The organism is Deltaproteobacteria bacterium, assembly GCA_029860075.1.
In the GTDB taxonomy this organism is placed as follows: Bacteria; Desulfobacterota; JADFVX01; order JADFVX01; family JADFVX01; genus JAOUBX01.
The window spans coordinates 1-54390 of the sequence record JAOUBX010000025.1 but is presented as its reverse complement, the minus strand read 5'-3'; the positions used below and the strand labels follow the sequence as shown (position 1 = coordinate 54390).

The following is a 54390-nucleotide window of genomic DNA, read 5'->3' as shown; positions in this document are numbered from 1 at the left end:
TATCCCTCATGCAGCGAAAGTGTTCTTTCGGGCAGACCATAGGGCCATGGTGATGGCAGGGACGGCAGGAAAGCGCTTTTTCCACGATCTGTACATTCTTTCCATAAGGCGCATATCCAAATGAGGGTGACGTGGGTCCGAATATAGTCACCACAGGCACACCTGTGGCCGCAGCCACATGGCCGGGCGCACTGTCATTTCCCACAAGGAGCGAAGAGCGGCTCATAAGGGCTCCCAGTTGAGAAAGCGTTGTCTTTCCAATCATATCGACAGGTTTTGTTTTCGTAATGGCCATTATTTCATTACCGCTCTCACGTTCAGCAGGAGAACCGATAAGCATAACTTTAACACCATATTTCTCAACAATAGAGTCAACCAGCTTCCCGTACCCCCCGGGAGTCCACCTTTTTGTTCCCCAGACAGAACCGGGCGCAATGCCGACAAGGGCATCTCCTTCAGACAGATTTTCCTCTTTCAGAAGTTCATCCACCTTTTTACGGGCCTCTTCCGAAACAGGCAGATAGGGAAATTTCTCCAGCTTATCGACATCGGCTTGAAGCGGACCAAGAAGAGACAAAATTCTATCCACTTCATGCTTCGACATATCCCTTTCTGCCGTCATTGAATAAAGAAAAGAACAGGCTGCCTCACGATAGCCTATCCGGACAGGACTGGCCGTTAAATACAGGAGCAGGGAGGTTCTTAAGGAAAGATGGGGCGAAAGACAAAGATCAAACTTTTCTCCTCTTAACTTTTTAATAAGCTTTATAAAATTATAAAAACCTTTATCGCTGCCTCTTTTATCATAAGACAGGAGGGAATCGGCCTCTTTTATCCCCTGAAGAAGTTCCCGGCCCTGAGGTGTTGTAATGACGGTGAGAAGGCTGTCAGGAAAAAGCGTCTTTATACTCCTGAAAAATGGGGTGGTAAGTACAATATCGCCGGGAAAGGCCGTTTGAAGAATAAGTATTCTTTTGAATCTTGTCATTTACCGGTTTCTTTTACGCGCTCTATGTTTTTGAGTTCCCAGAGTTTGACATATTTCAAAAAAACGTAATAGGCGGAAGAAAAGGCAATAACAAAGCCGGGCAATCCATCACGAAAACCCTGTTTAAGAATATATTTTTTAAAAAAGGTGAAAGGCGGCCTCAATACAAGATTGAAAAAACCGGCCCTTTTTCCTTTCTTTTCATATTCACCGGCTGCAACAGCAGTAAACCTGTTCATGGTGTTAATATGATCAGTCACATTCTTATAGGTAAAGTGATGGATATCTTCCTTTAACCTGGACGTTGTGCCCTCGACAACAACCTTGTCATGAGGATCGGTTCCTGCCCAGCGCCCCCTATCCCTTTTAAATAACCTCAACGTATAGTCGGGATACCAGCCGCTATGATCTATCCAGCTCCCGAGATACCAGACCCTGCGGGGAATGAAATAGCCGTCATATTCCGGGCCTTTTTCCAGCATGGTTTTAATCTTTACCTCAAGTTCAGGCGAAACCCTTTCGTCGGCATCGATATTCAGAAGCCAGCCGCAACTTGCCTGCTCTTTGGCAAAAGCCTTTTGACCGTTCATTCCCGGCCAGGGATTGTATATGACCTTGTCCGTATACTCCCTGCATATGTCAACGGTGCTGTCCGTACTACCCGAATCGACAACAATAATTTCATGAGCCCACTTGACGCTCTCAAGGGCGTCGCGGATATTGTCCTCTTCATTGAGCGTTATGATGGTGACAGAGAGTTTTTCCATCTTGTAAACAGCTTTAATCGTTTAATCGTTTTACGGTGTTTATATCTTCTCCGCCTCGTCAACAAGCATTACCGGAATGTCATCCTTGATGGGGTATTTCAGTTTGCAGGCATGACAAACGAGTCCATCCTTTTCATTTGTCAGCTTAACTTCACCTTTGCACTTCGGACAGGCGAGGATATCCAGAAGGTTCTGATCTATAGCCATTATTATCTCCTTTTCTCAGATTAATTAATTCAGCGGTAAAATACCCGATAGCTATCTCGCTCCGTATCATGACAGGTATTTTATATTCATCATCGGTAAGCCATATAAAGATGTCGCCTTTATTTTTAAAGACGTCATTTTGCTTGATAAGGGGCTGTATCTTGATCGTTTTATAGTTTTTCCCCTTAACTTGCCTCTCTTCCCGCTTTAAAACCTTAACGATGAGCTTGTATAATCTTCCGTTGGAAAAGGTATCCATAACGACATCCTTCCCAACCTCAAGTTCCTTCGTCCTCAAATAGTAGAAACTCGAAAGAGAATCACGGATGAAGGGCGGCACATCATGAACGCTCTTTTTTTTATTCTTCCTGAAGTAGACCTTATTGTTTTCTCTATCGAAACTTATCTCCTTGTCCACCTTATGTCTTCCTTCCCTCTGTCTCACCTTGAGACTGATACCGGTAAGATCCCCGGCATTCATATAACCTTCGATACGGTCATCGACGAGGTAAAAAGTAGAAATAAATCTGTTTGACCAGGTTCTCGACTCTACATGGTAGGCATCCGAGCCTCCCATTTCCTTCAGGCCCTTTACCTCCAGCATTGAATTACCTCCCGGTATACCGAGCCAGGAAATTTCGTATTCCAGCCTTTCACCCACTTCAAAAGGCATGGAAGCAAGTGGATCCGCAGAGAGAGAAAGGGGGGGAAATAATTGCAAAAACAAAAGGACTTTGAGAAATTTCATTTGCTATCCCTTGCTTCTTACTTTTTCAATCATCTCTGTGGAAGAATGATCCTTCGCATCACCGACGATAGCCACCTTTCCACCATAAGATGCGACAATATCCTTTTCGGGAACCGTTTCTTCCGTGTAATCGGTCCCCTTGGCCTGGACATGAGGCTTGAGTTCCAGCAGCAGGTTTGCCACGTCGGGCTCCGAAAAAAGAACGATATAGTCAACCATATGCAGAGAGGAAAGAATTTCCAGCCTTTCCTGCTCAGGCGTATGCGGTCTGTCATCACCCTTATAACTTTTTACCGATGAGTCGCTGTTGACGGCAACGACGAGAATATCACCCAGTTCCCTGGCGCCCTTCAGATAACGAATATGCCCTACATGAAGTATATCAAAAACACCGTTGGCAAAAATAACCCGATTGCCTTCGCCCTTTTTGGCCTCCACTATTTTTTTTAACTCACCCAGTTCAAATACTTTATCCATTTTGCTCTTTCTCTGAAGCAATGGCATTTTCAAGTTCACTATCGGTAACCGTTGCCGTTCCACTCTTCATAACAACTATGCCGCCGGCATAGTTGGATATTCGCGCCGCATCATAAAAACCTGCGCCCGCAGCCAGGGCCATGGTCAAGGCGCTGATGACGGTGTCTCCGGCGCCTGTCACATCAGCCACCTCATCGCTGCCGAATACAGGAATAAAGCGGGCATCAGGATCACCCTCAAAGAGAACCATCCCCTTCTTCCCCCGCGTAATAAGAAGATTCTCCGAACAACCGAGATCAAGCAGTTTCTGCCCCGCACAGGTAACATCTTCATCACTGTCTATCTCAAAACCGACAGCCTCTTCAGCTTCGGGCTCATTAGGGGTAACGATGGTGACGGAGCTGAATTTTTTAATATTACTTCTCGTATCAACGTTAATAATTTTTTCGCTCTCTCTGCCCAGTTCATTGATCTTTTCAATAATACCCTCTGTAATAGCTCCGCAGCCATAATCGGATACGATGAGGGCATCGAGATGAGAGAGCCCTTTCACAAGATTATCCAAAAGACCTTTTTCCGTCTTTTCTGAAACAGGGCATCCGTCTTCCTTATCTATTCGAATCATCTGCTGCTTGACCGTATGGAGGCCGCCGGCCATGATTCTTGTTTTCGTATTGGTATGCCTTGTTTCATCGATAATCAGTCCAGACGTATCGATTCCCTTCTCCTTTAAGATACTCAGAATCTGATTGCCCGTATCATCATTGCCAAGAACTCCCATAGGGACGACATCACCGCCCATGGTATGAATATTATTTACCGTGTTGGCAGCGCCGCCAAGAACAACTTTGCTGGAATCATGTTTAAGAATAAGAACAGGCGCTTCTCTGCTTACGCGGGAAGTCATACCGAAGATATATTCATCAGCGACAAAATCACCGATGACACCGATCTTTTTCCCCTTAAAGTTTTTTATGATATCAATAAGATCCATTTTTTTACTGTCTTTCCCGGCAGCGTTTACCTGGTGGCTGCATTGATTTTTTCCTCTTCATTCCTGATCCAGATTACTGCGTCGAGAAGATCTTCGGCTATAAAATCGGGAGTCGTCGTCCATGTATCACCATAAAGTTCCAGTTCCCCTCTGCCATAGCCGGTTTTAACAAAGATGCCTTTGGCGCCGACCCTATGGGCAAATTCGACATCGGTAATTTTATCGCCGATCATATAAGACTTTTTAACGTCAATATGAAGATCTTCCGCCGCCGAATCGATCATACCCGTCCTTGGCTTGCGGCACTCGCAATCAGCCCTGTAGGGCGGTTCGCCTGCCTTGGGGTGATGGGGACAGTAATAAATGGCATCAAGCTTTGCGCCCTCTTTTTCAAGCAGCTCCTCCATTTTGTCATGGACCTTCTCTATCATCCATTCGGGAAAATAGCCCCTGGCAACACCGGCCTGGTTGGTAACGACAACGGCCTTTAATCCCAGGGCATTAATCATTTTGATGGCCTCACCACTTTTTGGCAGCAGTCTGAATCGTTCGGGATGGTTGACATAACCTATCTCTTCAGAGATGGTTCCATCCCTGTCAATAAAAACAGCAATTTCTTTATCCATTATCTATCCTTTGCTCCGGCCTTCGCTTTGGCCTTTTCTTTTGTTTGTACTTTTTAACCCTGAAACGGTTATGAACCCAGAACCACTGGTCAGGATAATTCCTGATCCATTTCTCCATGATACTGTTAAAAGTCGTCGTAGCACCAAGGATGTCTTCCTGCATGTCATCCCCCTTTTCAAGAAAGAGGGGCTCCTCATAGGCGCAAAGGTATTTCCCTTTTTCATCTTTTACAAGAAATGCAGGAACAACAGGCGTTCCCGTCTTGATGGCAATGAGAGCCAGCCCGTAATTAGTAGCAACAGGCATACCGAAAAAATCAGCGCTAACGGCATCCTTGTTGGTCGCATGCTGGTCGAGAAGAATACCGACAGCCTCCCCTTTTTTGAGAATGCCCATAATCTTTCTTGCCGAATTCCTGTGAGGAATGGTTTCAATGCCCCGTTTTTTTCTAGTTTTCCTTATAAATTCAGTAACATAAGGGTTCCTGGCCTTCTTATAGACGACGGTAACAGGTCCCACATGTTCCAGCAGCGCAGAACCGAGAAGCTCCCAGTTTCCAAGATGAGCCGCCAAAATCAGCACGCCCTTTCCCTTCTCTTTCGCCTTTTCCAGATTTTCAAGCCCCCTCGTTTCAACCATGGCCTGCACATAATCTTTTCCAAAGCATGCCGGTTTAAGAAACTCAATAAACATCCGGCCCAAATGTTCAAAGACTTTCAATGACAGCTGCCGTGCCTCATTCTGAGGAATGCCAAGGGCCAGGGAAATATTATCCATGGCTATACGGCGGTGCTTTCCACCTATTTTAAAGAGCAGTCTCCCCATAAATCTGCCAATAGCTATTGCAGTTGAAGCAGGCAGAAGAGAAATAAGCATGGCAAAAAGAAAAAGGGGAATGTATTGAATAAAAAAAAACCTGTTCACGTCCCTCTGATCCCGCACTTCGATAATATATTGCCTGCAAACCTTTCATCGTCTCCAAAGAGTTCAAGTCCTATTTGAAGATAATAAAAAGGCACTTTTATCCTTTCATCAATGTCTTCTATTTTTACGGCATCCTTTTCTGTCGTCACTATCATATCGGCGCCCAGGCTTTCAGCCTTTTTCATAACCCTGTCTATATCATTTATGCTATAGGCATGGTGATCAGCAAAAACCGCTTCATGCAGCAATTCCCCTCCGAGAGCACTTAAAAGTGCTGAAAAGGAGGCGGGGTTGGCAATACCCGACAGGGCAACAATCTTTTTCCCCGTCAATATAGCGGCAGCCTCTTCCCTCCCTGTCCGGAAAGATCTCATTTTTGTTGGTTCATAGCCGCTCTTAAAGGTAGGAGGAAGGGCATTTAATTTCAGAGAATCCAGTATCAAAGCAGATCCGGTCTCAGCCTTTGACCGGCACCTGGTCAGCAGAATAATATCCGCACGATCTGCATTTGACAAAGGCTCTCTTAGCGGTCCGCGCGGAAAAAGATGGCCATTTCCAAAACCTCTTTCACTATCAATGAGAAGAATATTAATATCTCTTTTAAGCCTTATATGCTGATAAGCATCATCCAGGATAAGGGCGTCTATTTTGAAATTGTTCAACGCGTATGTTCCTGTTTCATAACGGTCGGGCCCGACAATGACGGGAATTTTTTTCAAGCGCCTGGCCAACATGTAAGGTTCATCTCCAGCCTGGCCGGGCTCCATTAGAACACTTTTCCCGTCGGATACGACATTTACAGGACCATCACTATTTCCTTTATACCCCCTGCTTAGGATTGCAACCTTAAGGCCTTTTTCCGTGAGCTGCCTTGCAATATATTCAACAACAGGCGTCTTCCCTGTACCGCCGACGGTAATATTACCGACTGAAATTACCTTGCATGGAAGGCTTTTCATCTCTTTCAGCCCCCATTTATAAAGAGATATCCTGGCCCTGACCACCAGTCCATAAATAAGGGAGAGCAGGTAAAAAGGGAACAGAAGCGCATTTAAGAAAAAAGCTTTGCCCCTTTCCGGCTCACCATAGGCGATATATTGAAAAAAACGTTCCAAACGCATTTTTATACCACAAATCCCCATTTTAGTCAAAAGCTATCGGTATTTACGGGATTTTGACAGGACCTTCCCATGGAATAAATCAACAAGCAAAAAAGAGCGGACTCACTCAAGAAAGGTGGCCAGGGCATTTATCGTTTTTTCCGCAGCTCCGCTGTGTGCTATAATAGAGGCTTTTGCCCTATATCCCATGGACGTTCTCAGCGGAGGATCATTAAGAAGTTTTATGACAGTCTGGCCCAGTTCATCGCTATTTTTCACTATCAAAGCGCCTCCCCCTTCTGTCAATATGCGCGCCGCTTCTCTGAAGTTTTCAACATGGGGACCAAAAAGAAGGGGCTTCCCACAAAGCGCCGGCTCAAGCATATTCTGCCCTCCCATGGGAACAAGACTCCCCCCTACAAAAACAACATCTCCGTAAGGATAAAGAGAAGAAAGTTCTCCCAGGGTATCGACAAGTAACACTTCCCTGCTAATTGATTCATCAAGTTGAGAAAACTTCTCATAAGGCAGATTCTTTCCCGTTAATATTTTTTCCACGGCCTCAGTTCTGTGCAAATGCCTTGGCGCCAGAACAAGCTTGAGGTCAGGATGTTTTCTCCTGGCATGAAGATAGGCGGAAAGAACTTTTTCCTCCTCTTCGTCTCTTGTGCTGCCGGCAATAAATAGTGGGCCTCCCCACTTTTCCATGGCCCTGAGAGGCTTGTTTTTAACATGCATATCGAATTTAAGGTTACCTGTCGTCATTACCTTGCCGGCACCGGCGCCAAGCAAAAGAAAACGTTCCGTGCTTTCTTCAGATTGAGTAAGCACAAGGCTTACATATTTAAAGAGTTCCTTTAACAGTAATTTTAGCCGACGATACTTTCCAAAGCTTTTGTCGGAAATCCTCCCATTTACGATGACAACAGGAATATCCTTGCGCCCGCATTCCCTAATGAGGTTGGGCCATATTTCCGTCTCCATGAGAATCAGCATTTGAGGATTGATCTTCCTCATCGTTCTTTTAACGATAAAAGAGAGATCAAGAGGAAGAAAAAAAACAGCATCGGCGCCCAGCTTTTCCTTTGCCGCTTTCAATCCCGTCGGTGTAAAGGTTGAAACAACAAGTTTTCGGTGAGGCCACCTTTCCCTCATTTCTGAAAGGAGTTTGGCTGAGGCATTGACTTCTCCCACCGACGCAGCATGGAACCAGAGAGGAGGCTCACCGGCAAGTCCCTTTAGAATTGAGCTATCAATGAAAAATCGTTGCCGAAAACCTTCCCTCCAGCTTTTATCACCAAGGAGTTTAATGAATACAAGGGGCGATAATACAGCAAGCAGCAGAGGCAGTAAAAGATTATAGAGAAAATACAATGAATTCTCCCTTTCATAAGGCTGGCTCAACATCCCCCTCCCCTCTCTTTGGCAAAGAGGGGAATTCATTACTCCTCCCCTTTGGCAAAGGGGAGGTTTGGAGAGGTTGCAGTCAGTAAAAGCATTATTATTTACTCACATAGCGGTCAATATAGTCAGTCAGTTCAAGAAGACTCTTTTCCACTTCCTTTTTCTTCGCTTCAAGATCGTCACTTTTCGATACGAAAACAGGCTCACCCCAGATAAAAGCCCCTTTGCTAAAAGGCATGGGCATAAGAAAAGAATCCCAGCTTGAAAAGTGCTTCTTTCTGGAAGCGCCGAAGGTTACAGGAAGAATAGGCGCGCCGGACATCCTCGCCAGCGCTACAATCCCATCCTGAACGACATGCTTCGGACCCCGGGGGCCGTCAGGGGTAATAGCAACATCACACTTCCTGATTGTGCGAAGCATCTCTCTCATGGCCATTGAACCGCCACGGGTAGATGAGCCCCGCACAGCGCCATGACCGAACCTCCCCATAAATCCGGCAAGCGCCTCGCCATCTTTATGGTGGCTGATAAGGCATCTGATGAACCTGCCTTTATAACAAAGCGGTATCATGAGGAGCCGTCCATGCCAGCAGGCCAGTATCATCCTTTCATCATTATCCCAGTATTTCCTTGCTCTCTCTTCATGAAGAAATTCAATCTTCATGGTAAGGTAGAGAAAGCGGACAATAATTTCAGCCACATAGGGAGCAATAAATAAAAGCGCCCTGTCTTTAAAGGTTAGTTTTCGCGCCATGAAAATAAATTTTGATTTTTCAGGATATGATAGTTATATAGAATAAATCAGATATCCGCAAACTGGCGGTCCCAGAGTTTTGCATAGAGACCGCCCGATTTAAGGAGTTCTTCATGCTTGCCTTCTTCGGCCAGCCTGCCCTTATGGAGAACAACAATCCTGTCAGCCTTAACAACTGTTGAGAGGCGGTGAGCAATAACAAAGCTCGTTCTGTCTTTCATGAGGTTGTCCAGCGCCTGCTGAACCAGCTGTTCAGATTCCGTATCAAGGGCCGATGTCGCTTCATCGAGGATCAGCATGGGCGCATTTTTAAGCAGCGCTCTTGCAATGGAGAGACGCTGTCTCTGCCCGCCGGAAAGCCTGACACCCTGTTCCCCGACCTCCGTATTATATCCCTCGGGAAGTTCCATAATAAAATCATGGGCGAAGGCTGCCCTGGCAGCACGAATAACCGCTTCATGGGAAGTCTCTTTTTTTCCGTAAGCTATATTATTTCTTACCGTATCATTAAAAAGTATCGTTTCCTGCGAAACGATTGCAATGAGGTCACGAAGCGAAGGGAGTGTTACGTTTCGAATATCCTCTCCATCAATAAAAATTCCGCCGCCCGTAACATCATAAAACCTGGGTATCAGGTTAACAAGTGTCGTTTTCCCGGCGCCGCTGCTTCCAACAAAAGCAATTCTTTCTCCTTTTTTTACTTCAAGATCAAAGCCATCGATAACGTTTTCATCATCATAGCAAAAATGAACGCCCGAAAAAGACACCCTTTCCTTGAGGCCTGTAATTTCCCTGGCATGCGAACTGTCCTGAATGTCCGGTTCTTTATCAAGAAGCGCAAATATCCTTTCCGCTGCGGCAAGCGCCTCCTGGATAACATTATTAACGGAACTGAGCTTCTTGACCGGTTGGTACAAAAACATGAGGGCTGTCAGAAAGGAGAAAAACTCTCCTGTCGTCATCTTTCCTTCCATGACTTTAAAGCCGCCATACCATATAACAGCCGAAGCGGCGACAGCCCCGAGAATTTCCATAACAGGCATGGTAAGGGCCCTTACTTTCCTTGACTTCATGGTCAGCTTTAAAAAGTGCTCATTCGCCCGGGCAAAACGCTCCGACTCGTATTGCTCCATACCAAATGCTTTTACTATTCTGGCCCCTGCAATCGTTTCATGCAGAAAACTGGTTATATATCCCATAGCCAGTTGGCTTTTCGTTCCCACTTTTCTCATTTTTCTGCCAAATTTTGTAATAGGATAAAGCGCAAAGGGATAAACAACGAGGGCAATCAGGGCAAGTTCCCAATCCCTGAAGATAACAACGCCGAGCAAAATAACAACAGTAAAGGAATCACGCAGCAGACTGCTGAAGGCATCGGAAACGGCGCTGCTGATCATGTTAACATCATAGGTAATTCTCGACATAAGTGTGCCTGTCGGATTTTTTGCAAAAAAGGACATGGGTTGCCTTTGAATATGACTGTACAACTCATCCCTGATATCCTTAACAACGCTTTGTCCCACATAAAACATGAGATATGACTGGAAAAAGTAAAAAATACCCTTAAAAATATATATGATAATAATGGCAACAGGTATGAGTTTTAACATGTTTTCATCTTTATTGATGAAAACATCATCGAGAACATTCTTTACCAGCATGGCTGATGCGCCTGTCATGCCCCCCACGCCCCACATACATATCATGGCAAGGACAAGCCGCTTCCAGTAGAACTTCAGATATTTTAACAGTCTTTTATATATTTCCATAAATTAACTTCACAATTTTTGTAATTGGCAAGTATATGTTTTAGCTCCGCCGCATGTCAAGGAAGATAGAGCCATCCATTAGTTTCAATAAAAGGCTCAATCCTTGACTTGAAGAAAAAAAACCCCTAACATCACCTAATGGTAATCAAGGAAATCCACAGCCATAGTTTAAAGCAAAGCAACCGGGAAAAGACACTTGCTGAAACCCTTTTTTTGTCCCTGTCATCGCTAGAGGCCCCTTTCCTCCTGGAAAGCGGCCATGGCAAGGTTTCAGATAGCAACAGGTATTCCTTTGCAGGCGCAGCCCCCTTTCTCACCATGGAATCAGAAGGGGATAAAATTAACATTTACCGCGAGGGAAAGAGGTCAACCTCTTACGGTAATCCTTTCACTGCGCTGCATTCCCTGCTTAAGGAATTCCCGGCAGAACCCCGTGAAGACTTTCCTTTTACAGGCGGCGCCGTCGGTTACATAGGTTACGAGGCGGGAGAACATATTGAATCAATGCCTGAAAGAAAGGCGGATAACTTTTCAGCGCCTGACATTCATTTAGGTTTCTACGACACCATTTTCATATACGATCATCTTCAGTCAACACTTTTTCTTTCTTCCACAGGATATCCGGAAAAGGGAGCAAAAAGAAGAGAAAGGGCAAAGGAAAGGGTAAAGCAATTTTCCGACCTTATTTACAACCGGAAAGAGAGCGGGCCTGATGAAAGCCGGATGGGAAAGGTTTCTTCCAATTTCGACAGGAAAGCCTATCTTAATGAAGTCGAAAAGATAAAAAAATACATTGAAAGTGGTGATATTTACCAGGCAAATCTCTCTCATCGGTTCAGCGCCTCTTTCGAAGGCACCCCCTTCTCCCTGTACAGGAGATTTACCTCAGCAAACCCTGTCCCTTTCAGCGCCTGCCTGGAACTGCCGGGCCTCTCCATCATATCAAACTCGCCGGAGCGATTTCTGGCATTAAGAGGGAACAGGATCGAGTCAAGGCCTATAAAGGGAACCATAAGCCGGAGCGCAGATAAGAGTGAAGACATTTTGAGAAAAAAAGCGCTCAGGGAAAGCGAAAAAGACAGGGCGGAACATATCATGATCGTTGATCTCGTAAGAAATGATCTGGGCAGGGTCTGCAAGTACGGAACGATCAAGGCAGACAGCTTAATGGATATTGAAAGTTACGCCAACCTTCACCATATGGTCTCTACTGTATCCGGTGAAATAAATGAAGGCATCGGCCCTGTAGACTGTATAAAAGCAGCCTTTCCCGGTGGCTCGATTACGGGTGCGCCCAAGGTAAGGGCCATGGAAATTATCCATGAAATTGAGCAGTGTCCCCGATGGATCTATACGGGATCCATCGGCTATATAGGCTTTGATGGATCGATGGATTTAAACATTGCCATCAGGACGGCCTTCATTAAAGAGGGAAAGGTCTACTTTTCCACGGGAGGAGGCATTGTGGCTGATTCCATCCCCGAGTCAGAATATGAAGAAACGCTCCTTAAGGGAGAAATTTTTAAAAACATTGCATCAGGATTTAAAGAAAAATGAGTGATAGCATTATTTATCTTAGTGGAAATTTTATTGAAGAAAGCAAAGCTGCCATCTCCCCGATAAACAGGGGCCTCATGTATGGTGACGGCCTTTTCGAAACCTTCAGGGGCTATAAAGGAGAGATATTTGCCCTCAAAAATCATTACAAACGCCTTACCGAGTCGGCCCGTTTTCTTAAAATGGAGATTCCCTTTACCGAGCGGGAACTGTCCGTCATATTATTTACACTTTTAGAAAAGAATGATCTCCTCCACGCCGACAGCCGAATCAGGCTCACCGTCATTCGTGGCGGCAGCCCTTCATGGCTTCTCCCTTCAGGAAAGGAAGGAAGCACGGTTATTATCAGCTCCGAAAGTGTTCCGGCAAGTATTGAAGCCATTCAGCAAAAGGGCATAAAACTGTCCCTCCTGAAAAGCTTCAAAATTGACCATTTATCTCCGCTGGCCTCCCGTAAAACGATCAATTACATTCCAGGCATCCTCGGCATGATGGAAATAAAGGAGAGAGGGGGCGATGAAGGGATTTATCTGAACTATGAAGGCCATGCAGTCGAAGGAATTACAAGTAATATATTTATTGTGAAAGACAATAAACTCTACACCCCTCCCCTCTCATCAGGTCTCCTGCCCGGCATTACGAGAGATATCGTATTGGAGGTTGCGCCATTGTCCGGCATTGATGGTGAAGAAAAAGACCTCTCCTGTGATGAAATTTTCCAGGCAGAGGAAATATTTATTACAAGCTCCGTCAGGGAGGTGGTGCCGGCCATAGGTGTGGACGAAAAGAAATTTGCCATCGGCCCCCTTACCAGAAAAATCCAGAAAGGCTACAAGAAATTTGTGGCCGCCTATCTCTCTGACATTGACAAAATGAGCGCCAGCGAATAAAGTTAGCGCTACAAAAAAACAACCCTAAGGCAATTTACAAACATGCTTCCGGAAAACCTTATTTTTTTTTCAACGCTTTTCATATTTAACCTCTCTTTATTGACCATCCTGAGGATTGCCTTCTTCATCACTTTCAGGCCGTCCGACGTAAAGGTATTTTCATCACCCACATTTAAGGCACTCTATATTGGCATAAAATTCGATGCCAGGCTTATTTCACTTATTACCATTCCGGCCATCATTTTTTCCTGGATCCCGGGCATCAACCTTTATCATGAGTCGTGGGGTCTCTTTATTACCGAGTGGTACTACATCATTATTTTATCGGTGGCCATCCTTTTTTACATTGTAGATTTCGGCAATTTCAGCTATCTCCAGTCAAGAATTAATGCCAGCCTGCTGGCCCTTAAGGATACAGGCGGCATCTGGTGGCAAATGGTCCGGGAGAGCTACCCTGTTGTCAAGCTGACAATAACTCTTTTTCTTTTTATTCTCTTTTATAAAAGCGGACTTTTAAAAGCAATAGAGGGCAACCTCCTTTCAGCGGGGGAATCTTCATCCGGACTGTGGCTTGGCATCACTTTAAACGGGCTTTTCTTCCTCCTTATGGCAGCCCTGTGCTACGGCAAGTTATCGAGATATCCTCTGCGCTGGAGTGATGCTTTTTTTCATAAAGACAGCTTTATCTGTAACGTGGCCCTCAATCCGGTCCTCTTTTTCATTGAAAGCCTGGGAGAAAAACCCTTTGAGTACGACAGGGAAAAGCTGAAAGAACTTTATCCCCTCATGGTGGATTTTTTCAGTGTTGACAAAGCTTCGGCGGAAACGCTCTCCCTCAAACGGGAGGGCCGGCCGAGACCGCTTGTTTCAGGCAATCCCAACGTGGTTATTATCTTCATGGAGACCTTTGCAGCTTATAAAACAGGCGTACTTGGCGCCCCCATACTTCATTCATCACCCCGATTTGACGCACTGTCCAAAGAGGGCCTTCTTTTCAGCCGTTTCTATGTTCCCATGGAAAATACATCGAGATCACTCTTTGCGGCCCTCTTCGGCATACCCGATGTAAGCACAAGCCGGTCATCATCAAGGAACCCCCTCGTCGTCAACCAGCACACCATTGTTAATGCTTTTAAGGACTACGGCAAACATTACTTCCTCGGCGGCAGCGCCAACTGGGGCAATATCCGGGGCATGCTCTCCCACAATATCGATGATCTTAATATTATTGATGAAGGGGCTTACCGTTCCCCCGTTCATGACGTATGGGGCATTTCCGATGCGGACCTTTTCATGGAGGCCAATGAAATGCTTGCACAAAAGACGGAAGAACCTTTCTTTGCTATTATCCAGACGGCAGGCAATCACCGCCCCTTTAAAATTCCCCATGACTCAAAAGGCTTTGAGCCCGAACAGGCAGATAAAGATGTGCTTACGGAAAACGGCTTCTACTCGCTTGAAGAGTACAACGGCTTCAGGTTTCTCGACCATTCACTGGGCTATTACTTTGACCTGGCACGGAAAGAGCAATACTTTGACAATACGGTTTTTCTCATCTTCGGAGACCACGGCACCGGCAACGGGTCCCATGACAGGCGCTTTGGCGGACTTTCTCCGGGCCCTTTCCATGTTCCTTTTCTCATTTACGCCCCTCAACTGATAAAAGAGAGAAAAAGGATCGATTGCGTTATGAGCGAACTTGATGTTATGCCCACACTGGCTGCGCTCATGGGTAAGCCTTACGTAAACACAACACTTGGCCGTAATGTGCTTGATCCTGCGCTGGAAAGCAAAAGAGGTGCCTTTACCTTTACGCCTTTCGAATTTCCGCCAAGGTTCGGATTTATGGATAACGATCACTACGTTAACGTAGAGCCTGATGAATCCTTTGCGCTTTATGACTTCCATTCTTCAGAAGCGGCAGACCTTAAAGATAAAGAACCGGAAAAAGCCGATTACATGTCAAAAATGGCTATCGGCTTTCATGAGTTTGCCAAGTATCTGCTTTATCATAATAAGCGGGAAGAAAAGTGATTTTCAGCCGAAATAGTGATGCTTTATCTTTACCACCCCCAACCCCTCCTAAAATAGGAGGGGAGTTATTTGTCCCCCTCCTTGATAAGGAGGGGCTAGGGGTGGTAAAAGTCTTTCCTCCGTGCCCTCTGTTGCTGACATCATAAATCCTTGCAAAAATAGCCATTTTCCTTTATATTTCCCTATTTACATTTTCCCCTGAATTACCCGTACAGGATAACCTCTTGATTCTTAATATTTCCTATAAATTTTTAGTGTTTTCAATAGCCACTGCAATCGTGTTTATTCTCTTTCCACAATTGGATCTGATGACAAGCGCCCTCTTTTTTTCGGATGGCAGGTTTTACGCAAAAAGCTACCCTCTTTTTAAATTGATCTATAAATATGCGCCATCCATGACTGGTATTATTGTTCTTGCTATCATAGGCATCTATGCCTATATGCAATTTAAAAAAAGAGATGAAATACTTGGTTTAAAAAAGAAAGCCTACCTCTATCTAATCATGGCAATGCTGCTGGGACCGCTTCTTGTGGTCAACGGCATTATGAAGGAATTTTCAGGCAGGGCAAGACCGAGGCATATAGTTGAATTTTCAGGAAGTAAAACATTCACCCCCGCTTTTGTCATTTCCGATCAGTGCAAAAAAAATTGTTCCTTCGTCAGCGGCCATGCATCGGCCGGTTTTTACTTCGTGGCACTGGCTCTGCTCTACAGAGGCAAGAGAAGACGAGTTATCTTCTGGAGTGCAGTTGCTGCCGGAGGAATAATCGGGATGGTAAGAATCATCCAGGGAGGCCACTTCCTGAGTGACGTTATTTTCTCCTTTGCCTTTGTTTACCTGACAAGCCTTTTACTCCATTACGGGATGTTTAGAAATGATAAAGCAGCTTGATACTTCAAAGTTAAGGGAGAGCCATGCGCTGGGCCTTCTTCTCATTGTCGCCCTCTTTCACGCCATTTACAATGTTACCCTCCAACTTCACCCTGATGAAGCCTATTACTGGTACTGGAGCAAGAAGCTGCAACTGAGCTACTACGACCATCCTCCTATGGTGGCTTACCTGATCAAAATTTTTACCCTTTTCAGTGATCATGAATTCTTCACGAGACTAACTGCCGTCTTCTGCATGACCCTTACAGGGTGGTATATTTTCAAGCTGGCCAATGAGGTCTACGACAAGGACGTTGCCTGGCTCTCTCTTGTAAGCTATACCATCATCCCCACAATCAGCATGGGGTACACCATCATCACGCCTGATGCGCCGCTGCTTATGTTCTGGGCCTTGTCTGCCTGGTTTTCATACAAGGCTCTCTTCGGCGGAAAATGGAAGGACTACCTATTGGCCGGTGTTTTCATTGGCGCCATGATGCTCAGTAAATATACGTCTGTCCTCTTTCTCACAGCGCTGCTTTTATTTATCATAATAAAAATACCCCGACACCTGCTGCAAATAAAACCATGGACATCCATTATTCTGGCCTTCATAATTTTCCTTCCCGCCGTCTACTGGAACTACCAGCACGACTGGATAAGCTTTTCATTTCAGTACAAACACGGCACATCGGAAGTAGCTAAAATAAAATGGAACAAGTTCTTTGAATTTGCAGGCGGTCTTTTCGCCATCTTTACACCCATTTTTTTCGGTATTCTCCTTTACGGAAGTTTCAAAGTTAAAAACTACTGGAATGATAAGAAGCGTTTCTTCGTTGCCATTACCTATCTCTTTCCACTCCTCTTTTTTCTTTACAAGGGACTTTTTAAAAAGATGGAACTCAACTGGGTAGCAGTAGCCTTCATTTCAGGCCTTATTATTTTTTCATATACAGTCAAAGAGTATAAGCTTAAAAAGACCTTCATTGCAGGTGCTACCCTTGCCGTGCTCCTTAATCTCATCCTTCATTTTCCGGCCCTCTTTTTCCTGCCGCCAAAAATGAATATTCATAACCGCATTTACGGTGTAAAAGAAGCCGCCATAAAAGCAGCTTCCTACCTTGAGCCCGGTGACCTTCTTCTGGCTGACCACTTGAGACGCGCCGCCATGTTCAGTTTTTATGCAGGTGGAGGAAGGCAGGCCCATATCCCGTCAACGACCCGCTTCAGCCAGTACACCATGTGGGATAAAGGGATTGATTTTGGAAAAGTAAAGGGGGTATTTCTTTCCAAAAGACCGGAAGAGAAAGAGCTTTCGACAATATTTAAAAAGGTGGAACTCCTTGAAGAGGTGAAGTTGAAAAAAGAAGGCCTTAAGGAGAAGACTTTCTACATTTACAGGTGCAGTAATTAGAAGTTAGTCACTTTTTCAAGTTGCAGATTAAGCTGTCATTGCGAGGAGTGTAAACGACGAAGCAATCCAAAGGTCTTGGATCTTATCTCAATGTTGGTGGAATGTACTAAATTTAGTACAAGATCAGAACTCATTATTTGTCATTTCGAAGGCATGTGAAAAATCTTTTTCTTGAGTGAAAAAAGGTTAGTAAGATTTCTCCTGACCGTCGAAATGACATCACAGATGGATATAGTACAAAATATGAAATAATAATTGCTTCGGTCTAATTGACCTCGCAAAGACGAAAAATAATTTTTTACCGGAATTTTCAAAAAGTTAATTAAAAAGTAAGCATGAACATAAAAACCCTAATCAAAACAGCCATCACTATCATCCTCCTTACGGTCATCTTCCGCTTTGTCGACTTTCCCTCTCTCTTGAAGATACTAAAAGAGATCAATCCACTCTACCTGATCCCTGCCGTAGCATTCCAGTTTCTAAGCACCTTCGTCTCTTCACTGCGATGGAACATCATCATGAAGACCCTCGACTTCAAGGAAAGCACATGGTTCTACATTAAGAGCTATTTCAAGGGGACTTTTTTCAACCAGGCACTGCCGGGAAGCATCGGCGGTGATGCCGTGAGGGTTCTCGAACTGGGGGGACTGGGCTATAGGAAGCGAGAGGCCTTTTACGGTATTTTTATCGACCGTATTGTAGGTCTGCTTGGCCTGCTTCTATTAAACCTTGCTGCCAATTTTACTTATAGTGATCTTCTCCCAACCTGGCTTTACCGTTTAATCAATCTCACCTGCACAGGAAGCATTACAGGCTTTATCGTCCTTGTTATGCTGAGAAAAGCCAAGTTCATGTCGAAGATCAGGTTTTTAGACCTTTTTTATGATCTTTCAAAACGCTTCAGGAAGGTCTATAGCAATATCCCCAACATCAGTGGACAGTTGATTTTATCAGTAATTATCCACCTCTGCTCCATACTCTGCATCTATGCCATAGCACTGGCTATCGGGCTGGAATATGGGCTGGGCGCCTATCTTGTTATCATGCCCCCTGTCTTTCTCTTTACCTTAATTCCTATATCGCTGGCGGGTTGGGGAGTACGTGAAGGGGCTATGGTGGGAATCTTTCTTCTTATAGGCGCACCAAAAGAGGCCGTGCTTTCAATCTCCATCCTCTACGGGCTTATTGTTATCTTTCACAGTCTACCCGGTATGATATTCTGGGTACAGTCGAAAAGCAGGATATAGAAAAGAATTTTCTGAGTTATTCTGGCTTCGTCTGAAGCTCATTATTAGGGGTTAAGTCGTGCAGTCGACTCTACGATGTTCCATTGTTCCGAAACAACCAGATGATCTGAGGGATTTAGCTGAATTCTGACATGGTGGCTGATAGTTAAACATATTTCACCTATATCTGTAGGCTTGAGTGAAGTGAGCCACCTGTTTACCTGCTCTTGTGTCAGGTTTTTGACTTTATAGTCAGCTACGACAATCTCCATCGCCGGTGGGTTGTATTCGAGAGAGTAGCAGGAGTTTTGTACTGTGTCAGCTTCGTAGCGATTCTTACCTTTTGATGTGAGCTTGATAAGTTTAGTATCCTTCAAGTCGCTGAAATAATATGAGTAGTACTCGCTTTCCAAATTCTCTCTGTCCACCCACTGCGTCAAATCCTTGAGTAATTTTCCACGATAAATCGTCCCATAATAAGCCTTCAATTCAGACTTGAAGCGTTTCTCGTTTGAAAAATCCATAGACCAGAAGAACTTGGAGATGTCTTTCCATCTTTCCAAACTGTCAGGCAAGGATTCTGCCAACGCAACTGTCGGTAAAAGTAAACAAAAAGTAGCAACTAGAATCTTCATTTGTTTGGTGAGGCCCAACAAGTTTTTATTAAAAACTTCGGTCTCAAAGCATGGGTTTTGTCCACGAAGACAGGCAGGCTGTAGCCTGGAGTCGGACCGTACGTCGTTACGGGCAACATTACGGGCACTCATCACCGCTCCCATTGAAACTTTTAATTATGTTTTTTAAGGTAAATATCTATAATGTCCGGTAATTGGGAATGAAAAAAGCATATCCTCAAGCTTTGGCCCTCTACCAATATTATGAACAATCATAGGGTTACCTGTTTCTACATTGTATTTGTCTGTTACAATTCCAATATGAGGTAAATTACCTGGAATCATCCAAGTTACAAGGTCTCCCGGTGAATAGTCTTCGGCTTTCTTTGAAATAGAAAGTACCTGGCCAAAACGAGAGAAGAAAGCTTGCAAATTGGGCACACGCCTATGGTCAATGTTTGTATCAGGCCGACTCAATCCCCAGATCTTTTTTGATGGGTATTTTGAAAAGTTAGCTTTCATATCCTGATGAACTAATTTCTGGAGGTCGATGCCGATTTTTCGGTAAGACCTGATTACAACATCCGTACAAACACCGATATTTTCTGGCACATCACCACCAGGATATTTTATCGAGTAATAACTGCCATCATAAACTACTCGAAAATTTGCCCTCTCTATTGCGGCCTTCACCAGTTCGCTACTTGTGACTGCAAAAGATTGAACCGGCAGTAGGATCAACCAAATTAGAAGCAATCTTATTAAGTTCATAATTTTTCAAACATAACAAAAAAATTAAGGGTCAAGCCTTCATTCTTTGTTTATAAAATTCTTTGAATCAACTTTAGTAAGAAATTTTAAAATTTTCTTTTCTGAAAAGTCCTTCCAGCCACCACTTTGATACTTAGCTTGAGCTTCCTTCATGTAGCTTTTATACTTTTCTGTCTTTCCTCGCTTCCCTTCCAAGACAGCCAACCGAGCATATGCTGTACCTGAGTCTATTACACATATTTCTTTCCCAAAAAGAAATTCAGCATTTAACTGTCGCTTTAACTCGTCACAAAATTGTATATATTCAAGCAAGGCTTTTTTCGCATCTTCGTATGAAGCGTTTTGATACTGAAGGTATGAGTAGTTACCCAAACTTGCAGAAGCCATAAGGTAGCCCATAGAGTTAATGGGTTTGCTCAATTGGAAACCCAAATAACCACCGGCAAAGCCGCCAAATATCACACCTAAAAGAAACACTAGAGATATTTTCAAATATTTTTTACTTTTAGACATATCCTTTCCTTGATTTTCAGGCTAAAGCTGAGTTGAGCAGCTTGCCTGCTCAAACGAAACTTATGCCCTGTGGGTATAAGTAGGGATTACTATTATTCGTGCATAAAAAAAGCCCAAAACCGTTACCGGTTCGGACTCTTCAAATTTCTTTTTTTCACGTTTCCCATTTCCATCCCCCCGAAATGATTGATTCTTTTTTATACCTCAACAAACCGCCTTTGTAAATGCTTTTTTGGATGAATATGGCACGGAGCGAATGCATAAGGCTTCGGCCATTCATCTATGACCGGGAAAAGAGCAATTATCTATTTGAATTTTTGTCAATTTCTTTTATAGTTTAACTATCTCATAAAAAGCCATGAACCCATAAGATAATTTCAGGAGGAAAAAAAATGGCAATTATCGATGGAATCAGAAGACAGCTCCGTTCCGTAATTGAGTGGGACAACCCTGCGCCGGATGATCTCTTTTACCGATGGAGCGATAACGGCGATGAAATAAAGAACGCCTCCAAACTGATTGTCAATCCCGGTCAGGGCTGCATCTTTGTTTACGAAGGAAGCGTGGAAGCGGTTATCACTAATACAGGCATAGTCAATCTCAAAACGGCCAACGTCCCCTTCTGGACGACCATTAAAAAATTCATGCAGTTCTTTGAGAGTGAACATAAGGTTGGTCTCTATTACTTTAAAACCACCAAAATTCTTAATCAAAAATGGGGCACCACATCGATCATTAAATATGAAGACCCCAAGTATCAATTCCCCGTGGGACTAAAGGCCTACGGAAATTACAGTTTCAAAATAGTAAAGCCGGACTTTTTCTTTACTACGGTAGTGGGAGCTAAAGACAACTATTCAGTTGACCAGTTCAAGGAGGTAATGAATTCCCGCATAATCCAGCCCTTAACGGACTATATGGCCGAATCTAAATTCTCCTATGCCGAAATCGATGCCGGACGTGAAGAACTTTCTTCCGGTATTCATCAGAAAATTAACTCGGATTTTATCAAACTCGGTTTTGAAATTACCGACTTTCGAATCGAAGGAACCAACTTCGATGAAAATACGGAAGACCGCATCAACCGAATAGCCGACGTTATGGCTGAAGCCCAGGCAGCAGAAAAAGCGGGTATAAACTATACGGAAATGCAAAAGCTGCAAGCCATGCGCGACGCAGCAAAAAATGAAGGGGGCGGCGCCGGTGTTGGAATGGGCCTCGGCGCCGGGATCGGTTTCGGCCAGATGCTGTCGGAAAGTTTCAAGCCTCAAAATAACCAGCCTGCTCAACCGGGAAAAGAAGATCCCATGATCGTCCTTAAAAAACTGAAAGAAATGCTCGATGCCGAGCTTATTGAAAAGGAAGAGTACGATCAAAAGAAAAAGGAGATTCTGGACAGAATGTAGTAATAACAAGAGAAATTAGACGCAGATTTACACAGATTTTTTTATGATTTTTAAAAGATTAAAATTTGAAAAAGTTAACAATTAACTCTTATAAAATCCTTATCTGTGAAAATCATATTGAATCCGTGCTAATCAGTGTCTAATTATTTTTTTCAATATTAACTGTCCATCACTTATCATGGCTAACTGTTCAAGCTGTTCAGCACCCCTTCCGGCCCATACGACGATCTGCGAATATTGTCACAGCCGCAATGACGTGGATCTGAAAGGTATTCACGAATATACCGTTTCAAAACCGGACTCGGAACGTATCTGTCCAACCTGCAACATCCCGCTGCAGACTATCAACCTGGCTGGCGACGGCAAATACTACATCGAACGCTGCGATAAATGCATGGGCCTCTTCTTCGATCCCGGAGAGCTGGAAGCGCTTCTTGAAAAAAGTGTTACCAATATTTTTCGCATTGACCACAGAAGTCTTAATAAACTGGTCAAAGACAGGGCCAATCAGAAAAGAAAGATTCAATACATCAAATGCCCGGTCTGTACAAACATAATGAACCGGGCCAACTTTGGTAAAAGAAGCGGCGTCATTATAGACCGCTGCAAGAATCACGGCATCTGGCTTGACGGTGGAGAATTAAAACAAATCATGGAGTGGCGAAAAGCGGGTGGCAGACTGCTGCATGATAAAAAGGCAGCCCGGGAAAAAAAGATAGAGAAGCAATGGAAAAGGGATGGGACTATTTTCCACGAAAAAACCATTCGAAACGGAAATTTCAGTATGTCCGACCTCGATCTTGACGACGATATTGCCACCAGTATATCAAATTTGATTTCCAGGTTATTTACTTAAAGATTTAAAGTCTCTACAAAAAAAACTTCTTTTTATTTCCCATTCAACACAGCCGAGTGGAGCAGATTATTGTGGGGAAAGGGGATAAACTGTCTGAGCGAAGCGAGTTTTTATCCCCGCCACAATCAGCTGCGTGAACGAGGGAAGCCGAAGGCCAAAGTTGCAGGGCGGCTTTCTTTTGCATACTTTTCTTTGCCGCCAAAGAAAAGTATGATTCTCAAAGAGAATAAAAGTAATTATTCAGATAATTTTGTTTGACCACCCCTTAATCCCTTTATGCCCTGTGGGTGCTCCTAATCAAGGAGGGGAGACAAGTTCCTCGTCACTCCCCCACCACATACACCAATATATCCACCACCTGCTCCGGTGTCGTCGCCCAGGCCATTGCCGAACCATCCACCTCTTTCAGCGGATGAATAATATCCTCACCATGCAAAGTTACATAAGGTTTTCCAAGTGCCGCACAAAAACCTGCATCAAAGGCGGCATTCCACTGCTTGTATTTATCACCGAAACGAACAACAACAAGGTCGCTCTTTTCAATAAGGCTCTTCGTGCGAATAGCATTCACCTTGGCCGACTTATGATCCCGCCAGAATTGATTGGCTTCCTCACCCAGAACGTCACCTGCTGCATCACTCGCTTCATGATCCGTTACTGCTGAAGTAAAGGTAATATCAAGGCCCTTTGCTTTTGCCCCTTCTTTAATCCTGTCCCGCCAATCTGTATGTATTTCTCCTGAAAGGTATACTGTAAATGCCAATGTTTAATCTCCTTTAAATGTATTAGATTTCTTTTCTGCCTGTATTAAATTGAAGTTATTACAAAAAACCGTAATTCGAATGAAAGGAATTCCTCTCTTATTGCCCTGCACTAATAGACTTTAGACATTTTTCAAAACTCATCTTGCGTCCTATTCTTTGTTCATTTGAAGTATCTGTTATAAAAAACTCATCTCGTTGCTCATTTCCGGTACAAACCAGGCCTTTTTTAGTCGCGCTAACAATTTTTTGGCATTTTTCAAAACTTGTCTTTCTTCCTATTCTTTTACGATCTGAAACTCTGGTTATAAAAAACTCATTTCTGGACTCGTTACCCGTACAAATAAAGCTTTCATTTGAAGCCGGTACCCTATTACCACAAACTTCATTTTTCAATATGCTTTCAGCACTAACCGTTTCTGTGGCGTTATTTGTACAGACAACATCAAATTTACCGTTAGATTGCTTTCTCATACTTTTAATATCTGAGACTCCGGCATGAGCATTACTTACCAAAAGAGAAAGTACAATAAAATTAAAAAGAATAATTCTCATATAGACCTCCCAACATAAATTTAGATAAAAAAATTTTCCCAAACTATTTTAAAAAAAAGCTACTCCAATTTATTTAGGATAATTTCATATGCCTCCTTCCGTTCCTTCGGATCAGTCAGTTTAATCACTTGCCCCTGATTAAATTTCACTTCTACAGTTCCCATAAGAGTGCGATTTTTCACCTCTTTGACTTTACTCCAGGGAAAGAAGGTAACAAGCTTTTTTTCTTTAAGTTCTTCCAATGAAAATTCATTTCTTAAAAAGCGAGCCACTTCCCCAGGACTTGGAGATTCTGATTCTTCAATCTTTTTCGTCAGATTAATTGCGCCAAAAATACCTGTAATGCCGATAGAAAGAGAGTCACCAAAATATGAGAATGAATCTTTAGGTATTGCGTAAGGTTGAAAATACAAACCTTCTTCAGTGAGAATCAGTGCACCTTTTTTACCATCGTATTCGGTATACTTAAAATCCAATTGTTATGCCCTTCGCTAGTCAATAATAATTCATACAGTCAATTTTAATAATTAACACTATGTTGTCTTATAAATGTACCAACCATCTGTTATCTGTTCTATATAAATAAAATCTTTTGGACTCATGGAAGGGGGACTTTTATCAACAGGCACATATAAGAAACCAACTGAGTTGTCAATCATTCCACCTATATTAAAATTAATAACACCCCCATCCTTATAAACAGAATTTAAAAATAATTTCTTTGCTGTTTTTTTGGAGCGCTCTTTATCACCTGTTGTAAAAAACTTAAGGATCTCTTTGAATTTATTAAGGTTATCTCTAAAAAAAACCTTTAAATACTTATCACTTTTACTAGTTAAAAGCATATTTTGGTAAGTCCATTCTTCTTCTTGAGTTCGAGACGTTTTTTTCTCTAGTTCCTCCAAAAAGAGAAAAAATAATCCTGGAAGAGCCAAACCTCGAATTGCCTCAATTTTCCAGTTACTCTTATCTTTTATAAGGAATACATACCAATCCTGGCTTTGTTTCCCGTCACTCAATAGGACTGCATAAACAGCTCTGTTCTCTGTCTGACTCAACTTCCTGTAAGTTACAGATACATCTGCTGGAAGATTTTCACCCAATGTGGGTTTTTCAACGTAATACTCAAGCATTTCACCATAATAAGCTGAATACTTATCTTTAATCCCTCCAGGACCAAAATATTCATTTAGAACCTCTGGCTCGTCTGCACTTGAGGTATTAGAAATTAATAACAAGCCAAAAATGAAAAATGTAAAAACAAGCTGTTTCATAGTTTTTTTCTCCCACTATAAATTTAAGATATTAATACTTTTCTTCTAACACCCTAAATCCCATACTTTTTATTTTTCAATTATTTAGGTTTACCAATTAGCCTTCCCCTATACCTTTTTATTTTTTATAGCACAAATGATTTTGGGGAACAAAAGGAATTTCTAATTTAGAAAACTGGATTCCCGCCTCGCGGGAATGACAAGTAAGATCTAATGTTATCTTTTCATCACAGCAATCATGTAAATTCTGTCAGAATGAAGGTTTTAAATCCACCTCTCACCGCAATCCTCCAGGCATCCGGACACCAAGATCCACAGGATGTGTGAAGAAATTTTATATCCTGTTAATCCTGTCAAAGCAAGGTTTTAAAAATCATAAACAATCAGTGTAAATCTGTGTCTAACCAATCTTTTACCTCGAAAAGAGTGCAAAAAAGAAGACAATAGTGTATTATATGGCGCTTATTAAAGCGTAACGGAGTTAGAATGAAAGTAGATACCATGCGGAACATCGACTATTATGTTGGAGTTCCCCTCTGCCTGATAGGCACGATTATTATAAAACTCATTAATTTCTTCAGGGGAAAGGAAGAGAGAGAACCGAAAAATGTACTCCTCATCGAGCTTTCTGAAATGGGTAGCGCCATTCTTGTCGATCCGGCCATGGAGAAGATCAAGAAAGACCTGAAAGCCAATCTCTTTTTTGTAATCTTCAAGAAAAACAAGCCCAGCCTCGATCTGCTCGGCACGGTTCCACAGGAAAACATTTTTACAATCAGGGCAGACGGCATTGTAAACCTCGCTGTCGATACGCTCAGTTTCCTCTCCTGGACACGTTCAAAAAATATCGACACCATTATCGACCTGGAGCTTTTTTCCCGCTTTACGGCCCTTTTAACAGGATTTAGCGGAGCTTCCAATACGGTCGGTTTTCATGCTTTTCACAATGAGGGCCTCTATCGCGGCGATTTTTTGACTCACAAAGTCGCCTATAATCCGCATACCCATATTGCCAAAAATTTTATCGCCCTGGTTAACTCTTTAACAGCAAAAAGCAAAGAAGTTCCCTTTTCAAAAACAATTGTCAAAAACAGTGAAATAAAACTTAAAAAAATCACATTTACGGAAGAAGAAAAGGGTGTGGTCAGGGAGATAGTAAAAAAGAATTTTGAGACCTATAACACCTCAAAAGACAAGATCGTCCTTATCAATCCCAACGCCAGCGAACTGCTAACCCAACGCCGCTGGCCAATGGATAACTATGCTGAATTGATCAAGGAAATCCTCAAAATGGACAAAAAGATACTTGTCCTCATTACCGGTTCACCTGGAGAAAGAGGCGAAGCAGCCATGCTAAAGCGAAACGTGGGAAGCGACAGGTGCATCAACTTTGCAGGCGAAGTGAAGTTCCTTCAACTGCCCATTCTTTATAGCATTAGTGACTTTATGGTCTCCAACGATTCCGGGCCGGGCCACTTTTCGTCTATTACCGACATGCTCACTTTCGTTCTTTTCGGGCCGGAAACACCAAATCTCTATGGCTCACTTGGAAAATCCTACCCCATTTATGCTGATCTTGCCTGCTCTCCTTGCGTGAGTGCATGGAATCACCGCAAGACAGCCTGCACCGACAACCAGTGCCTAAAGATGATTTCACCTGAAATGGTGATGAAGGAGATTAAAAAGCGTTATAAGAAGTAACTTGATAAAGGCACCACGAAGACACTAAGGACACAAAGGAAAAAATCATAAATTCTCCGTGCTCTTTGTGTCTTTGTGGTTAAAAACTTTTCCTATAAATCTTTATTATTGGATAAGAGGTAGATCCAGTCCATGCTATGCCCCATATCTTGTGTATTTTCCTTGACTTTTCCTATGGTTTTGCATTAAAATTTGCGGTTTCATGGATGGAAGGAAGATATGTTTGAAGGACTGACAGACAAGCTTAATCGTGTCTTTAAAAACCTTAAAGGCAGGGGAAAGCTTACAGAGAAAGATATCGATGCCGTACTCAAGGAAATCAGGATGGTTCTCCTTGAAGCGGACGTTAATTTCAAGGTCGTTAAAAATTTCGTTGCTTCCATCAGGGAAAGGGCTATTGGACATGAGGTCCTGGACAGTCTTACCCCGGCCCAGCAGGTTATCAAGATCGTCAAGGATGAAATGGAATCCCTCCTTGGCGGAGAAACGGCGGAACTTGATCTTGGCGCAAGACCGCCGGTTGCCATTCTGCTGGCCGGCCTTCAGGGGTCCGGTAAGACGACGACTTCGGCCAAGCTGGCAAGGCTGCTAAAGGAAGAGAGGAAGAAAAAGGTTCTCCTCGTTCCGGCAGATACGCAAAGAGCGGCTGCTATAACGCAGCTAAAGAAGCTTGGTCAGGACCTTTCCATTGAAGTCTTTGACAGCGCCACTGACATGACGCCCCTTGATATATGTAAGCAGGCCATGGAACATGCAAGGGTTAACACCTTTGATGCCCTCCTTATAGACAGCGCGGGACGGCTTCAGATTGACGGCCCGCTTATGGATGAGCTAAAGGCCATCAAGGAAGCGACTGCCCCTGTGGAAACACTCTTTGTGGCCGATGCCATGACCGGTCAGGAAGCAGTCAACATTGCCACGCAGTTTGACGAATCCATCGGTATTACCGGCGTGATTCTTACCAAGCTCGATGGTGATGCGAGAGGCGGCGCCGCCCTTTCCATCCGTGCCGTGACGGGCAAGCCGATCAAATTTGTCGGTATCGGTGAAAAATCAGATGCACTGGAAACCTTCCACCCTGACAGGATGACGTCGAGAATTCTCGACATGGGTGACGTACTTTCTCTCGTTGAAAAAGCGGCCAGGGCATTTGATGGTGAAGATACGGCAGACCTGGAAGATAAGTTAAAGAAGAACAACTTCGATCTTGAGGACTTTAAAAAGCAACTCCAGATGATGAAAAAGGTGGGTTCATTTGACCAGATCCTCGGCATGATTCCCGGCATGGGGAAAATGAAAAAGATGGATTTGCAACCTGCCGAAGGGGAATTTAAGAAGATTGAATCCATTATCGACTCAATGACACGCGTGGAGCGCCGTAAGCCTTCAATCATCAATGGAAGCAGGCGCCTCAGAATTGCCAAAGGAAGCGGAACACAAGTGCAGGACGTAAACAAGTTGCTAAAAAAATTCCAACAGGCGCAAAAAATGATGAAAAGCTTCTCCAAAATGGGGATGAAAGGTTTAAAAAGGGGATCCATGCCCTTTAATTTTTAAAAAACAATCAAACTAAAGAAGAAAAAGGGAGAACATTTATGGCAGTAAGAATAAGACTGGCCAGGGGCGGCAGAAATAAAAAGCCTGTATACAGGGTTGTCGTTGCTGACTCTGAAGCCCCGAGAGACGGCAGGTTTATTGAAAAGGTAGGAACTTACGATCCAAACGTAGAACCTGCTGCGGTAGAACTTGATGCTGAGGTGGCGCTTAAGTGGTTAAAAACAGGCGCAAAGCCGACAGAGACGGTAAAATCACTGCTCGACAAAGCCGGAATTCTCGAAACTTTTAAGAAGGAAGCCAAGGCTTAATCAAGCCGGGGCTTTCTCTGCGGCAACGGAATGTCTAAAGAGCTGGTAGAATATATAGCAAAAGCGCTCGTCGATAATCCTGACAAGGTTCTTGTCGACGAGGTTAAAGATGAAAGGGGAGCAATACTGAACCTTTCCGTCGATAAAAGTGATCTTGGCAAGGTTATCGGCAAGAACGGCAAAACGGCGAAAGCGATAAGAGCCATTCTCAGCGTTGCGTCAACCAAGACTGACAGCCATAACCTGCTAAAGATAATGGAATAACCTTGAGTGTCTGCTGAAGATCTTCTCCTCATTGGAAAGATAACGAAACCACACGGCATAAGGGGCAAGTTGAAAGTTTACTCCTATGCCGAATCACCTGAGATTTTTAATGATGCTCAAATTCTCTATCTCAAACTGGAATCGTCCTCCCTCAGGCCCCTTCATGTGGAGAGCGCCGGTTTTCACGGGGACATGGTTATTCTCGGCTTAAAGGAAATTGATAGCCGGGACAAAGCGGAAGAGATAGCAAGGGGCGAGCTTTATATTGAAAAGAAATATCTGGAACCTCTCGAAAAGGGTGAGTATTACAGGTATGAGCTTATCGGCCTTGAAGTGGAAACGGTTGACGGCCTTATTGTAGGCGCCGTTGAAGATGTCTTCCCCACAGGCAGCAACGATGTTCTCGTTGTTAAAAAGGGGAAAGTGGAAAACCTCATTCCCGTAACGAGGGAAGTCGTTAAAGCGGTAGACCTGGAAAATAAGAAGATGCTCATAGAGCCTCTCGAAAATATGATCGAAGGCTTATGAAGTTTGATGTAATCACCCTCTTTCCGGGTATGTTTGAATCACCACTTGGTGATTCTATCCTGAAAAGAGCAACAGAGAAGGGTCAGCTGCAAGTTGGCCTTCATCAGCTCAGGAATTATACGCACGACAAACACCATGTTGTCGATGACACGCCCTACGGCGGTGGAAGCGGCATGGTGATGAAACCCGACCCTGTCGCTGAAGCGATCGAAGCGGTAAAAGGGGAAAGGGGGAAAGTTATTCTTCTTTCACCGGCCGGCAAGACCTTTAACCAGAATGAGGCAAAGCGGCTTTCAAAAGAGAGTCACATTGTTCTTGTCTGCGGCAGATACGAAGGAATAGACGAACGGGTTAACAAGTACGTCGATGAGACACTTTCCATCGGTGATTTTGTCATGACCGGCGGAGAGATTGCCGCCATGGCTATTATAGATTCAGTAGCCAGACTGCTTCCCGGTGTTTTGGGATGTGAAGATTCAGCGGCGGAAGAGTCATTTTCCTGGGATTTACTTGAGTACCCCCATTATACGAGACCCAAAAGCTTCAGGGGAGAAGAGGTTCCAGAGGTACTCACATCGGGCAACCATGAAGCCATCAGGCTCTGGCGGAGAAAAGAGGCCCTGAAAAAAACGCTATTAGTAAGACCTGACCTAATTGACAGGTCAACTCTTGGCAAGGAAGATCTTAAGCTTATTGCAGAGATTGAAAAAGGGGAAGAAGATTGAAAAATGAAGGGAACCCGTCCAAAGTCTATGTGGCCCTTCTTCACTACCCCGTTTACAACAGGAATAAAGAGGTCGTTACTTCAGCCGTAACAAATCTCGATATACATGACATAGCAAGGCTGGCAAGAACTTACTCCCTTGCAGGATACTTTATCGTAACACCGGACGAAGAGCAGGCTGAACTTGTAAAAAAGATATGCAGCCACTGGCTCGAAGGGTATGGTTCGAGCTATAACTTCGACAGGGGCAGCGCTCTTAGTCTCGTCAGCATCGTAAAGGACCTCAAAAGCGCAGTCCGGCGAATTGAAGGGGAGCAGGGCAAAGAGCCCGGGCTTTTAGCAACGACTGCTCTCGAAAAAGAGCGTTACAAAAATAAGCGCCTCTCCTTTGTTAATGCAAGAGAGACAATAGAATGTAACGACAGACCTCAGCTCATTATTCTCGGAACAGCCTGGGGACTTAGTGATAATATTTTACGGGAAGTGGACCATATCCTTGAACCGGTAAAATGCAATGGCAATTATAATCACCTGTCGGTAAGAACAGCAGCAGCCATCGTTATTGACAGATTATTAGGGAATCGATAATACTTAGGATAATTAATCAGGAGGAAGCACTAATGAATATCATTGACAAGATTGAACAGGAACAGTTAAGGGATGATATCCCTGACTTCAAGTCAGGTGACAAGGTAAAGGTTCACGCAAAAATCAAGGAAGGAAACAAAGAAAGAATCCAGGTTTTTGAAGGTACTGTTATCAGGAAAAAAAGTGGCGGCAACAGGGCCAACTTCACTGTAAGAAAGATTGCTTCCGGCGTTGGAGTAGAAAGAACCTTCCCTCTTCACTCAACAAGGATTGCCAAAATTGAAGTCGTCACCAAGGGTCACGTAAGACGATCTCGTCTCTACTATCTCAGGGAACGTACCGGTAAGGCAGCAAGGATTAAGGAAAAAAGAACTTTCTAAAACCCTCCTATCGGGCTATGGTTGATATACAAAAACAGAGGTCACTCTTTTCAGATAACGATGAAAGTGACCTCTTTTTTTATGAACGAAGGCTTTACGCTAAAAGCTGCTATTCCATTGCCGGTATCGATGAGGCAGGCCGTGGCCCTCTTGCCGGGCCCGTCGTTGCTGCAGCCGTTATTCTCCCCCGGGGGGTAGATCTCCCCGGCGTCGACGACTCGAAAAAACTTGCCGAAGCAAAAAGAGATAAACTCTTTACTGAAATCATGGGAAAAGCGCTGGCTGTCGGCGTCGGCAAAGCTGAGGCTGATGAAATTGATGAGATTAACATCCTTCAGGCAACACTTAAGGCCATGAAAAGGGCCGTAGACAGTCTTTCCATTACTCCCGACTATCTCCTCATCGACGGCATTAATACGATCAAAAAGGATATTCCCCAGGAAGCAATCAAGAAAGGGGATTCCCGCTCCATATCGATAGCAGCGGCCTCCATCATTGCCAAGGTTACGAGAGACCGTCTCATGGTTGAGTTGGACAAGCAATTTCCCGCCTATGGCTTTGCTTCCCACAAGGGATACGGCTCAAAAACCCACAGGGAGGCCATCGCTTCCTGCGGACCTGTTTCAGCACACCGCAAAAGTTTTGCAGGCGTTAAGGAGCATGTAAAGTGACCCGGGAAAGACTGTCACTGGGCAAGCAGGGCGAGGCCTTTGCTTCCGAGTTTCTCAAAAAGAAGGGTTACAGGATAGAAGAGATAAATTACCGTTCTCCCCTCGGTGAAGTCGACATTATTGCCTACCATAAAAAAACACTTGTATTCGTCGAGGTCAAAACAAGACGGAACGAAATATTCGGCATCCCTGCCGAAGCAGTAAACAAAAGAAAACAGATTCAGATCGCCAAAACGGCCCAGCATTATATGAACAGGAAGAAGCTTACAAACCATGCCGCAAGAATCGATGTCGTCTCCGTACTTGCAAGAGATGGCCGTGAGATGGTGGCGGAAGTTATCACAAACGCATTTGACCTGCCTTATTATTAATCCGGCAATTATAATGCAATGTCCTCATCGTTTTCATTCCCCCATTATTTAAGGCGGATTCTCATTAATACTCACATGAGGAATTAAAGTTTTGCCATTACACCACTATTGACTTCCTCTGCCTTTTCCCTGCTCACAAGAATTTCCACAAGCTTTAAACCAAACTCCAGCGCCGTACCGGGCCCTCTGCTTGTAATAATATTTCCATCAATAACGACACGGTCTTCACTGTAGGTTTCATGCCTGAACTGGTTCATAACGGAAGGATGACTGGTAATGGTCTTTCCCCTGGTTATGCCAATATTAGCCAATACGGTAGGTGCAGCACAGATGGCCGTAATATATTTACCCTCTTCATCATGATGTTCAATGATCCTTCTTACCCTCTCATCATTCATCATATTTTCTGTCCCTCCCGACCCGCCGGGCAGAATAATCATATCAAACTCATCATTCATGGCATGGTCCAGTGATTCATCGGCCAGCACCTTTATATCATTTCTGCCGACAATAACGCCATCTACCGTTCCAGCCGTTGTGACATCGGCGCCTGCCCGTCTCAGCATATCAACGGGACCGAATGCCTCTACTTCCTCAAAGCCCGGCGCAAGGATGACAAGAACTCTATTCATTTTTAACCTCCCTCATAATTATAGTTACAATTCATGATATTCATCGTATATATCTGAAAAAACCTTTTCATTTTCAAGAAATATCTCATATATACGGGGATCAAAATGCTTTGAAGAGGACCTGCCGGAAACTTCGCTCAGGGCCTTCATGGAAAACTTATGAGAAAATGCTTCTTTATAGGGTCTCGGGCTGCGGAGCGCATCATACCTGTCGGCTACCAGCATAATTCTTCCTTCAATGGGAATATTTTCACCGGACAGCCTGTTAGGATAGCCGGTGCCATCCCAGTGTTCATGGTGGCAAAGGGAAAAGTTATAGGCCGATTTTATGTAGAGAGAATCAGAACCTCCCAATATTTTCCCACCTATGGTGGTATGTTTTTTCATAAGTTCAAACTCTTCCAGGCTAAGTCTGCCTGGATGAAGCAAGACTCTATCAGGAATACCAATTTTTCCGATATCATGCATGGGACTTGCATGAAAAATTACCTCCCTTTCTTTAGCTGTCATGCCAAGAGACGAGGCGAGAAAGGCTGTATAATGGCTAACTCTTTTCAAATGAGAGGCCGTGCATTTATCCTTGTGTTCGGCAGCAAGTGTGAGCCTGTAAATAGTATCGATAAAAGAGGTCTTCAACTCTTTTGTCTTGGCTCCAACCTCTTTTTCCAGCCTCTCACTGTAATCTTTCAAGAGATCATTATACTCCTTGATTTTAAGAATATTTCTGAGCCTTATGGAAAGCTCGAGCATATCAACAGGCTTGTTTAGAAAATCGATGGCGCCCACCTCAAGCCCCTTGTGCTTCGATTCCTTATCACTAAGTCCTGTCAGCATAACCACAGGAATATGCTTCGTTCTTTTGACACCCTTCAAAAGGGTGCAGACTTCATAGCCATCCATGCCCGGCATAACAATGTCCAGTATTACGGCATCGGGCAATCTCTCTTTAACGATCTCAAGCGCTTCATTACCGCTGGCAGCCTGCCATACCCGGTAGCCCAAAGAGACAAGTTCATCTGCTATCATGGCACGAACCAGCTTTTCATCATCAACAAGGAGAATTTTTTTATTTATGGGCATATTAGAACGAAACCCGTTGAAATGAACTTTTTATGTCTCAATAATTTCATAAGAAAAGTATAACAGAATCAAAATCACGAGATGCAGATAAAGCTTATTTCTCTGTGAGCGATAGTATTGTGAGATTAATCTTCAGGAAAATATTCAAAGACCCCGCCGGAAACAGCAGAGCATGAAAGGGGAAAGAGCTTCACTCCCGGAGAACTGTACCCCTTCGGGATTGAAAATGGGAGCGTAAACGCTATGGGACAGGAAGGGATGGAATTACAGCTTTTTTTGATTCTAACTTATAGGCCTTCCCTGATCATTTCAATGACCAGGTCAGCCGTTCTTTTTGATGCGCCCTCGCCACCCAGCTTTTCTCTCACCTCATTGAGGTCAACTAGCATCTGCTCATAAATTCCTTTACCATAAAGGATACCGAACATCTCCTCAACCATACGGCCTGCATTGGCATCATCCTGAAGCAACTCAGGAATAATCTGCTTTTCTGCAATAATATTGGGGAGGGAAAAGAATTTAATATTTTTCAGAACGAGGAGTTTGCCTATAAAATAGGTCAACGGAGAGGCGCTGTAGACAACGACCATGGGAGTACCGATGACGGCTGCTTCCAGAGAGGCCGTTCCTGAAGCGATAAATGCCGCATCGCAGGCTTTCATAACTTCATAAGTCTCCCCTTCAACAACCTTGACCTGAACATTGTACAATGACAGATGCTCATCAATAAGTTTTCTGTCAAGGGTATGCGCCACAGGCAGCAGAAAGCGGAATTCGGGAGATCTGGACGCCATAATTTCGGCAGATTCAAGCATGGCAGGGAGAAGGCTTTTTATTTCCTTTCCACGACTTCCCGGTAAAAGGCCGATAGCCCGTTTCCCCTCCCCTACTCCAAACTTTTTTCTAAGGTTTTCCCTATCACCTGATACCTTGACGGCGTCAATAAGCGGGTGGCCTACAAATCGGGCATGGAGACCAGCCTTTTTGTATAAATCGACTTCAAAAGGAAAAACTACGGCCATTCGGTTAACAAGCTTGGCAATCTTGTTAACCCTTTTTTTCCGCCATGCCCAGACCTGCGGGCTGATGTAATAAAGAACAGGAATACCGGCCTTTTTTGCATGTTTGGCCAACATGAGATTAAAATCGGGAAAATCGATGAGAACGAGGAGGGAGGGACGTTCTTCTATTAATTTCTTTTTTAAAAGCTTAAGGGCGCCCAATATTTTTCCGGCATTGGGAATCACCTCGGATATTCCCACAACGGCCAGTTCGGCCGCGTCAACCAGTATTTCAGAACCGGTCTCTTTTATCCCGGGACCACCTACACCAAAAAAGGCAATGTTACCGTCTCTTTCGTGAACTGCCCTGATAAGGTTGGAACCGTGCAGGTCGCCGGAGGCTTCTCCGGCGACGATCATCACTTTAGTCTGGTCCGGCATCCTTCAAAGGTAATTACGTTAAAGCTTCTTTAATAAGGTCGGCAATTTGCTCAACCTCTGCTTCACCAAGCTCGGGATACATGGGCAGGGAAAGACATCTTTTTGCAACATCTTCCGTCACAGGGAGAGAAATACCTTCACAAACATCCTTAAATACCTCCTGCTGATGCAATGGAACAGGATAGTAAATTGCCGATGCTATTTTTGCTTCTGTCAAAGCCTTGTGTATATCATCCCTGCGGTGGGAAAGAAGTGTATATTGATGAAATACATGCTTGCCCCGGCCATCTTCATGTGGGACAGTTAAACCAAGCGGCTCAAGGCGGCTGTTATAGTGATGAGCCGCTCTGCGCCTACCGTCATTGTAGTCATTAATTCTTTTTAGTTTGACTCTCAAAATGGCTGCCTGAAACTCATCGAGGCGGCTATTGTAACCAATTTCATGATGATAGTATCTAACCTTGCTGCCATGATTTCTAAGCGTTTTAATCTCCTGGGCCAGTTCATCTGAATTGGTTGTAATCATGCCACCATCGCCGTAACAACCAAGGTTCTTGCTCGGGAAAAAGCTGAAACAGCCCGCCTCACCAATGGAACCGGTCATTTTGCCTTTATAATCGGCGCCGAAGGACTGTGCGCAGTCCTCGATGACTTTAAGACCATGTTTTTTTGCAATTTCCATGATAGCATTCATATTAGCAGGCTGACCAAAGAGATGGACCGGCATAATTGCCTTTGTCTTATCCGTTATGGCCGCTTCAATCTGCTTAACATCGATGTTAAAGGTATGAGGTTCAATATCGACATAAACGGGAACAGCGCCCACATAAGCAATTGATTCTGCCGTTGCAATAAACGTAAAGGGCGTAGTAATAACCTCATCACCAGGGCCAATTCCAAGGGCCCTGACGGCGAGGTGAAGGGCATCCGTTCCCGATGCCACACCGACGGCGTGCTTCACACCACAGTAGTCGGCAACTTCTTCCTCAAGGGCCCTTACATTGGGCCCGAGAATAAACAGGGCAGAATCAAAAACACCGGCCAATGCAGCATCGATCTCTCCCTTGATTTCTTTATACTGACCTTTCAGGTCAACCATTTGTATCTTCAACTTTAATATTCCTCCAATTTGTATGATACTATCGATATTCCGGATACATCGGCATCTCTGATAACTTCATCCATGTTAACAAAAAGTGTCTTCTCCGCCTCGATGGCCAAAACGGTTATGCCGGCCTCTCTCATAGATTCGAGAGTTTTCTTTCCAACGGTAGGCACATCAAAGCGGGGATCCTGATCGGGCTTTGCCACTTTGGCAACAACAGCGCCCCCTTTTTTTGAAAGCAGGCCGCCCCTTTTTATAGCTTCGTCAGTCCCCTCAATGGCCTCAACGGCCATAATAGCCTGGTCCTTTACAATAACAGTCTGGCCGATATCAAGAGAGGCACTTCTCTTTGCCATCACCATTCCATAACGGATATCGAGCCATTCCTTTTTGGAGGGCTTTCTTTTTGTAAGCACACCTTCGGCAGGCATCAAATCCCTAAGGTAAGCCGTTTGATCGAGCACCTCGATTCCTTCGTCGTAAAAGGCGCGAACAAGGGCAAGCATTATGGTATCATCATTACGATTTTTCAAGGAAGAAAGAAGTTTAACAGCCCTTAAATCAAACCTTATCTTCTCAAAAAGCAGGTCTTTTCTTACTTTCCCAATGAAAACAACCTTATTGATTCCCGCTTTCTTGATTGTCCTGATAATCTTGCCGACCTGACCAATGCTAAGGCTATGCACACATTCTGCAAGGCCTTCAAGCGGCGCAATAGCCGCCTCCGTCAGACTGACGGCCACAAAAGACGCCCCTTTATCCTTTGCAGCTCTGGCAAGTATGGCCGGAATTTCACCCCCTCCGGCAATTAGCGCAAATCTCTCACCCATCGAGCAAGCTGTCTATGCAGCAGAAATGTTCTTGATTTGATCAAGTACCCGCAGCGCAATTTTGAGCGACCTTAATTCGCTTTCCGCCGAGATATGCCTTTCAGCGCCTCGCATTGCACAATCAAGAAAATGGGTGATTTCCAGCTTCAAAGGATTTCCTTTATGGACAAAGATTCTCTCAATCAGCGATTCCTGCCTGTATTTGAGTTCTTCTGTCGTCATAAAGTAGTCCGATGATGCCTGCCTGTGAATCTGAACATCCTGCTCGTTAAAGTCAAGAAACACATAGGCATCCTTTTGAGAAAGGGACATGGTACGGATCTTTTCCTGTGTCACCCTGCTGGAAATAAAGTTTGCCATACAACCGTTTTCAAAGAGAAGCTGGCAGTTGGCAAAATCTTCCATATCGGTAAAGGCGTTACCTCCGACAGCATTGAGCTTTTTTACTTTTGAATCAATGAGGTTAAGCGCAATATCAATATCATGAATCATAATATCCATGACAACACCTGCATCGGCAATCCTTCCGGTAAAAGGTCCGACCCTTCTGAATTCAAGAAGCAGCGGATCTTTTATAATCTTTTTAATTTCCTGCACGGCGCCATTGAAACGCTCTACATGACCAATCTGCAAATGGGCATTATTCTTTTTTGCCAGTTCAAAAAGTTCTGTCGCCTCTTCAAGTGTATTGGCTATGGGCTTTTCCAGCAAAACATGAACACCTCTCTCCAGAAAAGGCTTTGCCACCTCGTGGTGGAGCGACGTAGGCACGGCAATGGTAACAACATCAACCTCATCATAAATCATATTGCAATCAGTATAAGCGACGGTATTATACCTTTCTGAAATACGGGTTGCCCTCTCCTTCGATGTATCTACAACACCAACAAGGTCTACATCATTCATTTCCGAATATAGCGCCACATGATACTGCCCCATATGGCCTGTGCCGACAACAGCGGCCCTGATTTTTTTATCCACAATCAAACCTCCCTTTCCTTACCTGATAAATCCTCTTTTAGATGCCTTGACAAAGTCGATGAGGCCATTAATTTCTTCCGAAGGTTCCAGTTCATTCTTTATCTTGTTAATTGCATTTTCAACGGACAACTTTTCCCTGCAAAGGATCTTGTAAGAACGTTTTATTTTCTGCCTCATTTCGGAAGACATCCCGTTTCTCCTGAGACCGATAACGTTTAATCCATGAGTGGCGGCAGGGCTTCCTTCAACAAGGGTATAAGGCAAAACATCCTGTGTCACCCTGGTAAGCGCCCCGATCATGACCATGCCGCCTATCCTGCAGAACTGGTGAACGACAACATAGGCAGAGAGTATAGCCTTGTCGTCAATATGTACATGCCCGGCGATTCCGACTCCATTGGAGAGAATAGTCCTGTTACCCACCTGCGCATCATGGCCCAGATGCGCATAAGCCATGATGTAGTTGTCGTTGCCTACTGTTGTAGCAGTCCCCTCTTTTGTCGCCCTGTGAATAGTAGCAAACTCTCTGATAGTGTTTCCATCACCGATCCTGACAAAGGTTGGCTGGCCCTGAAAACTTATATCCTGAGGCTCATCGCCAATGGATACGGAATGTGAAATCTTATTATTATTGCCTATCTCCGTATTGCAGGCAATATGTGCGTGAGGGCCTATAACGGTGCCTGATCCGATTTTAACACCTTCACCGATAATAGCGTAGGGACCGATTTCTACATTTTTATCAATTTGGGCTCCTGGTGAAATGATAGCCGTTTTGTGAATCATAGAGTGTCTTAATCCATTTGAGTATAAAAAGTTTTAATGTTAATTTTCATCAACAATGGTTGCCATAATATCAGCCTCGGCAACGCGCGTATCATCTACAAATGCTTCAGCCCTAAAAGTCCAGATATTACGTCTTTGCCTGGTTACTTCGAGTACAAACCGGATCTGGTCACCGGGGACTACCGGCTTACGGAACCTTGCATTATCAATCCCCATGAAATAAACAATTTTCCCCTCTGTATCAGGCTGAGACCGGTAGGCAAGAACGCCTCCCACCTGGGCCATCGCTTCAATAATGAGTACTCCGGGCATAACGGGATGACCCGGAAAGTGGCCCTGGAAAAAGGGTTCATTAATGGTTACATTTTTTATGGCTGAAATCTTTTTGTTGACCTCCAGCTCCTCTACTCTGTCCACGAGAAGAAAAGGGTATCTGTGGGGCAGGTTTTTCATAATTTCATTAATATCAAGCATCCTCATTCTCCATTTTTTCCAGTTTATCTATTTTCTCCAGCGCCTCTTTAAGCTGTCTGCTCATTTCAGGAAGTTTTTCAAGTTTTTTTTGTACTCTCAGCCAGTCTCTGTGAGGAAGGGGCGGATAACCTGTCACCCTGGCGCCTGCCTCAAGATCTTTCGTTACCCCTGATTTCCCCCCCAGGATAACGCCATCTCCTATTTTAAGATGTCCTGACACCCCTACCTGGCCTGCCATCATAACCCCTTTTCCAACCTCAACACTGCCGGCAAAACCGACCTGCCCTGCAAGAAGTGAATCTTCACCAATAATGCAGTTATGCGCGATATGAACGAGATTATCTATCTTTGCGCCTTTTCTGATTTCTGTCTTGCTAAGCGCCGCCCTGTCGATAGCGCAGTTTGCGCCTATTTCGACATCATCACCGATAATGACCTTGCCGACCTGAGGAATTTTCCTGTGTTTGCTGCCGTCCCATTGAAAACCATAACCGTCACTGCCGATCACCGTTCCCCCATGAATAATGACCCTGCTGCCGATTTCCGTTCCCTCCATAACAACGACATTAGGGTAAATAAGAGTATCATCACCAATAACAACATCGGCGCCTATATATACTCCGGGGTAAATGATTACCCTGTCTCCAAGCCGGGCCCCTTCATCAATATAAGCATTAGGGTAAATGGTAAGGTCTTTGCCGGTAACAACATTTTTTTCTATTACTGATCCCGGAAGAATTCCTCCCGGAGCAGGTCTGGGATGAAATATTTCTGCAATAGAAGCAAAGGCAAGGGCAGGGTTTTTAACTTCTATACAGTTAATACCCTCCGGAGAAACGCCTTGAGGCACAACAAATGCCGATGCGCTGCTTTGTGTAAGGAAAGCTTCATCCTTTGATCGCGCCAGGAAACTTATCGTTCCCCGGGGAGCGTCATTGAGTGCGGCGACACCTCTGATTTCCAGCTCGCCATCACCGGACAGCTTTCCTTCAACAGAAGCTGCAAGATCTTTAAGTTTAACTGCCAATATTATTTTTTCTTTGCGTTATATTTTTTTACCACTTCATTAGTAAGGTCTACACCCTTATCAGCATAAAGGAGACTGCTCTCATTCTTTTCAAAAATAAGAGTGTAACCCTGTGCGCTACCCATTTCTTCAATAATTTTTCTTAAATCAATAATAATTTTTCTCGTTAACTGGGCATCTTTCTCCTGGAGTTTTTCCTGAGAATCCTGGTAAAAGCGTTTAAAGTTTTTTAGTTTTTCCTGGTACTCTTTTTCCTTCTTGGCCCTTGTTTCTTCACTTAAAAGAAAAGCCTGTTTCTCAAGCTCTTCATTCATCTTTTTGAGATCTGCCTGCTGTTTGTCCAGATCTTTCTGCATCCTGTCAACTTCGCCCTTAAAAACATCCTTCGCTTTTTTTCCGGCTTCGGAAACATTGAGGGCCTCCTGCATATCAACGTAACCAATTTTAATGATCTTATCTGCAATTGCATAGGATGCATTTCCAATTAAAAAAGAGGTAATGACTATTGAAAAAAATTTCTTCACTTCCAACTCCTTATCGTTTATTTAATTCCTGCTCTTATACCGGCCTGACCCGGCAAAAGAGGGCTTTTATTAACTTCCTTAAGGCAAACTATTTTCAGTCCCTCCTGCGGGAGGGGGATAAGTATCTTTACAAAAGCAGGCTTTTACCGTTTCTCTTCATTAGCCCATTTTAATTTCACGCACAAATAGCACAGAAGATGCCTTTCATTGACTAAAAGAAAGTGCCGATTGAGAATTCCCACTGGCTATCTTTCTCTCCCGGCTCAGGATCAATGACCTTACCCCACTCAAGTCTTAAGGGGCCTACAGGTGAATACCAGCGGAATCCATATCCCACACTTTCACGCAAGTTCCCGATATCGTAATTCTCATCATCACTATAAGCATTACCGGCATCATAAAAGAAGAGTCCTTTCAAACCGGCATCCTTTGCAATGTCAAAAACATATTCTATATTAAAAAGGAGCACCTTATTCCCGCCGACAACAATACTATCTTCCTTCGGACCTACCGACCGGTAGTCAAAGCCCCTGAGCGTATTGATGCCGCCAAGTCTGAACTTTTCATCGATATGAAGGGGCTGTCCCTTTAGTCCCCCGGCGTAACCGATTCTTCCATGAACCATGATGACATCATCAGAAAAAGAAGGAAAAAAGAAACTTGAGTTGACAATCGTCTTGTAATAATAGGTATCCCCTCCAAAAGTATCTGCATACTCAATAAAGAGAGAGTTTTCACTCCCTTCAGTAGGGTTCATATAATTGTCCCTTGTATCTTTCTTGACAGTCAGCCCTATGGAACTTGTTTTTTTATTTCTGTAATCCCGGTATTCCTGCGGTGCAGTAGGAGCGACATCTGTAATACTTACATCCTTAAAGCTGTAACTAAGACTCACCCTGCTATATTCACCTATGGCACGTCCCGTTCTTAATCCCCAGCCCCTTCTCGATGCTTTATACTCATCATATTCTCTGCTGTTATCAAAGAGATCAATACCGGCTGAAAAGGGAGAATCAAAGAGGTAGGGCTCGGTAAAACTGATGGAATAGCTGCTGCTCTCGCCCCCTTTTTCTGCGTTTACACTCAGTTTTTGACCGCGTCCAAAAAGGTTGCCCTGGGAAACCTGCAACATCCCCACAAGACCATCAACAGAGCTATAGCCCAGCCCGACACTCAGTGTTCCCGTCGGCCCTTCTTCAATATCAATATCTATATCGAGCTTATCTTGCTCGGCAGAGGGTTTTGTATTAACGTTAGCCTCTTTAAAATAACCGAGGTTAAATATTCTCTGTCTGCTTCTCCTGAGGGCGCTGCCGTTATAAATATCCCCCTCATCGAGCTTCATTTCCCGCCTGATAACCTTGTCTTTTGTCTTCGTATTTCCCGACACATTTATCCTGCCAATATTGACGAGACGGCCCTTGTCTGCATTAAATGTTAAATCAACGAGCTTCTTTTCCTCGTCTATATCCGTTTTCGGAAATATATTAGCAAAGGCATAGCCTTTATCACCAAAGCGGTCAGTCAGCGTTAGAACATCAATTCTTAAATTATCCCTGCTGAAAATTTCGCCCTCGCCGGTTCTGATACTCTCAAGAATATCTGCATCCTCTTCCTGCTCGGCAAGAAGGTCTCCGGCAAAGCTTATTTTTCCCACACTAAATTGTTCACCTTCTTCAATCCTGATAGTCACGTAAAGCCATTTTTTATCAGGAGACATGAAAATCCTGGGTTCATCAATTCTAATCTGGACAAAACCGTTATTGTAGTAGAAGGAAGTAAGCAAATCAACGTCTTTTTGGAGGGTTTCTTCTTCAAATTTGCCCGATTCCGTCAACCAGGAAAAGAAACCTCCCTCCTTGGTCTCCATTAAAGCAAGCAGTTTTTTATCTTCCATTTTTTTGTTTCCCAGCAGGTTGATTCTCTTGATCTTTACCTTCTTTCCTTCTTTTATATCAAAAACAAGCACTGTCTCCGTATTTTTCACTTCAAGACGGTGAGAAATGTGAGCAAGAAAAAAGCCCTTCTCCTCGTAAAGTTCTTCAAGCTTCTTCTCTGCTTCCCTAACCTTTTCTTCACTGAAAATAGTATAGGGCTTGATATGAACAACTTCCTTGATAGACTCTTCCGTCACCTCAGACCATCCCTCATAGGCAATGCTGCTGATAAAAGGCCGCTCTTCAACAGTGATAGTAAGCAACGGCCCCAGGTCACCCGTGGAAAGATCGACCTTCACATTGCCGAAATAGCCCATTTTGAAGATGTTCTTAATATCCTGAGAAACCTTCTCTTTCGAAAGGTAGTCACCGACTCTGCTGTCAATAACTGACAGGATAGCATCAGCCTCGATCCTTTTATTACCTTTAACCTCTATCTTTGTAATAATCTCCTCTTCAGCAAAAACCTGATCTGCCGGAAAAAAAAGAGGAGAACCCAGGAGGAAAAAAACAAGAACAATCTTTGTAAATATAATACTCCTATACCTGTTCACGTATTAAGAAGCTATCCTCCCGTCCTTGACCACTATTTTCCTGCCCAGCCTGGCTGCCAGCTTCTCATTGTGTGTTACCATAACAAGGGTTATCCCCATATTCCTGTTAAGTTCCATCATCAATCCAAACACTTCATCACCGGTCTTGCTGTCAAGATTCCCCGTCGGTTCATCAGCAAGAACAACAGCCGGATTCATGACCAGAGACCTTGCCACGGCAACCCGCTGCTGCTCCCCTCCCGAGAGTTCGCCGCTTTTATGATGCCAACGGTGGGAAAGACCGACTTTATCGAGAATGGACAAGGATTTCTCTCTCGCCTCATTCCTGCCATGTCCGGCTATCATGGAAGGCATCATTACATTTTCAAGGGCCGTAAATTCGGGAAGCAGGTGATGAGACTGGAATACAAAACCAAGGTCCCTGTTCCTGAAGAGGGACAATTTTCCATTTCCCATTCGGTATATATCATCACCTTTATAAAGTACTTTTCCCGATGTTGGGCGATCTATCCCTCCCAGGATATGGAGCATCGTCGATTTGCCTGCCCCGGAAGCGCCCAGCACAGCCACCATTTCACCGGCTTCCAGAGAAAGATCAATGTTGTTAAGCACATCAACTCTCGCAGAGCCCTTACCGAAGGATTTGCTTATATCTTTTAATTCTATTAACGGGCCTGCCATAGATTATACGAGGCCTTCCTTTGCTTCCATTTTTTTAAGGGCCATAATTGTGCTGATCGTATCTTCCATCCTTGCCTTCATGTAGTCTTTAAGTGTCTCTTCCACCTTGGGATATTTATCGATACACCTTTTAAGATGACCTTTGGGCAGTTCCATAACTTCAAGCAGAGTAGAAGCCTTAACGGTTGCCGTCCGCTTTTTGCCTGTGAGCAGGGATACTTCTCCAAAAAAATCACCTTCCTTGAGTTCGGCCAGCTTAATCTCCTTTTCACCGCCTTCAGTGGTAGTCACGGCGGCCTTGCCATTTTTTATAATGTAAAAGGCATCTCCCTCTTCCCCCTCACTGATAACGACACTTCCCTCATCATATTTTTTCAAGTTGAATGAAGCAAGCATGGATTTTCTGTCTTCATCAGATAAAATACCAAAAAGAGGCGATACGGCAAGGAGCTTATCTAAAACTCTTTTTTTATAAAACTCGGAAAGAACCTCTTTGACATGAGGATGATCTTTCCAAATATTTTCAACATCCTCTTTCCGCATCTCCAGAAGTTCCGTATCATCGATAGCCATTACCGATGCATGCCTTTTCCCGTCCGTAAAAAAACCCGCCTCACCAAAGAAGTCGCCTTCTTTAAGCTGGGCTATTTCGATCTTTTCTCCTGCCACACCTTCAATAAATACCTTTACGGCACCTGCAGTAATCACATAAATAGAGGTCCCGTCATCACCATCTTTACAGATAATCTCTCCCATGGAATAGGGAAGGTGTTTAAGGCTGTTAACAACTTCAATCAGTTCCTTTTCATTTAGCTCCGAGAGGAGTGGAATATGAGGCAGGGAGCTGTCCTTCATTTCCTCATCCTTACCGGAGCAGAGTTCCTCTATCTTCGCCTCAATCTCCTTCAAAGCGGGAGCAAAATTAAGGATCATTTTGTACACGCCAACAGCCTTAAGAAAGTCGCCGTTCTTCTTATAGGTCTCGGCAGCAATCAGGTAGGCCTTAACAGCATTATCCTTCTGCTTGCTCTTTAAAAAAACATCGGCCAGCTTAAGCGTTATGGCAACATTACCTGGGTTTCTTTTGTGAAGTTCCTTGCATGCCGTAATGCAAGCTTTCCAGTCTCCTTTTTTATAAGACTCAATAACGGTTTTCCTTAGATCATCCACCTTTACAGCCATTCCCCTCCTCCTTAAATTACTCGTATCGGAGCGCTTCTGCCGGGTCGAGTCTCGATGCCTGCCATGCGGGATAGATCGTAGCAAAGAGGGTAATGGCAATTGCAGAAGCCATAATCATAAACACATCGATATAATTTACATGGACAGGAATCTTGTCCAGGTAATAAACTTCGGGAGAAAGGATTTTAATGCCTGTACTTTTTTCAAAAGCGATGAGCAGGTTTTCAAGATTGAGTGACAGGATAACACCCGCTGCCCCCCCTAAAAGAGTGCCCACAACGCCGATAACCATCCCTTCGATAAGAAAAATTTTCATTATGGAACTTGATGTGGCCCCCATGGACTTCAATATGGCGATATCCTTTCCTTTTTCCATGACCACCATAATGAGGGTGCTTACTATATTGAATGAGGCAACAAGAATAATGAGAAGAAGGATAATAAACATAACCGCTTTTTCCATTTCAAGAGCAGTAAAAATATTCCTGTTCATCTGCATCCAGTCCCTCACAAGGTATCTGTGTCCCAGTACCTTCCTTACCTCTTTTGCAATATGATGGGCATTAAAAAAGTCGGTCACCTTCACTTCAATGCCGGTCACCGTGTCCTTCATGTTGAAAAAGGTCTGCGCCGACTCTATAGAAATGTAGGCAAGCGAAGTATCGTATTCATACATGCCTGAATCGAAAATACCGACAATACGATATTTTTTCATTCTCGGTACCATGCCCATAGGGGTCATGTTACCGAGGGGCGAAACCATATTAATCTCTTCCCCGAGAAAGACACCTAAAATGCGGGAAAGTTCCTTTCCGATAATAATTCCGGGGATTTTATCCTTTTCATCAGTTGCATCCTCTTTGGAAATTAGATCAGTGAGGCTCCCTTCCTCCATATTTTCTCCTACTTTCGTCACATCAGCTTCCCTCTCGGGATCGATGCCTCTTACAACGACACCGGACACGTTATTCTCGGAAGTAAGCATGATCTGCGAATAGATAAAAGGCGTAGCAGCGACGATTCCCTGCACCTTTTCAACCTTCTCGGCAACGTCGTTAAAATCGTGCATCCCTTCACCGTACTGTGTGACCACAATATGTGAATTTGTGCCGAGAATTTTATCTCTTAAATCTTCCTGGAAACCGGTCATGACGGCAAGAACGACGATGAGCGCCATAACGCCCACCATGACACCGGCAATGGATATGAAGGTAATAATAGAGATGAAGGTCTGCTTCCGCTTCGCCTTCAGGTATCGAAGACCGATAAAAACCTCATAAGGGAGAAACATTCTACTCCTCTTCTTGATCGTCAGCGGTTTTACGTCCCACTTCAGGCCTCATATGGGGAAAGAAAAGAACATCCCTGATGGAAGCAGAATCGGTAAGCAGCATGACAAGCCTGTCGATACCCAGTCCGGCACCGGCCGTTGGCGGCATGCCGTACTCAAGCGCCCTTACATAATCGATGTCCATAAAGTGGGCCTCTTCGTCTCCGGCATCCTTTTCGGCCACCTGCTCTTCGAAGCGCTCCTTCTGGTCAATAGGATCGTTAAGCTCGGAAAAAGCATTTGCCATCTCACGGCCATAGATAAAAAGTTCAAAGCGGTCGACAATATGGGGGTTTTCATCATTCTTCCTCGATAAGGGCGATACCTCCGTCGGGTATTCGGTAATAAAGGTCGGCTGTATAAGCTTGTGCTCTGCCACTTCTTCAAAAATCTCCGTAAGAAGCTTGCCCAGCCCCCACCGTTCTTCCGGCTCAAGACCGATCTTCCTTGCATATTCAAAGGCCTTCGTCTTGTCCGTTAATACCTCTTCCTCTGCATCGGAATGACGAAGAATGGCCTCTTTCATGGTGAGCCTGTCCCAGGGCATATTGAGATTTATTTCCGTTCCCTGGTAGCTGATCATATGTGTTCCGTATATTTCAAAGGCAACTTTGGAAATCATATCCTCGAAAAGGTTCATCAGATCTTCGTAGTCGGCATAGGCCTGGTAGAACTCGAGCATGGTAAATTCAGGATTATGCTGCGGAGAGATCCCCTCATTCCTGAAGTTCCTGTTTATTTCAAATACCCTCTCGATCCCTCCTACAACAAGCCTTTTTAGGTAGAGTTCGGGAGCAATACGCAAATAGAGATCCATACCGAGCGCATTATGATGGGTCGTAAAGGGTTTAGCCGTGGCGCCACCGGGAATGGGCTGCATCATGGGTGTTTCAACTTCAAGAAAGTCCCTCTCCGTAAGATAGTTCCTGATGAGGCGGATAATCTCACTTCGTTTCCTGAAGATGTCTTTCACTTCGGGATTAACAATAAGGTCCACATATCGCTGACGATACCGTGTTTCAATATCAGTCAGTCCATGCCATTTTTCAGGAAGCGGCCTTAAGGACTTGACAAGCAGTGAAATTTCCTTTGCATCAATTGAGAGTTCTCCTGTTTTCGTTTTAAAAGGGCTCCCCTTAACACCGATAAAATCACCAATATCAAATTTCTTGAAGCGCTGATAAGATTCCTGTCCTATGGCATCACGCTTTAGGTAAAGCTGAATTTTGCCTTCCCTGTCGGCAATATGAACAAAGGCAGCCTTCCCCATAACTCTTTTGGCCATAATCCGTCCGGCAAGAGAATAAGTGTCATCGAGTTCTCTGAGCTTTTCTCCATCAAGAGGATTATATTTTTCGAAAATTTCACTTGTTAGTACATCGGGCCTGAAATCATTGGGGTAGGGATTAACATTTTCCTCCCTCAGGTTGGCAAGTTTTTGTCTTCTCTGTGTAATCAGTTCGTTAAGTTCTTCCATCTTTTTAGCGGCGGCTTCCTCTGCAAGGTTTCTTAAAATCCAAAGCGTTAAAATATATCCCAGAAGGCCTTAACAGTCAAGGGAAAAGCCCGGTGAAAAGCTATCTCGCAGGATACCCTATGAGAGGGCAGCACCAGAGAGCGGCCGGACCCTCAAGTCCTGCTGCCTGAGCTTTAAATATGTTCTTACCCGGCAAGCCGGATGGATAAAAATATCCCTTCTTTTTTTCAGTAAAGAGAAAATTTTCTTTCTTTTTAATTTCAACTACATATGCAATTTCAACTCTGTTTTTCCACAAAATTTTGTTTTTTATTTTCTCCATTCCTTGACTTTAAAATCAAAGCTGCTATTTTTTTAACTAAGAAAAGAAAGTGAATTTTGCACCTTAATAATCACAAAGTCAAATTTCCTGTTCTTTTGTACATGGAGTCTCACTCCAATCACATCTATCATTTTACAGGGGGTATAAAATGAATGTTCTCATTGCTGAAGACAACGAAAGGTTACAACAGTCAGTCGGTTTATTAATGAAGCTCTGGGGGTTTGATTTTGATCTGGTTTCAAACGGGCAGGAAGCTGTAGAAAAAGCAATTACCAATAAAAACAAATACGACCTTTGTCTCATGGATATAGAAATGCCGGTAATGGATGGTTGTAAAGCAGCCCGGAGGATTCGCCGGGAGGGGAGGGAATTTCCTATAATTGCTATCTCGGGCAGTCTGAATATTCAGGAATTATATCTGGATGCAGGAATGGATGACTACCTGGAAAAACCTTACGACCCTCAAATATTATTAAATAAAATCATGAAACTGACAGTCTAGATTCCTTTATTTTATGAAAAGCTTTTACAGCCCGTCATTTCCGGTAAAGCAAAAATCTCACTCTCACCCTGCATCAAGGGCATCAGAAAGGAAGTAAGAATTTCATTATTCTTACTTCCTGCAGCCCGTATTATCTAAAAGCCCCCCCCCTTTTTAATAGCCCCTGCCCTTCAGGCTGGCGTATCATATTAAAACAGGGTAGAAATTCAATAATATCCATAAATAATATTCAGGCATTTGTTCTTTATTGCCGGCGGCGGAAATCATGAACTAACCCGGCATTGTCCCGTCAGGAAATTACAGTTGATTGTCATTTCGAGCACGCCCGAACAAAGTGACGAGTACCCTTGTCTCGAATGTAATGAGAGATCTTAAAGGTTTCTCCTTGTGCCTCTCAGAGACCTCCGGACAGAGTGCTCCGATCAGAGATCTCCCAGTCGAAATGACAATTCTTTTGCGTCATTCTAAATAGAAATTGTTGATGCAAATTCCTAACCGGACACCAGGGGAACTAACCGCCCTTTCCAGCTTTAATTCTTTATAATACCGGGTATTACTGCAATAAAAGAATAAAGGTCAAATAATTTTAGGAAATTAAAACCTCTCTGTTCTCTCACAAATATGCAGGGGGAATCAGATAGAAAACAACACTTCCCGGAGGGCAAGGCTTTTACTTCAATTGTAAATAGCATTTCTCTTTGTTAATATGAAAGTATGAGTTCTGAATGAGGAAAGAGCGGATAAAATTTATTTTATTTAAGTAAAGAGGAACGTCATGTATACCATTAATGATTCTATGTTCGCCCTCATGCTGCGATTTATCGACCACAAAAAAGAAATTGCCTTTAGTGATCATGATTTTATACAAAAACAGCTAAGAGAAATTGAGGGCCATATTAACAACTACCCCGTGGAAGAAAGAGGCGAACGGGCAATTGAGTGGATTGAGAAACATGCTGCCAATTATCGAAAAAGATGGGAAAATGATATTATCGGTAAGGAGGTTTCTAACAAGAGGTGCCCCGATTGTCCGCTTGCTGAAACAAATGGTGGGGGGCATTGTGAAATCCATGAACAATGGCTGGAACTTCTCGATCAATACGTAACGGACAAAATCAATTCCAGGAAATACGTGGAAAATGGCCTGAAACTTCTTGCCGACCATAAGGAAGACCTGAAGATCAAGCGAAGCAGGTTTAATGAGGATAAGAACTGAATTCAGGTCGTAAGCTCATTACCTTCCCATCGCATGGCCGGAAAAAAGTTCCTCCACTGAACCCTATCAGGTAACCCTTTGAGAATAAGTTCAGCTCAATCACCATTCTTGCAAATATTACATGACATAAAGCAGGCAATGCCTTTGATCCGGGCTCCCTTTCCGATCTGCGCGTTCATCGCCGGCCAGTCTTTATCCTAAAGCTAAAGCAGCTTCTTAACGGGCGCAGGCAAACCTATTTTTTCAATCTCTTCAGGACTATGCCATTGCAGAAACGCTCCTTCTCTGACAGTTCTTAAGTCGGCCTTTACTACTTTTAGCTTTACGGGATTTATCTCAAGATGAAAGTGACTGAAGGTGTGGCGAAAAGGGGGAAGCGCTTCCTTCTCCAGAATTTGCAAACCCTCCCTGCCGCACCATTGATCGATCTCATTTAGATGAGACAACTGAGGGAAACTCCATAGTCCTCCCCATATACCGGCAGGTGGGCGTTTTTCCAGCAACAGATGTTTCTCTTCTCCCCTGATGACAAGAAATACGGACTCATGCACCGGTATTTTCCCCGAGGACTTTCTATTCGGATATTTTTCCTCTTCCCCCCTTGCATGGGCAAGGCAGTCCTCTTCAAAGGGACAGAGACCACAATGGGGCCTGCGCCTCCTGCAAAGAGTGGCGCCAAGATCCATGATAGCCTGTGTATATTCGCTAATTCGCTCATAGGGAGTATGTTCTTCAGCTAATTGCCAGAGTTTTTTTTCAATTGATGTCTGCCCGGGCCTGCCCTCTATAGCATGGTAACGGCAAAGGACACGTTTTACATTGCCGTCAAGTATGGGCTGCCGCTCTCCCTTTGAAAGGGCCAGGATGGCCCCTGCAGTAGAGCGCCCGATACCAGGCAAGCTGACGACGTTATCAATATCATGGGGAAACTCTCCTTCATAATAATCACAGACTAATTGAGCTGTTTTATGAAGGTTTCTTGCTCTGCTGTAATAACCGAGGCCTGACCAGAGATGGAGAACATCATCGAGGGATGCCCGGGCAAGAGAATAAATGTCGGGAAATCGGGAAATAAAGCGTTTAAAATAGGGGATTACAGTGTTTACCTGCGTCTGCTGGAGCATAACCTCTGAAACCCAGACACGGTAGAAAGTGCGGTCTCTCTGCCAGGGAAGGTCTTTGCGGCCCGAGCCGTCAAACCAGTTCAGAAGCTTATGGGCAAAGGACATACTATTTCTTTTCGTTCTTAACATATGTCTCAGGGAACCCTTACCATCATCCCTTCTACTTTACTCTGCCCTCTCTAAATCAACCCAAAAAGTACTCCCTTCACCGGGAGTACTTTCAAACCCTATAGAACCTCCCATCATTTCCAGCAAGCGTTTGCAAATAACGAGTCCAAGACCGGTTCCCCGAATCTCTATCGTTGTGGCGGCAATCCTCATGAAAGGTTCGAAAATGTGACCTTGATCTTCATAGTTTATACCGGAGCCAGTGTCCATTACCTTTAGGCGAATCCCTTCTCCGCCACTATTTTCACACTTAAATGAAACAGAACCGTTTTTACGATTATACTCAACGGCATTAACAATGATATTTAAGAAAACCTGTTTAAGGCGTGTATAATCCGCCCTTACGAGACAATGGCAATCTTGCAGGCCGCTATAATCTACACTAACCTCATATGTGCGTGCAATCGGTTTAACAATCTTGACACAATCTTTTACCACATCAACAACATTTACCTTCTCCAGTGTGACTTGAATATGCCCCTCTTCTATCTCCGAATAGTCAAGCATATTGTTGATCATATCAAGTAACTGAAGTGAGGAATTGCGAATTTCATTAAGGTGGTCTTTCTGGCTATCCGTCATTTTTTCCAGTTCCAGCAGGTCTGTAAAACCAAGAATTAGCGTCATGGGAGTTCGTATTTCATGATTAATGCTGTTTAAAAAATCGATTTTTACCTTGTTCCCCCTTTCAGCTGCTTCCTTGGCAATAATAAGTTCCGCCTCATATATCTCGCATTGGTCGATTTCATTTTGCAGCTTCATCGTTCTTTTAACCACTTCGTACTCCAGGTTCCTGTTATAGAGCACATTTTTTCTTATAATGAGGATTAAAAAAAGCATTACAAGAAGAGCAATGAATGTAAAAACCGATATGGTTGCACTTGCCTTCTTCCTTGTCTGCATTGTTATCACATCCATTGGAAGCATAACTTCGAGAACACCTCTCACATCACCTACCTTCCAGTCACTTTTTGGTGTTCCTTCATAACTGTTATGACAAGAGACACAACTTTCACGCATTACATCAGCTATGGCATAACGAAGAACCTCTTTACCTTCAATTTTTTCAAACCGGTAAAAGGAAGATTTACTGCTACCGGAAAGAATGGACCATGCCTCTTTTGCAAAGTCATCTGTAAGCCCTCCCTCATTCATTCGCCAGGGAAAGGGATAGGGACTGTACAGCCTGGTTTTTGCACCATCTACTTTATTGCCAATTTTTTCATCCAGTATCATGGCAAGAGTTGCAGGCAAAGGAATGCTGCTCTTTTGCAAATCGAGGTTATGTGATGCCTCTATACCCTTCCGGGGAAGGACTTCAACGACGTGGGATGTATAAAGGGTACGAAATTCCGTCAGCACATCAAGGTAACGCTTTGCATTGTTTAAGGCAGCTGAACTGGAAACACGGGAAACAAGACTGGAAACATGCCAGAACATGCCGGCAATAATACAGGCAAATACCAGCAAGATAGCAATATTTAACAGCCAGTCCTTTTTTATTTGAGAAAGCAGGTTCGAAAGAGAGGGCATAAAATAAACCTTATAAAATCTTCTTCTGCAAAGATAGTAAAAGGTTTATCGACATGACGTCTGTTGAACCTTTTTAAAGCGAATAAAGATTTAAAAAAGAAGTAAACAAGTCAAAAACGATCAAGAATTATTCTTTTCGATAATTTCTTTTACCTTATTAACAAGTTTTATAGAAACAAAGGGTTTTTCAATATATTCGCAGGCGCCCAGTGAAAAGGCACGCTCCTTATGGGCAAGATAGGGCAAGGCAGAAAGAACGATTATAGGGATATCTTTTAAAAGTGGATCTTTTTTAATCTTTTCACAAACTTCAAAACCATCCATTTCCGGCATTAAGAGATCAAGGAGTATAATATTGGGCCGATATTCATTTAAAAGACTAATGGCGCTTTTGCCTGTTTCAGAAAATTTCACTTCAAAACCTTGTGATTCAAAGAGAAAGGTCAACATCCTGTCCATTCTCAAATCATCATCAATAATCAATATTTTCTTCTTTGTCTCTTCCATAACCTTTTATATTAATCGGGATAGCACTACTATTTATAATATAATATATAACACTTTTTAAAAGACAGTAAAAGCTAAATAATTTTTTTATTTTACAGACTGCAATAAAGTAATAAAGCAAGCCAGGAGTCTGTCGGATTTAGGGTGACTCTACTGCGAAAAAACCCTTATGGCCGGATTTCCCGATTAAATTTGTTCAATATGTTCAATATTCGCCTTATTTAATCAAAAAACCTGACTCGAAATGGCTTTTTCTCGCTACAATTTCCCAAGTTCGACTGACTCCTAAATGTTATATTCTTCATGAGTGCGATATTTTCTTATTCTAACCTTTTTTACGGCCTGCCCTACTACAGAGTTGGCAATAAACTCGAGAATCGGA

The 54390-nt window shown here is 43.7% G+C and carries 58 protein-coding genes; 20 read left to right on the top strand and 38 right to left on the bottom strand.

Annotated features, from left to right (window positions below):
* The 12 genes from waaF to msbA form a co-directional block, all read right to left on the bottom strand.
* The coding region (gene waaF / locus OEV42_09525; protein MDH3974505.1) for a lipopolysaccharide heptosyltransferase II at nt 1–988 on the bottom strand (988 nt) is incomplete at its 3' end.
* Nucleotides 985–1755 carry a glycosyltransferase family 2 protein gene (locus OEV42_09520; GenBank protein ID MDH3974504.1) on the bottom strand — a complete coding sequence of 257 codons (771 nt, stop codon included), beginning with the start codon at nt 1753–1755 and terminating at the stop codon, nt 985–987. The genes OEV42_09520 and waaF, both read right to left, overlap by 4 nt.
* Nucleotides 1756–1794: 39 nt before the next feature.
* Nucleotides 1795–1962: a Trm112 family protein gene (locus OEV42_09515; GenBank protein ID MDH3974503.1), complete on the bottom strand. Its 168-nt coding sequence runs from the start codon at nt 1960–1962 to the stop codon at nt 1795–1797.
* Complete coding sequence (locus OEV42_09510; protein MDH3974502.1) at nt 1907–2710, bottom strand: DUF3108 domain-containing protein; 804 nt, start codon at nt 2708–2710, stop codon at nt 1907–1909. The genes OEV42_09515 and OEV42_09510 overlap by 56 nt, the downstream gene beginning before the upstream one ends.
* A 3-nt stretch (nt 2711–2713) precedes the next feature.
* Nucleotides 2714–3187 carry an adenylyltransferase/cytidyltransferase family protein gene (locus OEV42_09505; GenBank protein MDH3974501.1) on the bottom strand — a complete coding sequence of 158 codons (474 nt, stop codon included), beginning with the start codon at nt 3185–3187 and terminating at the stop codon, nt 2714–2716.
* On the bottom strand, nt 3180–4181 hold the full coding sequence (locus OEV42_09500; protein MDH3974500.1) for a bifunctional ADP-heptose synthase: 1002 nt from the start codon (nt 4179–4181) through the stop codon (nt 3180–3182). Before OEV42_09500 ends, OEV42_09505 begins: the two co-directional genes overlap by 8 nt.
* 26 nt (nt 4182–4207) lie before the next feature.
* The gene (locus tag OEV42_09495) at nt 4208–4807 is read right to left on the bottom strand and encodes an HAD family hydrolase (protein ID MDH3974499.1); all 600 of its coding nucleotides are present in this window, start codon (nt 4805–4807) and stop codon (nt 4208–4210) included.
* Nucleotides 4800–5732, bottom strand: coding sequence for a lysophospholipid acyltransferase family protein (locus OEV42_09490; protein MDH3974498.1), 933 nt, complete (start codon nt 5730–5732; stop codon nt 4800–4802). Before OEV42_09490 ends, OEV42_09495 begins: the two co-directional genes overlap by 8 nt.
* Nucleotides 5729–6847, bottom strand: a complete 1119-nt coding sequence (lpxK, locus tag OEV42_09485; protein ID MDH3974497.1) for a tetraacyldisaccharide 4'-kinase — start codon at nt 6845–6847, stop codon at nt 5729–5731. The genes OEV42_09490 and lpxK overlap by 4 nt, the downstream gene beginning before the upstream one ends.
* 108 nt (nt 6848–6955) lie before the next feature.
* On the bottom strand, nt 6956–8275 hold the full coding sequence (locus OEV42_09480; GenBank protein ID MDH3974496.1) for a 3-deoxy-D-manno-octulosonic acid transferase: 1320 nt from the start codon (nt 8273–8275) through the stop codon (nt 6956–6958).
* 58 nt (nt 8276–8333) lie between these two features.
* Entirely contained in the window at nt 8334–8990 is a 657-nt protein-coding gene (locus OEV42_09475; GenBank protein MDH3974495.1) for a lysophospholipid acyltransferase family protein, read from the bottom strand.
* 47 nt (nt 8991–9037) lie between these two features.
* Complete coding sequence (gene msbA, locus OEV42_09470) at nt 9038–10759, bottom strand: lipid A export permease/ATP-binding protein MsbA (GenBank protein MDH3974494.1); 1722 nt, start codon at nt 10757–10759, stop codon at nt 9038–9040.
* A gap of 138 nt (nt 10760–10897) precedes the next feature.
* On the opposite strand from msbA, the gene pabB reads away from it, so the two are divergent.
* The 6 genes from pabB (at nt 10898) to OEV42_09440 (ending at nt 18773) form a co-directional block, all read left to right on the top strand.
* On the top strand, nt 10898–12316 hold the full coding sequence (gene pabB / locus OEV42_09465) for an aminodeoxychorismate synthase component I (protein ID MDH3974493.1): 1419 nt from the start codon (nt 10898–10900) through the stop codon (nt 12314–12316).
* A complete protein-coding gene (locus tag OEV42_09460; protein ID MDH3974492.1) occupies nt 12313–13206 on the top strand; it encodes an aminotransferase class IV in 894 nt (297 codons plus the stop codon). The genes pabB and OEV42_09460 overlap by 4 nt, the downstream gene beginning before the upstream one ends.
* A 42-nt stretch (nt 13207–13248) precedes the next feature.
* Nucleotides 13249–15240 carry a sulfatase-like hydrolase/transferase gene (locus OEV42_09455; GenBank protein MDH3974491.1) on the top strand — a complete coding sequence of 664 codons (1992 nt, stop codon included), beginning with the start codon at nt 13249–13251 and terminating at the stop codon, nt 15238–15240.
* 308 nt (nt 15241–15548) lie between these two features.
* The gene (locus OEV42_09450) at nt 15549–16133 is read left to right on the top strand and encodes a phosphatase PAP2 family protein (GenBank protein ID MDH3974490.1); all 585 of its coding nucleotides are present in this window, start codon (nt 15549–15551) and stop codon (nt 16131–16133) included.
* On the top strand, nt 16117–17526 hold the full coding sequence (locus OEV42_09445) for a glycosyltransferase family 39 protein (GenBank protein MDH3974489.1): 1410 nt from the start codon (nt 16117–16119) through the stop codon (nt 17524–17526). Before OEV42_09450 ends, OEV42_09445 begins: the two co-directional genes overlap by 17 nt.
* 335 nt (nt 17527–17861) lie before the next feature.
* Complete coding sequence (locus tag OEV42_09440) at nt 17862–18773, top strand: flippase-like domain-containing protein (GenBank protein MDH3974488.1); 912 nt, start codon at nt 17862–17864, stop codon at nt 18771–18773.
* 44 nt (nt 18774–18817) lie between these two features.
* Here OEV42_09440 and OEV42_09435 read toward each other — a convergent pair whose 3' ends face one another.
* The 3 genes from OEV42_09435 to OEV42_09425 all read right to left on the bottom strand — a co-directional run bounded on the left by OEV42_09435 (nt 18818) and on the right by OEV42_09425 (nt 20650).
* The gene (locus tag OEV42_09435) at nt 18818–19327 is read right to left on the bottom strand and encodes a hypothetical protein (GenBank protein ID MDH3974487.1); all 510 of its coding nucleotides are present in this window, start codon (nt 19325–19327) and stop codon (nt 18818–18820) included.
* 225 nt (nt 19328–19552) lie between these two features.
* Nucleotides 19553–20137 (bottom strand): DUF1287 domain-containing protein, encoded by a 585-nt coding sequence (locus tag OEV42_09430; protein MDH3974486.1) that lies wholly within the window; start codon nt 20135–20137, stop codon nt 19553–19555.
* A gap of 39 nt (nt 20138–20176) precedes the next feature.
* Entirely contained in the window at nt 20177–20650 is a 474-nt protein-coding gene (locus tag OEV42_09425; protein ID MDH3974485.1) for a hypothetical protein, read from the bottom strand.
* Between the two features lie 392 nt (nt 20651–21042).
* Between OEV42_09425 and OEV42_09420 the strand changes: the two genes are divergently transcribed.
* On the top strand, nt 21043–22056 hold the full coding sequence (locus tag OEV42_09420) for an SPFH domain-containing protein (protein MDH3974484.1): 1014 nt from the start codon (nt 21043–21045) through the stop codon (nt 22054–22056).
* 178 nt (nt 22057–22234) lie between these two features.
* Entirely contained in the window at nt 22235–22912 is a 678-nt protein-coding gene (locus tag OEV42_09415; GenBank protein MDH3974483.1) for a zf-TFIIB domain-containing protein, read from the top strand.
* A gap of 322 nt (nt 22913–23234) precedes the next feature.
* On the opposite strand, the gene OEV42_09410 is transcribed toward OEV42_09415, so the two are convergent.
* The 4 genes from OEV42_09410 to OEV42_09395 form a co-directional block, all read right to left on the bottom strand.
* Nucleotides 23235–23675 (bottom strand): YtoQ family protein, encoded by a 441-nt coding sequence (locus OEV42_09410; GenBank protein ID MDH3974482.1) that lies wholly within the window; start codon nt 23673–23675, stop codon nt 23235–23237.
* A gap of 97 nt (nt 23676–23772) precedes the next feature.
* Nucleotides 23773–24228, bottom strand: a complete 456-nt coding sequence (locus OEV42_09405) for a hypothetical protein (protein MDH3974481.1) — start codon at nt 24226–24228, stop codon at nt 23773–23775.
* A 59-nt stretch (nt 24229–24287) separates the two neighbouring features.
* Entirely contained in the window at nt 24288–24704 is a 417-nt protein-coding gene (locus OEV42_09400; GenBank protein ID MDH3974480.1) for a hypothetical protein, read from the bottom strand.
* 57 nt (nt 24705–24761) lie between these two features.
* Nucleotides 24762–25502, bottom strand: coding sequence for a hypothetical protein (locus OEV42_09395; protein MDH3974479.1), 741 nt, complete (start codon nt 25500–25502; stop codon nt 24762–24764).
* Between the two features lie 486 nt (nt 25503–25988).
* On the opposite strand from OEV42_09395, the gene OEV42_09390 reads away from it, so the two are divergent.
* The 10 genes from OEV42_09390 to OEV42_09345 all read left to right on the top strand — a co-directional run bounded on the left by OEV42_09390 (nt 25989) and on the right by OEV42_09345 (nt 32594).
* The gene (locus OEV42_09390; GenBank protein MDH3974478.1) at nt 25989–27203 is read left to right on the top strand and encodes a glycosyltransferase family 9 protein; all 1215 of its coding nucleotides are present in this window, start codon (nt 25989–25991) and stop codon (nt 27201–27203) included.
* Nucleotides 27204–27422: 219 nt separating this feature from the next.
* Nucleotides 27423–28760 carry a signal recognition particle protein gene (gene ffh / locus OEV42_09385; protein MDH3974477.1) on the top strand — a complete coding sequence of 446 codons (1338 nt, stop codon included), beginning with the start codon at nt 27423–27425 and terminating at the stop codon, nt 28758–28760.
* Between the two features lie 38 nt (nt 28761–28798).
* Nucleotides 28799–29068 (top strand): 30S ribosomal protein S16, encoded by a 270-nt coding sequence (gene rpsP / locus OEV42_09380; protein ID MDH3974476.1) that lies wholly within the window; start codon nt 28799–28801, stop codon nt 29066–29068.
* Nucleotides 29069–29098: 30 nt separating this feature from the next.
* Nucleotides 29099–29332 carry a KH domain-containing protein gene (locus tag OEV42_09375; GenBank protein ID MDH3974475.1) on the top strand — a complete coding sequence of 78 codons (234 nt, stop codon included), beginning with the start codon at nt 29099–29101 and terminating at the stop codon, nt 29330–29332.
* A 6-nt stretch (nt 29333–29338) separates the two neighbouring features.
* The gene (rimM, locus tag OEV42_09370) at nt 29339–29860 is read left to right on the top strand and encodes a ribosome maturation factor RimM (GenBank protein MDH3974474.1); all 522 of its coding nucleotides are present in this window, start codon (nt 29339–29341) and stop codon (nt 29858–29860) included.
* Nucleotides 29857–30585: a tRNA (guanosine(37)-N1)-methyltransferase TrmD gene (gene trmD, locus OEV42_09365; GenBank protein ID MDH3974473.1), complete on the top strand. Its 729-nt coding sequence runs from the start codon at nt 29857–29859 to the stop codon at nt 30583–30585. Before rimM ends, trmD begins: the two co-directional genes overlap by 4 nt.
* Nucleotides 30582–31172, top strand: a complete 591-nt coding sequence (locus tag OEV42_09360) for an RNA methyltransferase (GenBank protein ID MDH3974472.1) — start codon at nt 30582–30584, stop codon at nt 31170–31172. The genes trmD and OEV42_09360 overlap by 4 nt, the downstream gene beginning before the upstream one ends.
* A gap of 32 nt (nt 31173–31204) precedes the next feature.
* Nucleotides 31205–31552 carry a 50S ribosomal protein L19 gene (gene rplS, locus OEV42_09355; protein MDH3974471.1) on the top strand — a complete coding sequence of 116 codons (348 nt, stop codon included), beginning with the start codon at nt 31205–31207 and terminating at the stop codon, nt 31550–31552.
* Nucleotides 31553–31569: 17 nt separating this feature from the next.
* On the top strand, nt 31570–32223 hold the full coding sequence (locus OEV42_09350; protein ID MDH3974470.1) for a ribonuclease HII: 654 nt from the start codon (nt 31570–31572) through the stop codon (nt 32221–32223).
* A complete protein-coding gene (locus OEV42_09345) occupies nt 32220–32594 on the top strand; it encodes a YraN family protein (protein ID MDH3974469.1) in 375 nt (124 codons plus the stop codon). Before OEV42_09350 ends, OEV42_09345 begins: the two co-directional genes overlap by 4 nt.
* Before the next feature lie 83 nt (nt 32595–32677).
* Here OEV42_09345 and OEV42_09340 read toward each other — a convergent pair whose 3' ends face one another.
* From OEV42_09340 to OEV42_09265, 16 genes are all read right to left on the bottom strand, one after another.
* Complete coding sequence (locus OEV42_09340) at nt 32678–33226, bottom strand: DJ-1/PfpI family protein (protein MDH3974468.1); 549 nt, start codon at nt 33224–33226, stop codon at nt 32678–32680.
* Between the two features lie 24 nt (nt 33227–33250).
* Nucleotides 33251–34306 (bottom strand): response regulator, encoded by a 1056-nt coding sequence (locus OEV42_09335; GenBank protein ID MDH3974467.1) that lies wholly within the window; start codon nt 34304–34306, stop codon nt 33251–33253.
* Nucleotides 34307–34593: 287 nt separating this feature from the next.
* The gene (gene lpxB / locus OEV42_09330; protein MDH3974466.1) at nt 34594–35748 is read right to left on the bottom strand and encodes a lipid-A-disaccharide synthase; all 1155 of its coding nucleotides are present in this window, start codon (nt 35746–35748) and stop codon (nt 34594–34596) included.
* 13 nt (nt 35749–35761) lie between these two features.
* Complete coding sequence (locus OEV42_09325; protein ID MDH3974465.1) at nt 35762–36847, bottom strand: DegT/DnrJ/EryC1/StrS family aminotransferase; 1086 nt, start codon at nt 36845–36847, stop codon at nt 35762–35764.
* A gap of 14 nt (nt 36848–36861) precedes the next feature.
* On the bottom strand, nt 36862–37683 hold the full coding sequence (gene lpxI, locus OEV42_09320) for a UDP-2,3-diacylglucosamine diphosphatase LpxI (protein MDH3974464.1): 822 nt from the start codon (nt 37681–37683) through the stop codon (nt 36862–36864).
* Between the two features lie 12 nt (nt 37684–37695).
* Nucleotides 37696–38664, bottom strand: a complete 969-nt coding sequence (locus OEV42_09315) for a Gfo/Idh/MocA family oxidoreductase (protein ID MDH3974463.1) — start codon at nt 38662–38664, stop codon at nt 37696–37698.
* Nucleotides 38665–38682: 18 nt separating this feature from the next.
* Nucleotides 38683–39450: an acyl-ACP--UDP-N-acetylglucosamine O-acyltransferase gene (lpxA, locus tag OEV42_09310; GenBank protein MDH3974462.1), complete on the bottom strand. Its 768-nt coding sequence runs from the start codon at nt 39448–39450 to the stop codon at nt 38683–38685.
* 39 nt (nt 39451–39489) lie between these two features.
* Entirely contained in the window at nt 39490–39924 is a 435-nt protein-coding gene (gene fabZ / locus OEV42_09305; protein ID MDH3974461.1) for a 3-hydroxyacyl-ACP dehydratase FabZ, read from the bottom strand.
* The gene (gene lpxD, locus OEV42_09300) at nt 39917–40951 is read right to left on the bottom strand and encodes a UDP-3-O-(3-hydroxymyristoyl)glucosamine N-acyltransferase (GenBank protein MDH3974460.1); all 1035 of its coding nucleotides are present in this window, start codon (nt 40949–40951) and stop codon (nt 39917–39919) included. Before lpxD ends, fabZ begins: the two co-directional genes overlap by 8 nt.
* 2 nt (nt 40952–40953) lie before the next feature.
* Nucleotides 40954–41475 (bottom strand): OmpH family outer membrane protein, encoded by a 522-nt coding sequence (locus tag OEV42_09295; protein MDH3974459.1) that lies wholly within the window; start codon nt 41473–41475, stop codon nt 40954–40956.
* Between the two features lie 211 nt (nt 41476–41686).
* Nucleotides 41687–43966 carry an outer membrane protein assembly factor BamA gene (gene bamA / locus OEV42_09290; protein ID MDH3974458.1) on the bottom strand — a complete coding sequence of 760 codons (2280 nt, stop codon included), beginning with the start codon at nt 43964–43966 and terminating at the stop codon, nt 41687–41689.
* Between the two features lie 3 nt (nt 43967–43969).
* Nucleotides 43970–44647: an ABC transporter ATP-binding protein gene (locus tag OEV42_09285; protein ID MDH3974457.1), complete on the bottom strand. Its 678-nt coding sequence runs from the start codon at nt 44645–44647 to the stop codon at nt 43970–43972.
* 3 nt (nt 44648–44650) lie between these two features.
* Nucleotides 44651–45829 (bottom strand): cyclic nucleotide-binding domain-containing protein, encoded by a 1179-nt coding sequence (locus OEV42_09280; protein ID MDH3974456.1) that lies wholly within the window; start codon nt 45827–45829, stop codon nt 44651–44653.
* Nucleotides 45830–45845: 16 nt separating this feature from the next.
* Nucleotides 45846–47120 carry a lipoprotein-releasing ABC transporter permease subunit gene (locus OEV42_09275; protein MDH3974455.1) on the bottom strand — a complete coding sequence of 425 codons (1275 nt, stop codon included), beginning with the start codon at nt 47118–47120 and terminating at the stop codon, nt 45846–45848.
* 1 nt (nt 47121) lies between these two features.
* On the bottom strand, nt 47122–48636 hold the full coding sequence (gene lysS, locus OEV42_09270; GenBank protein MDH3974454.1) for a lysine--tRNA ligase: 1515 nt from the start codon (nt 48634–48636) through the stop codon (nt 47122–47124).
* A 100-nt stretch (nt 48637–48736) separates the two neighbouring features.
* Complete coding sequence (locus OEV42_09265) at nt 48737–48958, bottom strand: hypothetical protein (GenBank protein MDH3974453.1); 222 nt, start codon at nt 48956–48958, stop codon at nt 48737–48739.
* Between the two features lie 148 nt (nt 48959–49106).
* Between OEV42_09265 and OEV42_09260 the strand changes: the two genes are divergently transcribed.
* Nucleotides 49107–49460 (top strand): response regulator, encoded by a 354-nt coding sequence (locus OEV42_09260; GenBank protein ID MDH3974452.1) that lies wholly within the window; start codon nt 49107–49109, stop codon nt 49458–49460.
* A 775-nt stretch (nt 49461–50235) separates the two neighbouring features.
* On the top strand, nt 50236–50676 hold the full coding sequence (locus tag OEV42_09255) for a hypothetical protein (GenBank protein ID MDH3974451.1): 441 nt from the start codon (nt 50236–50238) through the stop codon (nt 50674–50676).
* Between the two features lie 203 nt (nt 50677–50879).
* Here the strand turns inward: OEV42_09255 and mutY are convergent, their stop codons facing one another.
* The 3 genes from mutY to OEV42_09240 all read right to left on the bottom strand — a co-directional run bounded on the left by mutY (nt 50880) and on the right by OEV42_09240 (nt 54008).
* Nucleotides 50880–51929 (bottom strand): A/G-specific adenine glycosylase, encoded by a 1050-nt coding sequence (gene mutY / locus OEV42_09250; protein MDH3974450.1) that lies wholly within the window; start codon nt 51927–51929, stop codon nt 50880–50882.
* A gap of 36 nt (nt 51930–51965) precedes the next feature.
* Entirely contained in the window at nt 51966–53501 is a 1536-nt protein-coding gene (locus OEV42_09245) for an ATP-binding protein (protein MDH3974449.1), read from the bottom strand.
* A 120-nt stretch (nt 53502–53621) separates the two neighbouring features.
* On the bottom strand, nt 53622–54008 hold the full coding sequence (locus OEV42_09240; GenBank protein ID MDH3974448.1) for a response regulator: 387 nt from the start codon (nt 54006–54008) through the stop codon (nt 53622–53624).
* Between the last annotated feature and the right edge of the window lie 382 nt (nt 54009–54390).

Coding starts and splice junctions, on each gene's coding strand:
- OEV42_09405 (MDH3974481.1), bottom strand. CDS start 24,228: ATGAGAATTATTCTTTTTAATTTTATTGTACTTTCTCTTTTGGTAAGT.
- lpxB (MDH3974466.1), bottom strand. CDS start 35,748: ATGCCGGACCAGACTAAAGTGATGATCGTCGCCGGAGAAGCCTCCGGC.
- lpxA (MDH3974462.1), bottom strand. CDS start 39,450: ATGATTCACAAAACGGCTATCATTTCACCAGGAGCCCAAATTGATAAA.
- OEV42_09390 (MDH3974478.1), top strand. CDS start 25,989: ATGAAAGTAGATACCATGCGGAACATCGACTATTATGTTGGAGTTCCC.
- msbA (MDH3974494.1), bottom strand. CDS start 10,759: ATGGAAATATATAAAAGACTGTTAAAATATCTGAAGTTCTACTGGAAG.
- OEV42_09245 (MDH3974449.1), bottom strand. CDS start 53,501: ATGCCCTCTCTTTCGAACCTGCTTTCTCAAATAAAAAAGGACTGGCTG.
- OEV42_09480 (MDH3974496.1), bottom strand. CDS start 8,275: ATGAATTCCCCTCTTTGCCAAAGAGAGGGGAGGGGGATGTTGAGCCAG.
- OEV42_09510 (MDH3974502.1), bottom strand. CDS start 2,710: ATGAAATTTCTCAAAGTCCTTTTGTTTTTGCAATTATTTCCCCCCCTT.
- OEV42_09275 (MDH3974455.1), bottom strand. CDS start 47,120: ATGTTTCTCCCTTATGAGGTTTTTATCGGTCTTCGATACCTGAAGGCG.
- OEV42_09265 (MDH3974453.1), bottom strand. CDS start 48,958: ATGGAGAAAATAAAAAACAAAATTTTGTGGAAAAACAGAGTTGAAATT.
- OEV42_09495 (MDH3974499.1), bottom strand. CDS start 4,807: ATGGATAAAGAAATTGCTGTTTTTATTGACAGGGATGGAACCATCTCT.
- OEV42_09475 (MDH3974495.1), bottom strand. CDS start 8,990: ATGGCGCGAAAACTAACCTTTAAAGACAGGGCGCTTTTATTTATTGCT.
- rplS (MDH3974471.1), top strand. CDS start 31,205: ATGAATATCATTGACAAGATTGAACAGGAACAGTTAAGGGATGATATC.
- lysS (MDH3974454.1), bottom strand. CDS start 48,636: ATGGAAGAACTTAACGAACTGATTACACAGAGAAGACAAAAACTTGCC.
- OEV42_09420 (MDH3974484.1), top strand. CDS start 21,043: ATGGCAATTATCGATGGAATCAGAAGACAGCTCCGTTCCGTAATTGAG.
- fabZ (MDH3974461.1), bottom strand. CDS start 39,924: ATGCTTGATATTAATGAAATTATGAAAAACCTGCCCCACAGATACCCT.
- OEV42_09325 (MDH3974465.1), bottom strand. CDS start 36,847: ATGGTTGACCTGAAAGGTCAGTATAAAGAAATCAAGGGAGAGATCGAT.
- OEV42_09505 (MDH3974501.1), bottom strand. CDS start 3,187: ATGGATAAAGTATTTGAACTGGGTGAGTTAAAAAAAATAGTGGAGGCC.
- pabB (MDH3974493.1), top strand. CDS start 10,898: ATGGTAATCAAGGAAATCCACAGCCATAGTTTAAAGCAAAGCAACCGG.
- OEV42_09500 (MDH3974500.1), bottom strand. CDS start 4,181: ATGGATCTTATTGATATCATAAAAAACTTTAAGGGGAAAAAGATCGGT.
- OEV42_09255 (MDH3974451.1), top strand. CDS start 50,236: ATGTATACCATTAATGATTCTATGTTCGCCCTCATGCTGCGATTTATC.
- OEV42_09455 (MDH3974491.1), top strand. CDS start 13,249: ATGCTTCCGGAAAACCTTATTTTTTTTTCAACGCTTTTCATATTTAAC.
- lpxI (MDH3974464.1), bottom strand. CDS start 37,683: ATGGGTGAGAGATTTGCGCTAATTGCCGGAGGGGGTGAAATTCCGGCC.
- OEV42_09460 (MDH3974492.1), top strand. CDS start 12,313: ATGAGTGATAGCATTATTTATCTTAGTGGAAATTTTATTGAAGAAAGC.
- OEV42_09350 (MDH3974470.1), top strand. CDS start 31,570: ATGGTTGATATACAAAAACAGAGGTCACTCTTTTCAGATAACGATGAA.
- OEV42_09430 (MDH3974486.1), bottom strand. CDS start 20,137: ATGAACTTAATAAGATTGCTTCTAATTTGGTTGATCCTACTGCCGGTT.
- OEV42_09520 (MDH3974504.1), bottom strand. CDS start 1,755: ATGGAAAAACTCTCTGTCACCATCATAACGCTCAATGAAGAGGACAAT.
- mutY (MDH3974450.1), bottom strand. CDS start 51,929: ATGTTAAGAACGAAAAGAAATAGTATGTCCTTTGCCCATAAGCTTCTG.
- OEV42_09375 (MDH3974475.1), top strand. CDS start 29,099: ATGTCTAAAGAGCTGGTAGAATATATAGCAAAAGCGCTCGTCGATAAT.
- trmD (MDH3974473.1), top strand. CDS start 29,857: ATGAAGTTTGATGTAATCACCCTCTTTCCGGGTATGTTTGAATCACCA.
- OEV42_09440 (MDH3974488.1), top strand. CDS start 17,862: ATGAACATAAAAACCCTAATCAAAACAGCCATCACTATCATCCTCCTT.
- OEV42_09285 (MDH3974457.1), bottom strand. CDS start 44,647: ATGGCAGGCCCGTTAATAGAATTAAAAGATATAAGCAAATCCTTCGGT.
- OEV42_09515 (MDH3974503.1), bottom strand. CDS start 1,962: ATGGCTATAGATCAGAACCTTCTGGATATCCTCGCCTGTCCGAAGTGC.
- OEV42_09415 (MDH3974483.1), top strand. CDS start 22,235: ATGGCTAACTGTTCAAGCTGTTCAGCACCCCTTCCGGCCCATACGACG.
- OEV42_09240 (MDH3974448.1), bottom strand. CDS start 54,008: ATGGAAGAGACAAAGAAGAAAATATTGATTATTGATGATGATTTGAGA.
- ffh (MDH3974477.1), top strand. CDS start 27,423: ATGTTTGAAGGACTGACAGACAAGCTTAATCGTGTCTTTAAAAACCTT.
- OEV42_09445 (MDH3974489.1), top strand. CDS start 16,117: ATGATAAAGCAGCTTGATACTTCAAAGTTAAGGGAGAGCCATGCGCTG.
- OEV42_09335 (MDH3974467.1), bottom strand. CDS start 34,306: ATGCCCATAAATAAAAAAATTCTCCTTGTTGATGATGAAAAGCTGGTT.
- OEV42_09425 (MDH3974485.1), bottom strand. CDS start 20,650: ATGTCTAAAAGTAAAAAATATTTGAAAATATCTCTAGTGTTTCTTTTA.
- OEV42_09395 (MDH3974479.1), bottom strand. CDS start 25,502: ATGAAACAGCTTGTTTTTACATTTTTCATTTTTGGCTTGTTATTAATT.
- OEV42_09340 (MDH3974468.1), bottom strand. CDS start 33,226: ATGAATAGAGTTCTTGTCATCCTTGCGCCGGGCTTTGAGGAAGTAGAG.
- OEV42_09450 (MDH3974490.1), top strand. CDS start 15,549: ATGACAAGCGCCCTCTTTTTTTCGGATGGCAGGTTTTACGCAAAAAGC.
- OEV42_09280 (MDH3974456.1), bottom strand. CDS start 45,829: ATGGCTGTAAAGGTGGATGATCTAAGGAAAACCGTTATTGAGTCTTAT.
- OEV42_09260 (MDH3974452.1), top strand. CDS start 49,107: ATGAATGTTCTCATTGCTGAAGACAACGAAAGGTTACAACAGTCAGTC.
- rpsP (MDH3974476.1), top strand. CDS start 28,799: ATGGCAGTAAGAATAAGACTGGCCAGGGGCGGCAGAAATAAAAAGCCT.